At 51.0% G+C, this 40,611-nt stretch carries 36 protein-coding genes and 1 tRNA gene (1 of these 37 cut by a window edge); 25 read left to right on the forward strand and 12 right to left on the reverse strand.

Annotated features, from left to right (window positions below):
• The 5 genes from A9165_RS04665 to A9165_RS04685 all read left to right on the forward strand — a co-directional run.
• A protein-coding gene (locus A9165_RS04665) for an NAD-glutamate dehydrogenase (protein WP_065955081.1) crosses the window boundary here: on the forward strand, window positions 1-949 show its end. Its footprint begins 3,878 nt before the window's first position; the window shows 949 of its 4,827 coding nt (coding positions 3,879-4,827); its start codon lies beyond the left edge, outside the window; its stop codon occupies window positions 947-949.
• Window positions 950-1,021: 72 nt separating this feature from the next.
• The gene (gene pyrD, locus A9165_RS04670; RefSeq protein WP_065955082.1) at window positions 1,022-2,032 is read left to right on the forward strand and encodes a quinone-dependent dihydroorotate dehydrogenase; all 1,011 of its coding nucleotides are present in this window, start codon (window positions 1,022-1,024) and stop codon (window positions 2,030-2,032) included.
• A gap of 109 nt (window positions 2,033-2,141) precedes the next feature.
• The gene (locus A9165_RS04675) at window positions 2,142-2,657 is read left to right on the forward strand and encodes a cell division protein ZapC domain-containing protein (protein WP_065955083.1); all 516 of its coding nucleotides are present in this window, start codon (window positions 2,142-2,144) and stop codon (window positions 2,655-2,657) included.
• Between the two features lie 60 nt (window positions 2,658-2,717).
• Window positions 2,718-4,223 (forward strand): cardiolipin synthase, encoded by a 1,506-nt coding sequence (gene cls, locus A9165_RS04680; RefSeq protein WP_083216223.1) that lies wholly within the window; start codon window positions 2,718-2,720, stop codon window positions 4,221-4,223.
• Between the two features lie 23 nt (window positions 4,224-4,246).
• A complete protein-coding gene (locus tag A9165_RS04685; RefSeq protein ID WP_065955084.1) occupies window positions 4,247-5,461 on the forward strand; it encodes an SAM-dependent methyltransferase in 1,215 nt (404 codons plus the stop codon).
• A 26-nt stretch (window positions 5,462-5,487) separates the two neighbouring features.
• Here A9165_RS04685 and A9165_RS04690 read toward each other — a convergent pair whose 3' ends face one another.
• The 3 genes from A9165_RS04690 to ggt all read right to left on the reverse strand — a co-directional run bounded on the left by A9165_RS04690 (window position 5,488) and on the right by ggt (window position 9,053).
• Window positions 5,488-6,504 carry a PHB depolymerase family esterase gene (locus tag A9165_RS04690; protein ID WP_065955085.1) on the reverse strand — a complete coding sequence of 339 codons (1,017 nt, stop codon included), beginning with the start codon at window positions 6,502-6,504 and terminating at the stop codon, window positions 5,488-5,490.
• A gap of 73 nt (window positions 6,505-6,577) precedes the next feature.
• Complete coding sequence (locus A9165_RS04695) at window positions 6,578-7,354, reverse strand: amino acid ABC transporter (RefSeq protein WP_065955086.1); 777 nt, start codon at window positions 7,352-7,354, stop codon at window positions 6,578-6,580.
• Between the two features lie 10 nt (window positions 7,355-7,364).
• Window positions 7,365-9,053 carry a gamma-glutamyltransferase gene (ggt, locus tag A9165_RS04700; RefSeq protein WP_065955087.1) on the reverse strand — a complete coding sequence of 563 codons (1,689 nt, stop codon included), beginning with the start codon at window positions 9,051-9,053 and terminating at the stop codon, window positions 7,365-7,367.
• A gap of 261 nt (window positions 9,054-9,314) precedes the next feature.
• Between ggt and A9165_RS04705 the strand changes: the two genes are divergently transcribed.
• The 4 genes from A9165_RS04705 to A9165_RS04720 all read left to right on the forward strand — a co-directional run bounded on the left by A9165_RS04705 (window position 9,315) and on the right by A9165_RS04720 (window position 15,220).
• Window positions 9,315-10,313, forward strand: a complete 999-nt coding sequence (locus A9165_RS04705; protein ID WP_065955088.1) for an isoaspartyl peptidase/L-asparaginase family protein — start codon at window positions 9,315-9,317, stop codon at window positions 10,311-10,313.
• Between the two features lie 119 nt (window positions 10,314-10,432).
• On the forward strand, window positions 10,433-10,852 hold the full coding sequence (locus A9165_RS04710) for a CBS domain-containing protein (RefSeq protein WP_008983623.1): 420 nt from the start codon (window positions 10,433-10,435) through the stop codon (window positions 10,850-10,852).
• Between the two features lie 125 nt (window positions 10,853-10,977).
• Window positions 10,978-14,859 carry an ATP-dependent RNA helicase HrpA gene (hrpA, locus tag A9165_RS04715; RefSeq protein WP_065955105.1) on the forward strand — a complete coding sequence of 1,294 codons (3,882 nt, stop codon included), beginning with the start codon at window positions 10,978-10,980 and terminating at the stop codon, window positions 14,857-14,859.
• 61 nt (window positions 14,860-14,920) lie between these two features.
• Window positions 14,921-15,220, forward strand: a complete 300-nt coding sequence (locus tag A9165_RS04720; RefSeq protein ID WP_065955089.1) for a PilZ domain-containing protein — start codon at window positions 14,921-14,923, stop codon at window positions 15,218-15,220.
• A 48-nt stretch (window positions 15,221-15,268) separates the two neighbouring features.
• Here the strand turns inward: A9165_RS04720 and A9165_RS04725 are convergent, their stop codons facing one another.
• On the reverse strand, window positions 15,269-16,471 hold the full coding sequence (locus tag A9165_RS04725; protein ID WP_065955090.1) for a class I SAM-dependent rRNA methyltransferase: 1,203 nt from the start codon (window positions 16,469-16,471) through the stop codon (window positions 15,269-15,271).
• 116 nt (window positions 16,472-16,587) lie between these two features.
• On the opposite strand from A9165_RS04725, the gene A9165_RS04730 reads away from it, so the two are divergent.
• A complete protein-coding gene (locus tag A9165_RS04730) occupies window positions 16,588-17,595 on the forward strand; it encodes an NAD(P)H-quinone oxidoreductase (RefSeq protein ID WP_083216224.1) in 1,008 nt (335 codons plus the stop codon).
• A 49-nt stretch (window positions 17,596-17,644) separates the two neighbouring features.
• Entirely contained in the window at window positions 17,645-19,114 is a 1,470-nt protein-coding gene (locus A9165_RS04735) for a hypothetical protein (RefSeq protein WP_065955091.1), read from the forward strand.
• Between the two features lie 30 nt (window positions 19,115-19,144).
• On the opposite strand, the gene A9165_RS04740 is transcribed toward A9165_RS04735, so the two are convergent.
• Window positions 19,145-20,749, reverse strand: coding sequence for an MFS transporter (locus tag A9165_RS04740; RefSeq protein WP_065955092.1), 1,605 nt, complete (start codon window positions 20,747-20,749; stop codon window positions 19,145-19,147).
• Window positions 20,750-20,770: 21 nt separating this feature from the next.
• Window positions 20,771-22,831: a methionine--tRNA ligase gene (gene metG / locus A9165_RS04745; protein ID WP_065955093.1), complete on the reverse strand. Its 2,061-nt coding sequence runs from the start codon at window positions 22,829-22,831 to the stop codon at window positions 20,771-20,773.
• Between the two features lie 149 nt (window positions 22,832-22,980).
• Between metG and apbC the strand changes: the two genes are divergently transcribed.
• From apbC to A9165_RS04760, 3 genes are all read left to right on the forward strand, one after another.
• A complete protein-coding gene (apbC, locus tag A9165_RS04750; RefSeq protein ID WP_065955094.1) occupies window positions 22,981-23,880 on the forward strand; it encodes an iron-sulfur cluster carrier protein ApbC in 900 nt (299 codons plus the stop codon).
• A gap of 2 nt (window positions 23,881-23,882) precedes the next feature.
• The gene (gene dcd, locus A9165_RS04755) at window positions 23,883-24,479 is read left to right on the forward strand and encodes a dCTP deaminase (RefSeq protein WP_065955095.1); all 597 of its coding nucleotides are present in this window, start codon (window positions 23,883-23,885) and stop codon (window positions 24,477-24,479) included.
• A 201-nt stretch (window positions 24,480-24,680) separates the two neighbouring features.
• Window positions 24,681-25,256: a glutathione S-transferase family protein gene (locus tag A9165_RS04760; protein ID WP_008608422.1), complete on the forward strand. Its 576-nt coding sequence runs from the start codon at window positions 24,681-24,683 to the stop codon at window positions 25,254-25,256.
• A gap of 42 nt (window positions 25,257-25,298) precedes the next feature.
• Here the strand turns inward: A9165_RS04760 and A9165_RS04765 are convergent, their stop codons facing one another.
• The 3 genes from A9165_RS04765 to A9165_RS04775 form a co-directional block, all read right to left on the reverse strand.
• Complete coding sequence (locus tag A9165_RS04765) at window positions 25,299-25,730, reverse strand: DUF86 domain-containing protein (protein ID WP_065955096.1); 432 nt, start codon at window positions 25,728-25,730, stop codon at window positions 25,299-25,301.
• The gene (locus A9165_RS04770) at window positions 25,720-26,118 is read right to left on the reverse strand and encodes a nucleotidyltransferase domain-containing protein (RefSeq protein ID WP_065955097.1); all 399 of its coding nucleotides are present in this window, start codon (window positions 26,116-26,118) and stop codon (window positions 25,720-25,722) included. Before A9165_RS04770 ends, A9165_RS04765 begins: the two co-directional genes overlap by 11 nt.
• 100 nt (window positions 26,119-26,218) lie before the next feature.
• On the reverse strand, window positions 26,219-26,770 hold the full coding sequence (locus A9165_RS04775) for a YaeQ family protein (RefSeq protein WP_065955098.1): 552 nt from the start codon (window positions 26,768-26,770) through the stop codon (window positions 26,219-26,221).
• Window positions 26,771-26,963: 193 nt separating this feature from the next.
• Here A9165_RS04775 and A9165_RS04780 point away from each other — a divergent pair, with 193 nt between their 5' ends.
• Window positions 26,964-27,863 carry a hypothetical protein gene (locus A9165_RS04780; protein WP_008608431.1) on the forward strand — a complete coding sequence of 300 codons (900 nt, stop codon included), beginning with the start codon at window positions 26,964-26,966 and terminating at the stop codon, window positions 27,861-27,863.
• 164 nt (window positions 27,864-28,027) lie between these two features.
• Here A9165_RS04780 and A9165_RS04785 read toward each other — a convergent pair whose 3' ends face one another.
• Complete coding sequence (locus A9165_RS04785) at window positions 28,028-29,542, reverse strand: polysaccharide lyase family 1 protein (protein ID WP_008608432.1); 1,515 nt, start codon at window positions 29,540-29,542, stop codon at window positions 28,028-28,030.
• A 20-nt stretch (window positions 29,543-29,562) separates the two neighbouring features.
• A complete protein-coding gene (locus tag A9165_RS04790) occupies window positions 29,563-30,252 on the reverse strand; it encodes a hypothetical protein (RefSeq protein ID WP_065955099.1) in 690 nt (229 codons plus the stop codon).
• Window positions 30,253-30,644: 392 nt separating this feature from the next.
• Here A9165_RS04790 and A9165_RS04795 point away from each other — a divergent pair, with 392 nt between their 5' ends.
• Both A9165_RS04795 and A9165_RS04800 read left to right on the forward strand, forming a co-directional pair.
• Window positions 30,645-31,322 carry a hypothetical protein gene (locus A9165_RS04795; RefSeq protein WP_141686134.1) on the forward strand — a complete coding sequence of 226 codons (678 nt, stop codon included), beginning with the start codon at window positions 30,645-30,647 and terminating at the stop codon, window positions 31,320-31,322.
• On the forward strand, window positions 31,319-32,065 hold the full coding sequence (locus tag A9165_RS04800) for a DUF3307 domain-containing protein (RefSeq protein WP_008608435.1): 747 nt from the start codon (window positions 31,319-31,321) through the stop codon (window positions 32,063-32,065). The genes A9165_RS04795 and A9165_RS04800 overlap by 4 nt, the downstream gene beginning before the upstream one ends.
• A 105-nt stretch (window positions 32,066-32,170) precedes the next feature.
• On the opposite strand, the gene A9165_RS04805 is transcribed toward A9165_RS04800, so the two are convergent.
• Window positions 32,171-32,247, reverse strand: a tRNA-Pro gene (locus A9165_RS04805).
• 177 nt (window positions 32,248-32,424) lie between these two features.
• Between A9165_RS04805 and A9165_RS04810 the strand changes: the two genes are divergently transcribed.
• The 8 genes from A9165_RS04810 (at window position 32,425) to A9165_RS04845 (ending at window position 40,489) form a co-directional block, all read left to right on the forward strand.
• Window positions 32,425-33,564, forward strand: a complete 1,140-nt coding sequence (locus A9165_RS04810) for a 1-acyl-sn-glycerol-3-phosphate acyltransferase (RefSeq protein ID WP_065955100.1) — start codon at window positions 32,425-32,427, stop codon at window positions 33,562-33,564.
• Complete coding sequence (locus A9165_RS04815) at window positions 33,564-34,415, forward strand: hypothetical protein (protein WP_065955101.1); 852 nt, start codon at window positions 33,564-33,566, stop codon at window positions 34,413-34,415. Before A9165_RS04810 ends, A9165_RS04815 begins: the two co-directional genes overlap by 1 nt.
• A gap of 6 nt (window positions 34,416-34,421) precedes the next feature.
• Complete coding sequence (locus A9165_RS04820; protein WP_008608438.1) at window positions 34,422-34,679, forward strand: DUF2960 family protein; 258 nt, start codon at window positions 34,422-34,424, stop codon at window positions 34,677-34,679.
• A 61-nt stretch (window positions 34,680-34,740) separates the two neighbouring features.
• Window positions 34,741-35,871, forward strand: coding sequence for a M14-type cytosolic carboxypeptidase (locus tag A9165_RS04825; protein ID WP_065955107.1), 1,131 nt, complete (start codon window positions 34,741-34,743; stop codon window positions 35,869-35,871).
• 28 nt (window positions 35,872-35,899) lie between these two features.
• The gene (locus A9165_RS04830; RefSeq protein ID WP_008608440.1) at window positions 35,900-36,226 is read left to right on the forward strand and encodes a hypothetical protein; all 327 of its coding nucleotides are present in this window, start codon (window positions 35,900-35,902) and stop codon (window positions 36,224-36,226) included.
• 1 nt (window position 36,227) lies between these two features.
• A complete protein-coding gene (locus A9165_RS04835) occupies window positions 36,228-36,509 on the forward strand; it encodes a YeaC family protein (protein ID WP_008608441.1) in 282 nt (93 codons plus the stop codon).
• Window positions 36,499-39,222, forward strand: a complete 2,724-nt coding sequence (locus A9165_RS04840) for a DUF349 domain-containing protein (RefSeq protein WP_008608442.1) — start codon at window positions 36,499-36,501, stop codon at window positions 39,220-39,222. Before A9165_RS04835 ends, A9165_RS04840 begins: the two co-directional genes overlap by 11 nt.
• Before the next feature lie 277 nt (window positions 39,223-39,499).
• The gene (locus A9165_RS04845; RefSeq protein WP_008608443.1) at window positions 39,500-40,489 is read left to right on the forward strand and encodes a sulfate ABC transporter substrate-binding protein; all 990 of its coding nucleotides are present in this window, start codon (window positions 39,500-39,502) and stop codon (window positions 40,487-40,489) included.
• Window positions 40,490-40,611: the final 122 nt, after the last annotated feature.

The raw sequence follows: 40,611 nt of genomic DNA on the forward strand, positions 1-40,611 counted from the left end.
TTCGGATAATCCTTACTTCCAGCAGTTGTTAACCGGTGCCTTCCCGGCAGTATTACAACAGAAGTTTGGCAAGGAAATCAGTCAGCATCCGTTGAAAGCCGAGATCGTGGCCACCAAGCTTGCAAATATGCTAGTTAACGAAATGGGCCCGAACTTTGTGCAGCGTATGTTCGAAGAAACCGGTGCCAGCGTGGCGGAAGTGGCTATTTGTTATGCCATAGTGCGTGAGCTGTTCGATGTAGCCAAGTACTGGCAGCAGCTGGAACAACTGGACAATAAAGTGTCGGCGGCACTGCAAAGCCGGGTCTTATTCCAGTTACGCCGTACCATGCGCCGGGCTACCCGCTGGTTTGTGCGTCACCGCGACAAGGCGCTGGATATTAACCAGACCATTAAGTTCTTTAAACCGGCTTACGAGAGCATCAGTAACGATCTGGCTAACTATATGGCCGAGCGTGAGATGCAGGAGCTGACTGAGAAATGTAACGAGCTGACAGAGCAGGGGATCCCGGCGACGGTGGCACGTTATCTGACGCAGTTAAGTACCGTATTCTCGGTAATGGATATCGCACAGGTTGCCGATGCTCAGCAGACGCCACTGCCGATGGTAGCGGAAATTTACTTCAAACTGGGTGATAAACTGGATCTGCACTGGTTCCTGGAGCAAATTACCCGGCAACCGGTGGCAAACCACTGGCAGGCACTGGCACGGGCTTCGTACCGCGAGGAGCTGGATTGGCAACAACGGGGTTTAACCTCAGTGGTGGTGAAGAGCTGTGGCACTGTCTGTAATGCCGATGACATTATCCAGAACTGGCTGGATCAGCATCAGCATCTGGTTGAACGCTGGCGGTTAATGTTGTCAGAGTTTAAGACTACGCAAAGCCATGAGTTTGCGAAGTTTTCAGTAGCAATGCGTGAACTGATGTTGTTAAGTCAGTCGGTCTGATGCTGTTAACTTTAGTCTGAAGTCATTACAATACCCCGCTTAGCCGGGGTATTTTTTATTGCAGGATTTGTTATGTTTTATCCAGTTGCCAGAAAAGTGTTGTTTAGTTGTGATGCCGAGCGCTCACATGATTTTGCCCTTGGCAGTTTAAAACGGCTGGCGCACACGCCACTGTCAGCCTTGTGGCGGCAACAGTTGGTTGCCAAACCGAAAACGGTAGCCGGTATCCGCTTTGAAAATCCGGTTGGTCTGGCTGCAGGGCTGGATAAAAATGCCGACTGTATTACTGCCTTTGCCCAGATGGGTTTTGGTTTTCTGGAAGTGGGTACCGTGACGCCAAGGCCGCAGGAGGGCAACCCGAAACCACGGATGTTCCGCTTGCCGCAGGCTGAAGCCATTATTAACCGCATGGGTTTTAATAATAAAGGCGTCGATTATCTGGTTAACAATGTCAAACACAGCCAGTTTAAAGGCGTGCTAGGCATTAATATCGGCAAGAATAAGGACACGCCAAACGAACAGGGCAAAGACGACTATGTCCACTGTATGCGTAAGGTTTATCCCTATGCCAGCTATATTACGGTCAATATTTCATCGCCCAATACCCCCGGTCTGCGCGACCTGCAATTCGGTGAAGCGTTATTTGATTTATTACAAAGCGTTAAGAATGAACAGTTAGACTTGCAGGCACACTATGATAACTATGTGCCGGTATTTGTAAAAATCGCGCCGGATATGGACAGCGTCGCGGTAGAGCAGGTGGCAGAGACCTTACTGCGCAGTAAAATGGATGGCGCCATTGCCACCAATACCACCCTGGATCGTAGTCTGGTGGCAGGATTAAAGTACGCGGACGAAGCAGGTGGCTTAAGTGGTAAGCCAGTGCAACAGCGTAGCACAGCGGTATTAACCCAGCTGCGCCAGGCTGTCGGCAAAGATTTTCCGATTATTGGTGTGGGCGGGATCCATGATGTCAGCTCTGCCCAACAAAAACTGGCGGCGGGCGCCGACTTGTTGCAGCTGTATACCGGTTTTATCTACGGCGGGCCGGCGCTGGTAAAATCAATCGTTGATGCGTTATAAAGATCCGTCGCTGATCAACATTTTTTAGACATAATTAATCTTTAACTTTTTGATCAGCGTGCTATATTAGTGCTAATTACTGCGTAGTCTGACCAGATTTAGGAGAACGATGTTAACGCCGTCAGAGCAATGGACCTGGTATTATTGCCCACAGCAAGATCGGCTGCTACTGGATATTGATGACCAGTTGCAGTTTAGCTCTGAGCTGTCTGCTGCCAACCTGAATGACAAACCCGTCCGCCAGCCATTTTCACTGGCGGAAGCGGAAGCGTTCTGGCGTTTTCATGAAGCGCTGCAGCCAGTCATTGCTGATGACGCTCTGCGCTTTGAACTCTGTTTACATGCCCTTGCTAATCGTTTCCGGCAACTGAGTGCCCATAAAAGCTGGTATTTCGCGACCCAGCGGGCGCAGGATAGCGGTTTGTATCAATTGGTGCAGTTGCAAGGTAAAGATACCTTACTGGCTTTGGTTGTGGCCTCGGATCTGGAATGTGTCGAATGCTTGTTGCTTGAAGACGGCGAGTCTTTAGCCGGCAAACAGCTTAGCCGCCATACCGTGATCCGCGTGCTGCGCAACCGCGCCTTGCCGACTGAGGTTGATGTCGGTTATGCCCGTACCGCCTGATGCGGTCACATACTCAACTGCAGACACAGTGTTAGGCCGCTCTGAGCTGGCTGTTACCGCATGTTAAAAATCAAATCTCTGTTACAGCAAGCCTTTGCCCGGCAGCCATTGGTTGATGGCAGGCGGGTGGGCGGCCTTAGTAAAAGGCGCCGCTTTTTGCTGTTGCTGTTAGCCTTATTCCACCTTTCAGGTGCCTTATCGTCGCTGGATGCCCTGATGTCGTCGCGCACCGCTCAGGGCAGCATCGCCTGGATTATTTCCCTCAATACCTTTCCCTATGCGGCAGTGCCTGCTTATTGGATCTTTGGCCGCAGTCGTTTTCAGGGCTATGTGATCTCGCGTCAGGAAACCGAGCATGAGCTGTTTAACAAGCACCAGTTAAAAGCATCCGGGGTTGAGGATTTTGTATTACACAGCATTCGCGATCGCGGCAGTTTGCAAGCAGTTGAACGCCTGGCCAAGATGCCGTTTTTACGCGGTAACAGCGCGCAACTGCTAATCGATGGCGAGCAAACCTTTGCCAGTATCTTTGACGGTATTCGCCAGGCACAGCAGTATGTGCTGGTGCAGTTCTATATTGTGCGTGATGATCAGCTCGGTCGGCAGTTACAGCAACTGCTGATTGAAAAAGCCCGTCAGGGCGTGCAGGTATACTTTTTATATGATGAAATCGGTAGTTATCGCTTACCGCAAAGCTATTTACGTGCAATGACCGATGCCGGTGTCGCAGTACGACCTTTTCATTCCACCAAGGGCGCGGGCAATCGGTTTCAGCTGAATTTTCGCAATCACCGTAAAATCGTGATTGCCGATGGTAAACAGGGCTGGTTGGGCGGTTTTAATGTCGGTGATGAATACTTAGGGCAGGTCCCGCGTTACGGCCAGTGGCGGGATACCCATTTAAAACTCACTGGTCCCGGCGTGCTGGCACTGCAATTGTCTTTTGTCGAAGATTGGTATTGGACCGCCGAAACCATCCCGGCGCTTTACTGGCAGGCAGAAGCAGCTGCTGATGGTGATATCCCGGTGCTGATTTTGCCATCCGGACCAGCTGATCGCTTTGAAACTGCCAGCTTACTGATTCAACATGCGCTGCATAGTGCGCGCGAGCGGATTTGGATCGCCAGTCCGTATTTTGTACCTGACGAGGGGACCCTGGCGGCACTGAAGCTGGCAGCGCTGCGCGGGGTGGATGTCCGGATCCTGATCCCGGAGCGCACTGATAATCTGCTGGTTACTCAGGCGGCCTACGCCTTTATTGGCCCTTTGCTGGATGCGGGTGTTAAAATCTATCGTTATCAGCAGGGCTTTTTACATGCGAAGAGTTTTTTGGTCGATCAGCAGCTCAGCGCTATTGGCACCGTCAACCTGGATAACCGCTCGTTCCGGCTGAACTTTGAAATTACTGCGCTGCTGTTAGATGAGGCGTTTAATGCTGAGGTTGCGACCATGTTTGTTGCTGATTTTCAGCGTTCCCGGCAAATGAGCCTGACGGAAATTATTGAACGGCCGTGGTGGCTGCGCGCAGTATCGCGCGCCGCGCATCTGATGGCCCCGGTTTTATAGCACCGATTTTTAGGAGAACACTGTTGGCTGAACATCAGGCCGCCTGGCTAAGTTTTACCGCGCTGTTAAACGACAGTCTGCAACAACAGCAGCTGGTCAAGCTGGTGTTAAGCAAATACCAGGGCACGGAGCCAGCATTACAGCGGCTGGAGGTTACACCGGTACAGTTAAAGGACAGCTGGCAGCTGAAATTTCTGTATCAATATCAAACTAACCATGTGACTAAGAACTACCCGGCAGCGCAGGCAGCGACTGTGCTGGACGGCCTGCTGACAGAGTTTGCGCAAGCTAATCTGCAAAGTACCCGGCATAGCGCGCAACTGACGAAAAGTAAAAAAGGCAAGTATCTGCTGGCCACTAAGCAACAGGCACAAACGGCCAAAATCGAGAGTCATAACAGAGCCAAGCAACGCTACGTTGAACAAAGCCGGCCATTCTTAACGGCGTTAGGCGTCACCGATAGCCGTGGTGAGATCATTCCGTCGATGTCGAATAAGTGGAAGCAGATCAATAAGTTTATTGAAATTCTCTCCGGCGCAGTAAAAGACACCGGCTTGTTAGAACGCGCCGAGCTGCATGTGGCGGATTTTGGTTCAGGTAAGGCGTATCTGACCTTTGCGATGCATGACTATTTCCGGCATAGCGCCGGCATCGCGGCGCAGGTAACAGGGGTGGAGCTCAGACAGTCGCTGGTTGACCTGTGTAATAACACTGCGACTCAGTTGCAGCTCGATGGCATCCGGTTTGCCCAAGGCGATGTAAAGCATTTTAAAGCGCAGGGCATTAATGTGATGGTGGCGCTGCACGCCTGCGATACCGCCACCGATTATGCTATCCATATGGGTATTCGCACCGGCGCCGAAATTATTATGTGTTCACCGTGTTGCCACAAGGAGATCCGGCCACAGGTGCAGCTACCCGCAGTACTGTCACCGATGTTACAGCATGGTATTCATTTGGGTCAGGAGGCTGAGATGCTGACCGACAGTCTGCGCGCACTGCTGCTGGAGGCCTATGGTTATGATACTAAGGTGTTTGAATTTATTTCACTGGAGCATACCAGTAAAAATAAAATGATCCTGGCGACCCGGCGACAAAAACCAAAACCCCGAGCGCCGATCCTGGCACAGATTGCCGCCTTAAAGCAGTTTTATGGAGTCCGTCAGCACTGTCTGGAGCAACTGCTGCAGCACAGTGCTGATGAAAATACAGCCGATGAGGTAACACCGGCAAGCTAAAGTGACATTAGTAAACTGCAACAGCACTAGTGGCGCTGTTGCAGGGCATCCACTAACTGTTTTACCGCTTTTATTTGCGCGCCGGCATTAGTCGCGTAATCCTCGCCACTATAGCCCCACCAATCCCAACAGCCATTCGGGTTAAAGGGCGACATCGCACTTTTCTCAACCTGTGGATACAGGATCACCAGCTGATTGCTATCGGCATATTCGTTCAAGCCGGTATGCCGGATAAAGGCATCACCCACCTGGCTGGCGTCCTGACGGCAACCATGAAAACTGACGTGCAAGCGACAGTTGTTACCCGAGGCACAGGCCGTTGGCACATACAGATAACCATACTGTGCTAATTGGCCGCGGGCAGCACTGGCCAGCTGGTGCTGATCAAATTTTAGCAAGGTGCCACTGGCGTTACTGGCGGCGTTCTGTAGCTCGCCAAGCAGATGGGATAGCAATTTGCCAGCAGCGTCATACTCACAGCTGGCAACAAAGGGTGCCTCGGATTTATTACAGTCGGTTAAACCGCTTTTAGCCGTCGGAAAATGATGGGCAAAGGGCTGGTCGTTAACCCATACCAGCTGCTCAGCCGGCAGCCATTGCTGATATTGTTGGTACAGGGCGGCGCTGACTTGCGGCAACACGGTGCTGTCGGCACTCCCGCTAAAGATCCAGACCCTGCTATTTACCAGCGCTGCCGGCGCTGCCAGCTTGCCGGCTTGTTGCTGTTGCTCAAGGTAAGCATTTATCGCCTGTAGATCCGGTGCTGCGGTTGCCTGATTCATACAGTGCGCCAAGGCCTGACGTAAATCATTACGCGCACAGTACACCGGGCCTGCCGCCAGGATGGCTGCGCCGGATACCTCAGGGGCAAACGCCAGATGAAACTGTGCTGCCATATAGCCGCCGGATGATAACCCCGACACCGTCAGCGACGGCGCCAGCTTAAGCTCCGGGATCGCCTGCAAATCGGGAAGAGCGGCCGCCTGAGCCGCGACACTGCACAGCATGGCAGTACTGAAAACACTGGGAATAAAAGGGCGCATAGTCACTCCAAAGGAAATACGCTACCAGCTTAGTTGCTGTGTCACGTCTGGCAATAATGCTTTAGTACAGCGGCTATTGCTGTGGCTGCGTTAAATAATCCAGATACCGGTTGGTATCCCGCTGTTGCACCACCTGTTGCCAGATCCTGACAGCAAGTTCCGGATTTTGCTGATAAAAGGCCTTACTGAACATCAAATAACCAACCGAGTGGTACACCGGTGTCGGGTAGATCAGCAGCGGTCGCAACAGTAGCTCGGCGGGCTCGACAGTGATGCCGTTCAACTCACAGAGCACTGTGGTGGCGTCCACGCGTCCTGAGCTGACTAATTCCAGCGCATGGCTAATTGAATCGGCAGATACCTCAATATGGGGGCCGGGCATCGGCAAGGGGCGGTAGCCAAGTGGGCGGGCCAGGGCAAACTCGCGCTGTTGACTCAGTTTCTCCGGTAGCAAACCCTGTTGATGATAAGTCAGACACAGGCTAAAGCTACTCATGGCCAGACTCTCATCGGGTTGACCATCAGGGCGTCGTGGCGCCTGCATATAGTGGTCGCGCTCGCTGGCATATTCCGCTACCAGCGCATCGACCTGATTGGCTTCCAGTTGTGCCAGGCAGCGTAGCCAAGGTTGGCGGATCAGAACTAGCTCGATGTTAGTAGCCTTTGCTACTGCTTGCAGATGCTCGATAGCGGCGCCAGGCTGTGGCGCTGGCAGGTCACCGTGGCCATTATAAAAGGGTAACAGCGGTTTATCTTCATAGCAAAACCGCAGACTGGCGGTATCAGCCATGGCCTTGTTTTGCCAAAGCAAAGTGGTAACCAACAACAAACTGAAATAAAGATAATGCATAGGGCGACCGTTATGGCTGGCTAGGCGGCGCGGCGATAAGCCTTGTCGCGCCGCGGCCACGCGGATCGGACACTGCTTGTGTGCCATCCGGATTCAGCAGGATCAGTTGGATATCGCCTAAGTCCCAGTTTGGCGTATGCAACGAATAACCGCGGGCGGTCAATTCAGCTTGTACCGGTTCAGCCAGAGCTTGCACACTTTCCATCCGGATCTGATCTTTTGGCAGCAGCTGGTGATGAAAGCGGGGCGCGGCCACAGCCTGTTCTGCTGTCATGTTAAAGTCATACAAATTATTCATCACCTGAAAAATACTGGTAAAAATCGTCGAGCCACCCGGCGTACCGATCACCAGCTCCGGTTGATTATCTTTTAACACTATAGTCGGTGTCATCGAAGACAGCATACGTTTACCCGGTGCTATGGCGTTAGCATCGCTGCCGACCACGCCAAAAGCATTAGGCACGCCAGGCTTGGCAGAAAAGTCATCCATTTCGTTATTCAATAGAAAACCAGCACCGCTGACTACCACACCACTGCCATAATCCAGATTCAGGGTGTAGGTATTGGAGACGGCATTACCGGCATGATCAACAATCGAAAAGTGCGTGGTTTGTTCTGATTCCAGCCCTGGTTTAATGGTCTCAGTGGCCGATATTGTCCTGGGATTGATCTCCTGAGCCCGCCGGGCCAGATAGTCAGGTGCCAGCAGTTTTTGGGTGGGCACCTCGGTAAAGGCCGGATCGCCCAGATAGTCGGCCCGATCGGCAAATACCCGTTTCGCAATCTCAGCCATCAGGTGTACATACTGGGCGGAGTTGTGTGCAACATCTTGAAAATGTTGTTGATTGAGCTCTTTGAGCGTCAGTAACTGCTGTAAGGCAATTCCGCCTGAACTGGGGGGCGGTGCGGTGATAAGCTGCCGGTCACGCCAGCGCGTTACCAGAGGGGTACGCCAGACTGCTTGATAGGCAGCCAGATCGTCCATTGAGATCAAGCCACCACCACGCTGCATTTCGGCAACAATCAATTCAGCGGTTTTGCCCTGATAAAAGTCGCTGGGGCCCTCGGCAGCCAGGCGTTTTAACGTCGCGGCCAGCTCAGCTTGCACAAAGCGTTCACCCGGCTGCATCTTGCCAAAGTAAGCAACAAAATTGGTTTTACCGGCAAAGCGTTGCAGCATATCGCCTTCATACAGATATGCTTTGTCTGGCACGATAAAGCCCTGCTCAGCCAGTTGGATTGCTGGTGCCAGCAGTTCTGGCCAGCTCTTACTGCCAAATAATTGATGCAATTGCCACATGCCCATCACCGTGCCCGGCACCCCAGACGCCTGATGGCCAATTAAACTGAGGTTTTCAATGACGTCACCTTCAGCGTTCAGGTACATATCGCGGTGCGCGCTGGCGGGTGCGGTTTCCCGATAATCCAGAAAATAGGCCTTGCCATTAAACCATAAGGTCAGAAAGCCACCGCCACCCAGATTACCCGCCTCCGGATAGGTGACTGCCAGGGTAAAGGCTGTGGCAACAGCGGCATCGACCGCATTACCACCCTGGCGTAAAATCTCAGCCGCCACTTGCGCTCCATACTGATCCGGGCTGGCCACGGCGGCGGTGAGCTGCTGCGTTTTGGCTGTCGCGTTAAGATTTAGGCTTGCCAGAAACAAGCAACTGATAAGGCTGATTTGACGCAATAACATAGGCAGGGATCGGCTTGTTAACTTAAAACCAAACCTTAGCATCAGCAGCGTGGAAAAGAAACAATGAAAAAAAGGCGCCACAGAGAGGGGCGCCAAGCGTCAGGTTTACGCAGTACGTATAACAACAGGCCCTAGTCTAACGCGCTGCTGCAGCGGCTCCTTGATCCAACGCAATAAAAGTACCATCAGCCGGAATAAGTTGCTCTGCGTCTGATAATGTCTTACAACATTCAGCAACCTTTTTATATCCGGAGTCGAATCATGAAATACCAATCTCTGTTAGCTGCGCTTTGTCTCGTTCCTGCTTTGTCTTTTGCTGCTGCACCATCCGGTATTGTGATCCACGGTGGTGCCGGTACCATCAACAAAGCTCAGCTTACCGATACCCAGCGCCAGGCCTATGAGGCAACCTTAAAGCATGCCGCGGAACAGGGTTATGCTTTGTTGCAACAAGGTGGTAGCAGCCTTGATGCGGTTACCCGAGCCGTGATGATTCTGGAAGACTCGCCGCTGTTTAATGCCGGCAAGGGCGCGGTTTATACCTATGATGAAAGCCATGAGCTGGATGCCTCTATTATGCAGGGGCAAGACCGGCAAGCCGGCGCCGTTGCCGGTGTTAGTACCATCAAAAATCCGATCTTACTGGCGCGGGCAGTGATGGAGCGATCCGAGCATGTGATGCTCGCCGGTGCCGGCGCTGAGGCCTTTGCTGATACCCTTGAGCTGGAGCGGGTACCTAACAGCTATTACAATACCGAATTTCGCTATGAGGCATTAAAACGCGCGAAACAAGCGCTGCAACCACAGCCACATCAGGCTGCCATTCCTTTTGACCCAGCCTGGCGTATGGGCACCGTTGGTGCTGTGGCGATTGATAAGGCCGGTAATCTGGCCGCTGCGACCTCAACCGGTGGCATGACCGCCAAACGCTATGGCCGGATTGGCGATGCGCCGGTAATCGGTGCCGGAAATTTTGCCGACAACCAAAGTTGTGCGGTCTCCGCCACCGGCCATGGTGAGTATTTTATCCGTTATCAGGTGGCCTCCGATATCTGTGCCAGAGTGAAATATCAAGGCAAAACGGCCACTGCGGCGGCGACGGAAGTGATGGCTGAGCTGGCTACGGTCGGTGGCACCGGTGGTGTCATAGTAGTGGATCCACAAGGGCGCTTAAGTTGGGCCTTTAATACCGAAGGTATGTACCGGGCGATGCTGGGCGATACGACACCACTTAAAGTTGAGATTTTTCAAGCCGAATAACGTCTGAATAGCAGGCAAAGCGGCGTTTCATCGTCTAATCTTAACTAAGCGGTTGCGGGAAGTCCGGTGTAACAGGATTGCAGCAACTGCGCTTGGTATTAAGAAGATAAGGGGGACGCATGGACTTACTAAAAGTTGCCGATTATATGAATCGCCACCCGGTGACCTTTGATGCTGATATGCCAGTGGAGATGGCAGTGGACAGATTAATCAAAGGCCGGCAAACCGGAGGCCCGGTGATTGATGCGCAGCGCAAAATTATAGGTTTTATCTCGGAGCAGGATTGCCTGGCACGGATGCTGATGTCGACTTATCATGACCAGCAGGCCGCGCGGGTCAGTGATGTGATGCGGACCGAGGTGCTGACGGTAAAAGAGTACGACGGCATTATCGATTTGGCACAAACTATGTTAAAAGCCAAACCCAAGCTGTATCCGGTGGTTGATGATAACGGTCATCTACTGGGGATTATTACCCGCTCTGATGTGTTAGGCGCCATCGATAAAGAATTACACTCGCACTATAGCAAAGCGGGTTAGCGTAAAGCTGGCCAGCGGCAAAGCGGAGCAGGACTTAAGAAAGCTGGCGCTATGGCTGCAGTAGCGTTGCACTCCTAACCCCTAACTTGATAGCATTGCGCCCTCTGAAAGCTGAGGGCGCTAACTTGTCTGTCGAAACACCATCCACTGTCTCCACCTTGTCGGCCCAAATCGGTCAGTGTCTGCTGCAAGATCAATTCCGGCTGCGTCGTAAACTGGCCCAGCTAAAACAGCTGCCACCAGAGCAAGCTGCGGCGCAACTGAGCAAACTTGAAGCGCAAATCGCCCAGTCCTCTGCGCTACGTGCTGCCAGGCTCTCTGCCATGCCGAAGTTAAGCTATCCGGCTGAGCTGCCGGTGGTGGCGAAAAAAGATGAAATTAAAGCCGCTATTGCCGCGCATCAGGTGGTGATTATTGCCGGCGAAACCGGCTCTGGTAAAACCACGCAAATTCCGAAAATCTGTCTGGAGCTGGGGCGGGGCGTGGCAGGCACTATTGGCCATACTCAGCCCAGGCGTTTGGCGGCGCGCAGTGTTTGTGCCCGCCTGGCTGAAGAGCTGCAATGTCAGGTTGGCCAGCAAATTGGTTATAAAATTCGCTTTGGTGATCATACTAATCAACAAACGCTGGTCAAATTGATGACAGACGGTATCTTGCTAACCGAGATGCAGCAAGACCGCTTTTTAAATCAATACGACACCATCATTATCGATGAAGCGCACGAGCGCAGTCTGAATATCGACTTTCTGCTGGGTTACTTAAAGCAGTTATTACCACGTCGGCCGGATCTGAAGCTGATTATTACCTCGGCTACCATCGATCCTGAGCGTTTTTCGCGGCATTTTTTCGATGCGCCCATTATTGAAGTTTCAGGCCGCACCTATCCGGTTGAAGTGCGTTACCGGCCCTTTACCGAGCAGGATGATAAAGATGGCGACCAGCTGCAGGGTATTTTTGACGCGGTAGAAGAGCTGTATCGTGAGCCGCCGGGCGATATTTTGATTTTCTTAAACGGTGAGCGGGAAATTCGTGATACCGCCGATGCGCTGGAAAAACTTAAGTTGCCACATACCGAAGTGCTACCCTTGTATGCACGCTTAAGTGCAGCAGAGCAAAACCGCATCTTTCAAACGCATGCCGGGCGGCGGATTATTTTATCGACCAACGTCGCCGAAACCTCGCTTACCGTGCCGGGTATTCGCTATGTGATCGATCCGGGCACAGCGCGCATTTCACGATACAGTTATCGCTCCAAGGTACAGCAACTGCCGATTGAAGCCGTTAGTCAGGCCAGTGCCAATCAGCGCAAAGGCCGCTGTGGCCGGGTCGCGGCTGGTATTTGTATCCGGCTTTACAGCGAAGAGGACTTTTTAGGCCGGCCGGAGTTTACCGATCCGGAAATTCTGCGCACTAATCTGGCATCAGTCATTATGCAGATGCTGGCACTGGGACTGGGTGATATCGAAGCCTTTCCATTTTTGCAAAAACCAGACAGCCGCTTTGTTAACGACGGCATCAAGTTGCTGGAAGAGCTGGGGGCGATCCCACAGCAACGTAGCAAGCAACAGCTCAGTTTAACGCCATTGGGCAAAACGCTGGCGCGTTTACCAATAGACCCCAGGCTGGCAAGGATGGTGCTGGCGGCCAGCGAGCAGGGCGCCTTACAGCAAGTATTGGTGATTGTTGCTGCCTTATCCATTCAGGATCCGCGCGAGCGGCCGCTGGATAAGCAACAAAAAGCCGATGAGCTGCATGGCCGCTTTGCGGATCAGGATTCTGATTTTAGCAGCTGGCTAAAGCTTTGGGATTACCTGCAACAACAGCAGGATGCGCTGAGTAACAACCAGTTTCGCCGGCTGTGTAAGCAAGAGCTGCTAAATTATTTACGGGTACGGGAGTGGCAGGATCTGGTGGCGCAGCTAACTCAGGTCGCGCAGGAGCAACAGCTTAGCTTTAACGCCAATCCGCCAGGCTATCAGGCTATTCACAGCGCGATCTTAACCGGCTTGCTGGGGCAAATCGGCAGTAAAGACAGCGATGCCGACTATCTTGGGCCACGACAAACCCGCTTTTATGTGTTTCCCGGCAGCCATCTGTTTAAGCGTAAACCGAAATGGATTATGGCGGCCGAATGGGTTGAAACCAGCCGCTTGTATGCGCGTACGGTAGCGAAAATTGAACCGGAGTGGATTGAGCCGCTGGCGGCGCATCTGGTTACTCGTAGCTACAGTGAACCGCATTGGGAAAAGAAAAAAGGCGCTGTGGTGGCTTACGAACAGGTCGCGCTGTATGGCGTGATTATTGTTGGTAAAAGACCGGTGCTGTATAGCCGGATTGACGAGGCAGTATCACACCAGCTGTTTATCCGCGAAGCCCTGGTCAATGGCGAACTGGGCTTAAACGAAGCCTTTTTAACTTATAACCAGCAACAAATCAGCAAGGTGCAGGAGCTGGAAGAAAAATCCCGCCGCCGCGATATCCTGGTAGACGAAGATGCGCTGGCCGCGTTTTACGCCGAACGTATACCGCAGTGGGCGAATAACCGTATCGACTTTAGCAAATGGTGGAAAAAAGCGCGCCAGACGCAGCCTGAGTTACTGAATTTCGACCCAGAGCTGCTGTATCAGCGCGATGCCTCTGATATTAGTGCTGAGCGCTTCCCGGAAAGCTGGCGCCAGGGCAACTTAACGCTGCCGCTGGAGTATCATTTTGCTCCCGGTGAGCCGGATGATGGCGTCAGTGTATTGATCCCACTGGCACTATTAAACCAGGTCGAAGAGCAGGGGTTTGACTGGCAGATCCCGGCGCTGCGCCATGAGCTATTAGTGGCGCTGATTAAATCGCTGCCTAAGCAATACCGGCGCAACTTTGTCCCGGCGCCGAATTATGCCGATGCGTTAATGCAAAGCCTGACGCCTTTTAGCGAGCCACTGCTGACGGCTATTAGCAGCAAGTTAAAGCGCATGTCAGGCATAACTATCCCCGACGATGCCTGGCAGTTAACAGAGCTGCCGGCGCATCTAAAAATAAATTTTAAAATTGTCGATGAGCGTAAGCTGGTAGCGCAGGGACGCTCTCTGGCGTTACTGAAACAGCAATTACAGGGCGCAGTGCAGCAAAGTCTGAGTGAAGTGGCTGAGCAGGGCATTGAGCAAGAGCAACTGACTGAATGGAGCTTTGGCGAGCTGCCCAAAGAATACATTAAGCTACAGGCCGGTTTTGAAATTAAAGCCTTTCCGGCGCTGGTGGACGCCGGTCAGAGTGTTGCTATTAAGCTTATGGATAATCCACTGCGGGCAGAGCAGGAGCATATTAAGGGTTTACGCCGCTTAGTGCTGCTGAATGTGCCCTCACCGGTAAAATATCTGCAGGAGTCGTTACCGAACAAAGCCAAGCTGGGCCTGTATTTTAATCCCTTTGGTAAGGTGCTGGAGCTGATCGATGATTGTATCGCCGCCGCAACGGATGCCTTGATCCGCCAGCAGTTACCGGTGCAGGACAAAGCGGCCTTTGAGCGGTTACGCGAAACGTTACGTGCTGAGCTGAATGAGCGGGTACGGCAGATCGCATTGCAGGTGGAACAAATTTTAACGGTCTATCACGATATTCAAAAACGCTTAAAAGGTAAGGTGGATCTGGCACACTTTCAAGCGCAGGCCGATATTAAACAGCAGTTAGAGCAGCTGATTTTTAAAGGCTTTGTTAGTCAACATGGTGCAGCAAGGCTGGATGATCTGAAGCGCTATCTGCAGGCGATGTTAAAGCGGCTGGAAAAGCTCCCGGTCGATCCGAACCGCGACCGTTTATTGATGCACGAGTATCAAAAGGCTGAACAGGCCTATCAGAATTTACTTGGTAAATATGCCGGGCAGGCCATTCCGGAGCAGGTCAGTCAGATCCGCTGGATGCTGGAAGAGCTCAAAGTATCACAGCATGCGCAGCAGTTGGGTACCCCTTATCCGATTTCGGTAAAGCGTATTTTGCATGTGGTGCAGGAGCTTAAATAATAAACTTGCGTCGTTGCCACAGCTTGCTAAGATGATGCAAAGCGTAGCGAAGGAGTTGTATATGCCACAGAGGAATGATCACCGCCATTTTTACCGTATGATGGTTAATGCTGAAGTTAAATTGATGATCAACGACCCGGAGGCCGCCCGGGTAATAGACGGGGTGTGCCGTGATCTTAGCGCCTCAGGTATGGCCGTAGAAGTCGATGAACCGCTGGAGATGGGCACCTTAATCCGCGTACGTTTAGAATCGCCGGATGCCAGCGTGGCACCCTTAGATGCCACCGCTAAGGTGATGCGCTGCAGTCAGGAAAATGAAGACTGCTATCAGCTTGGGCTGGCGTTTCTGGAGTTGAATTAGGCTTAAGCAGCGGAATGACGGCCACAGCGGCAGTCATCCTGCGATAACTTAATAGATTTTGCAGATCAAACCTTTCAGATAATAGCCTTCGGGGTAGAAACTGGCGACCGGATGGTCGCTATCTTGCTGTAAGCGTTCAATAAACAAGCAATCCCGCTTCGCATCCAGTGCCGCATCGGCGACCACTTTCTGGAATAAACTTTCTTCCATTAACCCTGAGCAAGAAAAAGTGAACAACAGACCGCCGGGTTTAACCAGTTGCATCGCCACCCGGTTAATATCCTTATAGCCACGACAGGCGCTATTAAGCTGAGCTTTGTTGTCGGCAAATTTCGGCGGGTCTAGCACCACGATATCAAAGGTTTTGCCTTGCTCCTGATACTGGCGCAGCAGTTTAAACACATCCGCCTTTTGATTGCTCAGTTTACTTACATCTAACTGATTAAGTTCAACATTGCGCACCGCGACTTCTAGTGCCAAATCGGATAAATCCACATTAGTCACATGCTTAGCACCGCCCATCAGCGCGGCAACGGCAAAGGTGCCGGTGTAACTAAAGCAATTTAAGATGTTGGCATCTTTAGCAAAACGGCGCAGCGCCGCCCGGTTTACCCGCTGATCCAGATAAAAACCGGTTTTATGGCCGTTAACTACATCAACGACCAAGGTCATACCGTGCTCTTTAATCAACACCTCACCACTGTCACGTGGTAAATGTCGCCAGCCGGTTACCAGCGGCAGGCCTTCTTTTTTGCGCACATCGACATCGGAGCGCTCGTAAATACTGTGCTCCGGGAACACCTCCAGCAGAGCAGCGACCAGTTGTTTACGTTTGGCATCGGCACCGGCAGAGAGTAGCTGCACTACCAACACATCCTGATATTTATCAATAGTGATACCCGGCAGACCATCCGATTCAGCCGCCACGACCCGTAGCCCATTCGTCTCTTCAGTATTAAACAGGCTCTGCCGCAGTTGCCAGGCGCGCTGAAGACGTTGTTTAAAAAACGCCTGATCGATTTGTTCGTGTTGTTGAAAGCTCCAAATCCGCGCGCGAATTTGCGATGCAGGTGAGTAAGCGGCCCAGGCCAGCCATTCGCCCTTACTACTGACGACAGCAACGGTATCGCCACGATTCGGCGTGTTATGCACTTTGGCAATGGCGTTAGAGAAAATCCACGGGTGTTTGCGGTTAAGGGCTTTTTCACGGCCCTCGGCCAGGATCACCGCCGGTATGCTGCTATTATTCATATCTGGTAGGTCGCTATGCTAGACTAAAGACCGCATTTTAGAGAAGACACAGCGAAAGCTAAAGCAAAATCGGCAATCGGCCGCCGCTTTCGCTGCGTAGCCAATATAGGAATCGTATGGCGCACAAACTTCCCGCCAGCATGCAAGCGGTAACTGTTGTTGAGCCGGGTAAACACAGCAGCTTAAGCTGGCAACCCAGTGCGCTGCCGCAACTGGCTGGAGGCGAGTTGTTACTCAAGGTTGCGGCCTTTGGTATTAACCGGGCTGATTTAATGCAGCGCCAGGGACTATATCCGCCGCCGGCTGCAGACAGCCCGGTGTTGGGACTAGAAGCGGCAGGTACCGTAGTAGCAGTCGCAGATCAGAGCTTAGCCGGCTGGCTTGGGCAACAGGTGTTTGGCCTGGTGAATGGCGGTGGTTACGCCGAGTATGTCCGGATCCCGGCGGCGCAAGCTATGCCTGTCCCCCGGGGCTGGACATTCGAGCAGGCGGCCGCTACCGCTGAAACTTTTCTTACCGCCTATCAGCTATTGTTTATGCTCGGCGCAGCTGATGCCGGACAACGGGTGTTGATCCACGCCGGTGCCAGTGGAGTTGGCACCAGCTCAATCCAATTGGCAAAAGCCCGCGGTTTGCAGGTTGCCGTGACCGTGGGTACCGATGAAAAAGCGATGTTGTGTCGGCAGTTAGGCGCCGATCTCTGTATCAATTACCGGCAGCAGGATTTTGGCCAAACACTAAGCTCAGCCTGGCCAGAAGGGGTCGACTTGATCCTGGACCCGGTCGCAGGCAGTTATCTAAATGCCGAAGCGACGTTATTGGCGATGGATGGCAAAATTATTATCTATGCGATGATGGGAGGGCGAAAAATACCCGAGTTTGACCTGAGTTTGTTGTTTAAAAAACGTGGCCAGCTGCTATGCTCAACGCTACGCAATCGTAGCGCAGCCTATAAAGCGCAGTTAACTCACTTATTTAGCACTGATTTTGCTGCCATGCTGGCTGAAGGAAAGATCAAACCGGTGCTAACGGGCGTATATAAACCGGAGCAGTTGGAGCAAGCACATCAGTTGCTTGCCAGTAATCAGACTGTGGGTAAGTTAGTTGTGAGTTTTATCGAGTAACCCGGTTCTATCGAGCCACTATGGAATTAAGCTGAGGAAAGACGTCAGGATGCCACCAAGTTTTGGAAAAGCGGCTTATGCCAAAGTCATTCAACGGCTGGTTGAGCGGATATACAACCAAAGCCCGTTACAGGATTCACTCTACGAGCAGGCGATACAATGGTTCGCCGAAAAAACACAGCGCGATCAGAAGTCAGCGGAATTAGAGCAACAGTTATTTTTATTTGAGAATCGCCATCAACAAGCTAGAAAAGGTGACCAGGCAGCGATCGCCCGCAATTTGAAGCAGGCCGAAGATCAACATAAAACCTTTAGTGAGGACCTGGAGGAAAGCCGGTTTCTGCGTTACAACGAATTGTTCTTACTGTGCCGTGATATCTTATCGATTTGTCAGGGCGAGAGCTTTAGCGATACCAACAGCTACTCCGCCAAGATGCTCGGCACCATTCAATTAATCTGTCCAACCCGTGGGCGCAATATTGCCAAAGAAAATCAGAAAGCCCGCCATCTGTACAAAGCGGTATTAAGTTTACGCCTGTTAGACCGGCTGGTGATTGATGGCCTGATTGACCACCCCTTTATTCTCGAGCGTTATGAGGAAGGTAAAGCCATTCCTTATAACGATGAAACGGAATACCACCCTTACCGTGACGATGTACACGTGCCCGTGCTGATGGCTGCCTTGTTGCAGGATATCGGGCGTTGTCACCCAAGCTGTCAGGCGATCTTAAAAGGCCCGGACGGCTCCTATGATGAATTCAGGGAATTGGATGCCGAAGAGCGCAACACTTTTTTGCAAACCAGTTATACTGAGGCGCTGAACTATGTACAGGATGCCTTAACCACAGGGCGCTATTTGGGACGTAGTAAAGAGGAGCGCGACCGTTTTGTCCAGGGCGAAATTGAAAAGCGTGAATTGATCCAGTTACTGCTGAAACAGGCGGTCAGACCGCAGGATGTAATGGGCAGTATTCTGCGTATCCCACAGATTTATACCGGTATGATTTTATCTACCCGGCAGAGCTATAACTACGAAGATTTGCCGAAAGCGGCGCTGTTACTGGAAAAAACCGCAGAGCAGGGCAAACTGAGTAAAAATGCGGTGGCGGCTTTTCTGCGTATCGTCGGCATGTTTCCACAAGGCTATGGAATTACCTATATCCCGAAAGACTCGGATGGTAATGATATGGAGCGCTATGAGTACGCCATTGTCACCGGGCTCTATCCAGCGGATTTTCGAAAAGCGATCTGCCGGATTGTTACCTACAGCCTGACCTATCAGGCGTCGGCCCGGGGTTGCGTGGTAAGTCCGGACAACAATTTATACTTCCCACAGGCGCGTCGGAAACTCGAAATCGTGCCGGAAGAGCGCTTGCTCGATATTTTGCGTAAGCTGGTGTACAACTTTGAAGAGCGGATGGCGTCGCCATTATTACCGCGCTGCTGGCATCCGGATGATTACTTCCTGAATCAAAAGAACCAGAATCTGTGGAACAAGGCGGAAATGGTGCAAAACTAACTAAACGCCGCCTGCAACAGGCCCAACAACTTACTCAGTTGTTGGGCCTTTTCTTTGGGCTGCGGCGCGTTCCAGCAGACTTTGACTGTCCTGGGCTGCGGCCTGGTTGGCAGTGCCCGGCGCCGCTGTAGTGTCCTTACGGTGTTGTTCCTCAGCCGCTGGATCAGGCGTTGCTGCCATTGGCTGTATCTCAACTGGTTCAACGTCAGCGCTGTCGCTGGCCGCGAGCGGCGTAGTCGTTGCCTCGACAGTTGCCCCGGTAGTGCTGTTAGTAGCCAAATTGTCTGCGGCAACATGCTCGGTCTGAGTATCGCACTGTGGATCGGCCTCTGCAGTATATTGGCTACTGTTACTGGCAGCCGGCTCGTCCAGCATTTGCTCTTTCACCAGTTGCTCATCAACCCGCGGGTCCAGTGCTGCAGCTAGCGGTGATGACACCAGATCGCCAGAGGCGAGCTGGTAATCTGACGGTTGTTGCTGAGCTAGCAAGCGTTTGGCCATTTTTTGGTTGTAGTTTACCTGTGTCAGACGCAAAAACAGGATCAGGCAGCAAATGGCCATATAGCCATACAACATGGCGTTACCGAGCATTTGCATAATAAAGGATGCCACCAGTGGGCCCAGGGTAGCACCGATGCCGAAGGTCAGCAGGATAGTAGCCGACAGGGCGACCCGTTCAGGTTGTTCGATATTTTGATTAGCCAGTGCTGTTGCCAGCGGATACAGCGTAAAGGCCAGGATACCGAAACAGAAAGTGGCTACCAGCAAGGCAATACCTTTTAACGGTAGTAGCGCAATCGCTAATACCAGAATACCTAGCAGAGCGCTGTTGAAACGCAATAGCCGGCTGCGTGGGATCCGATCGGAAAGTTTACCCATTGGCCACTGCGCCAGTAACCCGGCCAGAATTGTAGCCGACATAAAGCTGGCAACCTCGGCTGTACCCATACCGTTGCTGGCGGCGAAGGCTGGCGCCAGACCATAAAAAGAACCAGAAATACCGCCAGCGATCAAAATCGTGGTCAGGGATTGCGGCACCTTACGCCAGAACGGCAAAATTTTCAGCGGCGCCGGATGCATTGGCTGTGGATGGATGCGGCGCGTTAGCGCTATGGGCACGATGCAAAGCGCATAACAAATGCCAATCAACAGCAACGGTTGCAATCCCAGTTCCGGGAAAAATGACAATACGGTCTGACCGGCCACCATCCCCATATAGGAGACAATCATATAACCGGCAAAGACACTGCCGCGCTGGCTGCTATCGGCTTGCTCGTTTAACCAGCTTTCCAGCACCATATACATACACATCATGCCGGTACCGACGATTAACCTGAGTAACAACCAGATACTGAGCACATCGGTTAGGGCATGGCACAGCGCTGACGCTGTTACAATGCCGGCACTGGCAACAAAGGTACGGATATGGCCAACCCGGGCAATCAGCTTATGACCAACTTTCGAGCCGACGACCAGCCCGAAGTAGTAAGCTGACATCATGCCACCGATCCACAGCTGTTCGACACCATCCCGGCTTAATGACAATGCCAGGTAAGTAGTTAACAAACCTGAGCCCAGCACCATAATCAGGGTGCTGGAGAACAGTGACGAAAAACTGCGAAACGGTGAGGCCATCCTAAGCTCCTGTAAACGACTTTATTTAACGCGCATACCTGCGCTGGCACCCTGATCCGGCGTCAGCAGAAAGATATCACTGCCACCCGGGCCTGCGGCCAATACCATGCCTTCGGATAAACCAAAACGCATTTTGCGCGGTGCCAGGTTGGCCACCATCACCGTTTGCCGGCCTACCAGACTCTCTGGCGTGTAAGCGGCTTTAATACCAGCAAACACCTGACGGGTTTCGCCGCCGCCGATATCCAGTTGCAGCTGTACCAGTTTGTCAGCGCCTTCCACCGGCTTGGCATCGACAATAGTCGCGACCCGCAAGTCAATCTTGGCAAAGTCATCAATACTGATGGTATCGCTAATGGGTTCCCGTTCGCCGCTAACAACGTTAACCTCAGCCTTGGCTGTTTCAGCTTTAGCGACGGTAACCGGCTCAGCAGTAGGTTGTAAGTTCTCTTTTGAGGCATCGACCATGGCTTGCACTTTTAGCGGGTCGACGCGCTGCATCAGCGCTTTAAAGGGGTTAATCGCATGGTTTAACAGTGGCTCGCGGTAATTAGCCCACAGCAGTTCAGTATTTAAAAAGGCTTCGCTGTCGCTGGCCATTTTCGGCAGCACTGGCTTTAAATAATGCATTAACACGCGGAACAGATTCAGGCCCATTGAGCAGACGTCATGCGCTTCCTGCTGCTTAGTATCATCTTTTGCCAGCACCCAGGGCGCCTTAGCATCGATATACTGATTGGCTTTATCGGCCAGCGCCATAATATCGCGGATGGCCCGGGCAAATTCCCGCTGTTCATAGCTTTGTGCAATGCTGTCCCCAGCGTTAATAAAGTCGGCGAACAGCTCGGGCTCACTCAGGTTGATGGATAGCTTGCCTTCAAAGCGCTTAGTAATAAAACCGGCGCAGCGACTGGCGATATTCACCACTTTACCCACCAGATCGGCGTTGACCTTCTGGGTAAAGTCTTCCAAATTTAAATCCAGATCGGTAATGCCGCTGGTCAGCTTCGAGGCAAAGTAATAGCGCAGATATTCCGGATCCAGATTATCCAGATAGGTGCGGGCCTTGATAAAGGTACCGCGAGACTTGGACATCTTGGCGCCATTTACCGTGACAAAACCATGGGCAAAGATAGCATTGGGTTTGCGGAAACCGGCGCCGTGCAACATCGCCGGCCAGAACAGACTGTGGAAGTAGATAATATCTTTACCGATAAAATGATACACCTCGGCGTTAGAATCCGGCGCCCAGTAGCTGTCAAAATCGATACCGGCTGTTTCACACAGGTGTTTAAAGCTGGCCAGATAGCCAATAGGCGCATCCAGCCATACATAAAAGAACTTGCCTGGTGCGCCCGGAATTTCAAAGCCAAAATACGGCGCATCGCGGCTGATATCCCAGCGCTGCAGGCCATCTTTAAACCATTCCTGCAGTTTGTTGGCCATTTCATCCTGCAAGGCGCCGCTACGGGTCCAGTCCTGCAGCATCTGGGCAAAGGCCGGTAAATCAAAGAAGTAGTGTTCACTGTCTTTCAGAATTGGCGTGGCACCGGATACGACCGAGCGCGGGTTCTTTACTTCGGTGGGGCTGTAGGTGGCACCGCAGACATCGCAGCTATCACCGTTCTGATCCAAAGCGCCGCATTTTGGGCAATCGCCTTTAACAAAGCGATCCGGTAAAAACATTTCTTTTTGCGGATCGTACAGCTGGCTAATGGTATCGCGCTTGATATAGCCGCCATCATTTAAACGCTGGTAAATCAGATTGGCAAAGTAACGGTTTTCGTCACTGTGCGTGGAGTGGTAATGGTCAAAGGCGATACCAAAGCCGGCAAAATCAGCCATATGCTCTATTTTGGTTTGCGCAATCATTTGCTCCGGCGTGATGCCTTGTTGCTGCGCTTTTAGCATAATAGGGGTGCCGTGCGCATCATCAGCACAGACGTAGTAACACTGGTGACCGCGGGCTTTCTGAAACCGTGACCAGATATCAGTTTGGATATATTCCAGCAGGTGTCCGAGGTGAATAGGGCCATTGGCATAGGGTAACGCACTGGTGATCAGAATTTTCCGGCTCGACATTGACGATTGCTCTTGAGAATAAATAACTGAAAAGATATGAACTAATGATACTATAACCGGCATTAAATCGCATCCGCACAAGCGGCGTTTCCCAACGATTTGTCAACAAAAGCGATTAGTCTACAAAAAAGCCTTTTAACGGAGTGACCATGTTTAACTGGCTAAAAAAGAAAACTCAGGCAGCAGGCGAGCCCGAGCCGGGCGCGAATGAGCTAAGCGGCGTTATTGAAGCTTTAAGAGCCAGACCCGCTGCTTTTAAATCGATTAAAACCATAGTTCTGGTGGCATCGGGTAAGGGCGGGGTTGGCAAATCTACCACCTCCGCTAACCTGGCGATGGCACTGGCAGCAATGGGTGTGCGCACCGGCTTGTTAGATGCCGATATTTATGGGCCTTCGGTGCCCACGCTATTTGGTTTAACCGGCGAAAAGGTCACGTCCCCGGATAACAAATTAATGCATCCGCTACAGGCGCATGGTGTCTGTTTACAGTCGATCGGCTTTTTGGTTGATCCGGAGCAGGCGTCAGTCTGGCGCGGCCCGATGGCCAGCCAGGCGTTATTGCAGTTACTGAATGAAACCCTGTGGCCTGAACTGGATATCCTGCTGGTGGATATGCCGCCCGGTACCGGCGATATTCAGCTCACCATTTCGCAAAAGCTGCCGGTAACGGGCGCTGTGGTGGTGACTACACCTCAGGATCTGGCGCTGGCCGATGCCCGCAAGGCGATTACCATGTTTCAACAGGTGAAAATCCCTCTTCTGGGCCTGATTGAAAATATGAGTTTTTATATCTGCCCCAGCTGCGGCGCCAGCGATGATGTATTTGGCAGCGAAGGGGGCTTAAAGCTGGCCGAGCGCTATCAGGTGCCGGTACTAGGCCAGTTACCACTGCAAGCTGCGCTGCGGGAACAGGCCGATAGTGGTACTGCCTTAACGGCCGGAGATGCCAGCTTGCTGGAGTATTATCAACAAATTAGTCGTGCCTTGCTGTGGCAACTTACCGGTGCCAGCAGCCAGAGCGTGGAAATTGTCATAACGGATGATTAGTAATGAGATTATGTGACCGCGATATAGCGGCCTATCTGGCCGAGGGAAAAATCCGCATCAGTCCGGCACCGGATGCCGAAATGATTAGTGGCGTCAGTGTTGATATTCGGCTTGGCCATAAATTTCGGGTATTTCAGGCGCATACCGCGCCCTTTATCGATTTGAGTGGCCCCCGTGCTGAAGTCGATGCCGCCTTAAATGCGGTAATGAGCGATGAAATTGTACTGGAGGACGATGGTGTCTTTATTTTGCACCCGGCCGAGCTGGCGCTGGGTATTACGCTGGAGTCGGTAACGCTACCGGCGGATATCGTCGGCTGGCTGGATGGGCGCTCTTCTTTAGCCCGTTTAGGCTTAATGGTGCATGTGACCGCGCATCGCATTGATCCGGGCTGGTCGGGCAATATCGTACTGGAGTTTTTTAATAGTGGTAAGTTGCCGCTGGCGCTTCGACCCAATATGAAAATTGGCGCCCTGAATTTTGAATTGATGACGGGGCCGGCGGATAAGCCTTATAACAAGCGCAGCGATGCCAAATATAAAGAGCAGAGCGGGGCAGTGGCCAGTCGTATTAGTCAGGATGATAAGACAGCGTTTTAACAACCGACTGCGTTAAAAAGAAAAAGCCCACGCAAAAACGTGGGCAGCAAGCTTATATAAAGCAAAATGAAGCGGGATGATTATGCAATAAAGCTGCATAGCTTGGCAATGCTGCTGGCGGCTTTTTTCCATCTTTAGTTGGTTTGTCCGTAACGGACCGGCATTTTGTTAGCACACTTTGATAGCGAGGGAGATACAGCGATGCAATTATATGGTTCTCAGACTTCACCCTATGTCCGGCGGATCCGGCTGTTGCTGGCCGATACGGCGCATCAGTTTATCAATATGAATATTTTTGCCGAGGCTGATCGGCAAAAGCTATTGGCGCTGAACCCAACGCTAAAGATCCCGATGTTGCAGGATAACGACGAAATTATCTTCGATTCTAATGTGATCTACCGTTATCTGGCGGCGAAAATGGGCCTGGCAGCATTAAGTTGGTATCAGGAAAATCAACTCACGTTGATTAATGCAGTCAATGATTCGCTGGTCTCGCTATTTTTATGTACCCGCAGCGGTCTGAATACCAATGAAGATCGGCTGTTCTTTAATGCGCAGAAAGAGCGTATTGCCGCCTCAATGTTTGTGCTGGAGCAGCAGGCCGCTAATCAGGAATTTGCCAACTGGCAATATCCGGCGATGGCATTGTATTGCTTACTGGACTGGGTGATATTCCGCGAATTGTTGGATCTGGAAGATTATCCGGCCTTACTGGCCTTTCATGCAGCCAATCAGCAACAGGCCGGCGCCGCAGTATCGGATCCGCGGCTGGCCTGAGTCAGAGGATAACGATATTCGGTGTATGCGTTCACAATAGCATTATCGTAAAAATCGGATTGCTTTGTCACAAAAGTCTGCAAGGGTGTTATAACGCCCTTGCGCGACAATCAAACGCACAATGTTGACATCAATATTTAAGTAATCGTGTACTAATCCGTTTCGCATACCAATAATCTGGCGCCATTCTGACAACTCGTCAGCCGTAATCATGCCGTGCTGATGCAGCTGTGAGAAAGTTTGATAGGCGTCGACAGAACTGTGTTGCTGATATCTTTTTAGACAATGCTTGGCCAGGCCAATACTCAATTCTGTTAGCAGTTGTAATAAACGTTCTATAGCTAGGTAGTCACGCCGGCGTAGTTCCCCCAAGGCTAAGTCTGCACGCAATTCATCTAATTGTTGGCAGTAGTCTTGTTTATGTTTGGCGGCTTCAGTTAAATAAAGCTTTAAGCCGGCATCTTCAAACCTCATGACTTGCTTCTCTTTGTTGATACTCAAATAAGCTATTAATCCGCGTTATTTCTTGCCATGCTCTTGCACTACCATCGCTATATATCAGTTGTCCGGTATCAATAATCTGATACGCCAGATAAATCGGCGCCTGGTTGATATCGACGATAGATATTTTGGCTTCAGACAGGGCGAGCTCTGCGGCCCAATCAAGTGCCAGACAGTGGGGACGATTGTAGCGCGCTAAGTTATCGAGTGCGAAATCATTAAAGGCAACAGCGAGATCATAATCACTGTCTGGCCTGGCTCTTCCTCGTACTCTTGAGCCATATAACCAGATAGCCCCAATATCAGCGTTTTGTTTTGCGAGCTGCGTAATCCGAGATATTGTCGGCTCAGAGTTAGTCATCAGTCTGAATAAAATAAGTTTTGATATAACAAGAGCGTATCAGAATAACAGGGTTATCGCCAGTTAGCTCACAGTTGCATATTCAGGAAAAACTCCGTGCTTAGCGGCTGGCAGCTTTTAACAGCACAGGCTCAATCAGCACACTCTGGCTGTCATCCGATAGCCAGATTTGGCCTTCGCTGATATTACATTGCAGGTTCATACTGCGCTGTACCAACGTGGCCATCTGCTGCACACTTTGCTCCGGAAGGTTCCAAATTGATAGTTGCTGATAGCGGCTAAGCGCACTTTGATTCGCCTGCCACCAAATCGGCACCACCCGGCCACCATAGCAATATAAATGCACCTGTTTTGCCCGGCTACAAGCCTTTTTCAGCCATTTTTCATCGGCCTGACCAAATTCGACCCATAGGTTAACGGTGCCATCCAGCGCCAGATCCCACAGCTCTGCCTCGTCGCTTTCACTGCTTAGCCCCTTGGTAAATTGCAGGGTGTCACTGGCATTCAGCGCAAAGGCCAGCAAGCGCACCATCATGCGCTCGTTATTTTCCGACGGGTGCTGTGCCAGCGTCAGGCTGTGGTCTGCATAATAATGCCGATCCATATCAGCAATTTGCAGCTGGACTTTGTAAACAGTGGCTTTAAGTGCCATCAGATGCTCTTTTTAGTCAGATCCGAAAAGGTCGCAGTGTACAAAGCAGAGCAGCCTTTGGCAATGCGCTCAGTGGTGCTTTAGTCATTCAAGCTGAGCCAGGGATGGCGGAATTTTCGTTGGCGGTGTAACCTTCGGCGTTGTTCGGTTTCTCTGTTAGTTCCCGCATTGCTGAAGGAGGCAAGCGCTGATTATGGCTGGTTGTAAACGGATTAGTTTTGTTTTGATCTATGCTGTGTTTTTACTCACTAGTTGTTCGTTATCGCCTGCCAGCCCTCATTATCCGTTAGCCGAATCCGGTGCATTGAATGTGACCTTATTAGCTAAGTTACCGGCTGAGGTTGATGAGTCATCGGGCCTGGCAATGCGTGATGGTAGGTTATGGACACATAACGACAGCGGCCATGCCGCTACCTTGTATCAGTTATCCGAGGCGGGCGATGCGATTAGCCGGCGGGTGCATATTAAAAATGCGGCAAATTACGATTGGGAAGCATTGGCACAGGATAGCGACTGGTTGTATATCGCTGATTGCGGTAACAATATTGGTGATCGCAGCTGGCTGCAAATTTATAAAGTAGCCTGGCAAGATTTGGATCAGGCTGAGGACGGCGCCGAAGTGGTTGCGAAAAGAATCATGTTTCGGCTGGCAGATACCGAGCCCTCAACCCGTCCGCATGCCCATAACGATGATTGCGAAGCGCTGACGGTGGTGGGTGATGAACTGTGGTTGTTTACTAAAAACTGGCAAGATCGTCATACCCGGTTATACCGACTAGATAAAACGGCAGCAGTTCAGGAAGTCGTCAGTAGTGAGCGGTTTTTTACAAATGGTTTAATCACCGGCGCCGATTTTGACCCTGACACCGAACGCCTGGCGTTAGTCGGTTATCGGTTGGGGTTTCTGAGTGTGGCTGCTTTTATTTGGCAGCTTCCTGTTATTAATAATACGCCGCAATGGGAATTGGGACAGTACCATGTTATTAGACCGACGCGGCAGTGGGAGGCCATTCTGTGGCATCAGGGTGATCTGCTGCTAACCAGTGAGGCTAGCCTACTAGGCGGGGCTAGCCTTGGCCGTATCGCATTATAGTTAGCGTAGCTGATGCCGAGTAAGCCCGCCCCTTGATTACTTTCTTTTACGGCGCAATCTCAGGGCTAATAACCTGCACTTAAGATACCCGACTTAGCAGCTGCTGTAGCAGTGGTTTTTACTAAGCTGCAAGGGCAGTTAACAGTTTAACTGCCCAATTTTAGTTAAAACGCGCATTTACCTACGCCGGCGTTTGCCAGCACAAAGTTTTTCACTTCTTCAGTGCGTACCAACTTATAATCGTAAGGCACACGCAATACTGCGGTAGCAAGCATATCCGGCCCGGCAATGATACCGTCTGCAGGACTTTCAGCCCATTGGGTGTTAATCAGCATATTATCCCGGGTATCCCAGTAGCCGATGTTGTTTGAATAGAAAGACACCAAAGGATTTTTGGCGTTTTCAAACACATTGGCTTCAACCCGCAGAATAGCACCCATGCGTGAGTTCATCCCGGTTTCCAGAATATTATGATAATAATTGTTAAACAAATGCCCCTGACCAAAGCGGAACAGCGGAAGTCTGGAATTTACGTTTTCAAACCTGTTATGGTGAAACGTAATACGTCTGTCATAGCTATCAGAGTCGCTTGAGCCCCAAAGTGAGGTTTTCCAGCTGCTATGCAGGTAGTTAAATGAGATAGTAATATTATCGATATCCCGCTTACCGCTCACCAGTTCATCATAGAAATCTTTATGAACGTCCAGGCTGTTTGAGATTTCATTATGATCGATCCAGATATTACGGGCCGGCCCCTCAATAGTAATGCCGTCTTTATCGCCAATATTGACGTTTCTGATTTTTAAGTTTCGGATTATCACATTCTGGGCGCGGAACACTTTTAAGCCAATACCATCCAGAATACCGTTTTGCCCGACACCAATAATGCTGACATCCCGCATATCCTTGATGTCAAACTTATTAAATCCGCCTGAGTTAGCCGGAGTGATAGTGCCATTAACCCGAATGGTAAGTGGCCGGTTTGGGTCTTTGTTTGCCAGCGCCTGAGCTAATTCCAGCCCCGTGGTGACGGTAACCCGGGTGGAGCGGATACCCAGACCGCCTGTTGTACCCCCACCCAGTGAGGCATAGCCTTGCGGGCTGTTGGCACAGGCATTAAAACTGCCATAAATGGGTTGGCCGTCGATGCCTGGCGGCACTGGATCGACAGGGCCTGGCGACGGATCAGGAGTTGGGTCAGGTGTTGGATCGGTTGGTGGCGTGATCGGAGAAGGTTCTGGCGCATCATCATTCAGGTATATCTCAAATTCTGCAATTTGTGGCGCGCCAGTCGCACTGATAATCAGCAAGTTAAGCTTTTTCATACTGACATTGCCCAAATTGACTTGCAGTTCACTACCAATTCGATTGCCTGTCGCCAGTACGGCACCGGTGTCGTGGTTCACCAGGCGCCAGCTGGTTACCTGATCACCAAGTTCACGCAAAATCACCTGATTAAAGTTAATGGCGGTACTCCATTTTACCGAGACGCGCTCGTTACTGGTGGAATTTGGTTGCCAGTACGAGCTTAAATTACCGTCTTTGACAAAGCCATAGCTGGTATTGCCGAATTTACTGGTGCCGTCTGCACCCGCACCCGGGCCACTGATGGCAAGGTTATTCGCGGCGGTGGCCGGTAAGGCGCAGCATAACAGGCTTACAGCGATTAATGTTCTCATCTACATTGTCCTTGTTAATATTATGCCAGCGGGTTAGTTGTTTTTTTGGGTGTTTGCCGGCGGGTTTGACGAGCTAACAACAAGCCTGAAGCTAGCAGTAATAAAGTAGCAGGGGCCGGTACCGGGGCTCCGGGTTGCGAGGATGAAACGCCAAAGCGCAGGTTATCAAAGGCTGACCACTCTGTAGCCTGAGCAAAACTTACTGAGCGCGCTATGCCGCTAAAGCTGATAGAAGCAAAATCCCAGGTACAAAAATAGGAGTCTCCGGCACATAATCGGTCAAACTGATTGCTGATGTTTAACGAAGCCAGCAGATTACCCGTGCCAGCCAAACCATCAAAAATCATAATTTGCCCAACTTGCGCCGAGCTGTAGTGCAATGCAAAGGCATCAGTAAAGCCCGCTTTGAAATTTAGCCAGCTTGCTGGCCCCTCAAAGAATAGTAGGGTTTGACCTGAGGGTAGGTTGGTAAAACCGCTGCTGCCATCGTCGGCGGCAACTGCCGTAAAGGCGCCACTTCCAAATGATATGCCGTGGTTAACGCCTTGATTCCCCGCACTGTCAAAGCCACCATTATAAAAGTTCAACAAATTGCTAAAATCGCCGGCGCCTTCAAAATCCAGCTCGACAATGCTTGCTGATGCCGAGTAGCTGAAAAGTGTCATGCCCGCACACAATACCCAGCTTAGATATTTGTTCTTACGTAACATCGAATTATTCTCCTGATTGATAGAGCACAAAAAATGTGCCGGAATCAATCTAGATGACATCCAATATGTCGGCTATTTCAGATATGGAAAATTTGATGTTAATTGATTTTGTGTAGATTAATTAATAACTTGATATTTTTATTATAACAAAAAAATACCATAGTTGGAATTTTTTAGCGCTGGGCTGCTTGCAACGCGATACGACTGATGAATTGTAATGCACTTGCCAACTTACCCGATGAATAAGCGAGTAAGCTTGAGCAGCCTTTACTAAACTTATCGAGTTGATAAAAATAAGCTCAAGTATGATCTACAGCCAAAGTTAGTAACCAATATTAGTTACTTATCGAGTTGTAACCAAAAATGGTTTCTTATTTGACTTGTAACCGAATTTGGTTACTATTGGTGTTAAGTCCCATGCTACTGAGATCCTTATGCCGCCAATTTATGCAGTGCTTACCGGTGATTTCGTAAATTCACGCCATGTAGCGAGTGAGCATTACGACACCATTTTGTACCAACTTGAGCAGTTATTGCTTTCACAAACGGATCAATTGGCGTGCAGCTTTAATTTTTATCGGGGTGATGCTTTTCAAATCCTGTTACCAAAGCCGCAAGCTTCGGTAATGCTGGCTTTTTATATCCGTTTAACCATGCTTAGTTTGGGACAGGATTGTAAAATTAGTATCGGTATAGGGGGAGTGAGTAATTTACGCAAGGACGTAAAAAGTGCCAGTGGTGCCGCCTTTATCTTATCTGGCAATGGCTTGGATAAACTTGTCTCCGGGCAGCGCTTGGCCATTTTCAGTGAGCAAGCCGAGCTACAGCAGGTACTGGGTGTGCCTTTGCGGTTGGCTGATGCCATGTTAAGTAAGTTAACCGCCCGCCAAGCTGAAGCCTTGTTGTTATACCTGTTAGCTCCTGGTAGCTCGCATGATGCTATCGCAAGTAAACTGGGCACATCCAGAGCAAACGTGACAAAATTATTGAACAACAGCCACGCAGATTATCAGTTGGTAGAATCGTTTTTGGCATATTGCGAGCACCATATTACAGGACGTATCGGATGAGTGATTTAAGTCTGTTTCTTAGTTTAATCCTGGTTCATCTACTTGCTGATTTTTTCTTGCAGCCAACCAGTTGGGTTGTTGCAAGGTCAGATAGACATTGGCGCTGTGCCGCTTTGTATTATCACGGTTTGGTGCACTTCGGCCTTAACTTGTTTGTATTAGTTAGTTGGCATTTTTTAAGTTGGCCCAGCATGAGTTTGTGGAGTGTTATTGCTTTTGCGCTAATACTTGCCATCAGCCATATACTCATTGATCTGGTTAAGTCCTATTACAGTGGGCTAGGCTATTTTATCGCTGATCAATTGTTGCACGTGTTGATAGTGGTAATAGTGTGGCTGTGTTTAACAGACATTGGCTTTGGCGTGATATTGCAATATGTTAAATCATTACTCGACGCTCAGAATTTACTGATATTACTCGCGTACTTGCTATTAATGAAACCGGCATCCTTATTAATCAGTTTAGTACTGGCAAAGCTGGTAACACCTAAGTCGACCAGTAAGCAAGGCTCTCCGGCTGGGGGGCATTTAATCGGTATTGCCGAGCGCTTATTAATCTTAACCTTGATACTGGTTGAGCAATACTCAGCTATCGGGTTGGTTGTGGCGGCGAAGTCGGTACTGCGCTTTAACGATTTGCGGGATTCACATGACAGGGCACTGACAGAATATATTCTGCTTGGTTCATTACTGAGTTTTAGTATTACTTTACTGGTCGCTATCGCCTTGCTAAATGCTCGTTAATGACTAACCGGCAAGGAGTAATTTCAGGATTAAGGCGTCGACTTGGTGATGGCTAAAAGATTAATTAAGCAGGTGAACGAGAAAACTTTTTGAGTGAGGATTAAATGGTCGGTACGGCGGGATTTGAACCCACGACCCCTGACACCCCATGACAGTGCGCTACCAAGCTGCGCTACGTACCGACGTAGGGCGTATCATAATGATTTCGGTATGAAATGCAATGCGCTTTTGTGTGAGTGCAGCTTTTTTACGCAGCGTTGCTGCTCCGATGTTTTCGACAAAGTTATTGCGGTGCTGGCGAATTCCGTCTGAAAGAGTAGAATACGCCTCTTTATAATAATTAGCAGTGTTGTAAGCTTGTGAGCGACATCCAGAACGATCCTTTTGCCGATATCCGGCCTTATCATGACCATGAAGTTCAAGCCGCTATTGGCCGGCTGATTGCCGATCAGGAATTTATTGCTGCCATTTTGCATTACCGCTTTCCGCATCTGGCCGGCAGTTTTGGCTGGTTGCTAGCGCCGGCGGTCAAGTTTTTCCTAAAACGCAAATGGGCCAAGCTGCGCTCTATTGCGCAGGTGCAGCTGCAGGTTGCCGCCTTTATGGAGCGGATGCTGAAAACCTCGACCACTGCGATGACCTTTAGCGGGATGGAACATTTAAAGCCGGGTCAGGCGTATTTGTTTATCTCCAACCATCGCGATATTGCGATGGATCCGGCGCTGGTTAACTGGTGTTTGCATAAGCATGGCTTTGAGACGGTACGGATCGCCATTGGCGATAACCTGCTGCGTAAAGCCTGTGCTACCGAGCTGATGAAGCTGAATAAAAGCTTTATCGTCAAACGCGGCGCCAAAGGGCCGCGGGAAATGCTGAAAAATCTGTCGCAACTCTCGGCCTATATTCGCCATTCGTTGGATGAACAGCAATCTATCTGGATTGCGCAAAAAGAAGGCCGCGCCAAAGATGGTAATGATGAAACCGATCCGGCAATTCTGAAAATGTTTTATATGGAAGGCAAAAAGCGCGGTGACAGCTTTGCCGACTATATGCGCAACCTGAATATCGTGCCGGTGTGTTTATCGTATGAGTTAGATCCCTGTGATCAGGATAAAGCCAGAGAACTTTCTCACAAACAGCAGCATGGTAATTACCAAAAGGGCGAGTTTGAAGATATCGATGCCATTATCAAAGGCATTGTCGGCTTTAAAGGCCGGGTGCATGTTGCCTTCGCTAAACCGTTAACCGATATTCCGGATGATGCCGACGCGCTGGCCGCGATGATTGATCAGCAGATCTGGCAAAACTATAAACTGTTTCCGGTTAATTATCTGGCCGCAGGTGACAGCGCCAAAGCCGATGCCGCACAGCAGGCAAGCTGGCAACAAAGGCTGGAGGCGTTACCGCCGGAGTCGCAGCCGTTTTTAATACAAATGTACGCTGCCCCGGTGCTGAAACAGCATGCGCAAGCGGCTGACAGGCCGGTAGCTAACGCCTGATGGGCTATCTCGTTGGTGTTACGCTGTTATGGGCGTTTTCATTTAGCCTGATTGGTGTGTATCTGGCCGGGCAGGTCGATGCCTATTTTGCCGTTCTGACCCGGGTAGCGCTGGCACTGTTGGTATTTTTACCCTGGTTGCTGCGTTATCCGATAAAAGCCGGCTTGGCGCTGCAGCTGGCCGCGCTGGGAGCGGTGCAACTGGGGCTGATGTATCTGTTTTATTATCAGTCGTTTTTGTTGTTGTCGGTACCACAGGTACTGGTATTTACCATCTTTACCCCGGTTTATATCACGCTGCTTTACGATGTGCTGGCCGGGCGCTTTCAGCCGCGCTTTTTACTGGCCGCGCTGTTAGCGGTAGTGGCGGCAGCGGTGATGCGCGATGGCGTGCCGGCACCGGATTACTGGCTTGGCTTTTTGGTGGTGCAGGGCGCTAATTTGTGTTTTGCTGCCGGACAGGTTGGCTATAAACGGCTTATGCAGCAAGATGAAGCGCCTGCCAGCTTGCAATACCAGCAGTTTGGCTGGTTTTATGTTGGGGCACTGCTGGTGGCACTGCCCGCTTGGTTTATCCTCGGCACAGCCCAATATCCGGTTAATGCCACGCAGTGGGCCGTATTATTATGGCTGGGGCTAGTTGCCTCCGGCGGCGGTTATTACTGGTGGAATAAAGGCGCCAGTCTGGTCTCCAGTGGTACTCTGGCGGTAATGAATAATGCACTGATCCCGGCGGGCTTGCTGGTAAATCTGTTAATTTGGAACCGCAGCGCCAATCTTTGGTCTCTGGCTTTGGGCTCGGTAATTTTGCTGGCGTCGCTTTGGTTATGCCGGCCGGCCAGACAGGAGTAAACCGATATGGCACGACAGGTCACCTACTTATACAAAGGGCAACGCAAAGTCATTGCCTTTAGTTTTGATCGCTTTCGCGACCCTTATGAAGCCGCCGCGGCGGAAGAGGGTATCGACTTAACGCAGTTTCTGGCAATGGAAAAGCAGTTAATGCAAACCGCTAAAGATAAGTCGGCAATCAAAAACTATCGATTACAAACATTTAGTAAATTTGGGTTTGCAGAGATCGCCTTTGTGCGCGAGAATCCGCCAACTGAAGAATAACAGGCTGCGCGATCCTGGTGGATTGCCGCAGCGTATCAGCCTACAACCAATGAGTTTTGTTATGAAAATTACCGCAAATTTTGACAGTGGCAATATCGAAGTGATCAATGCCACCGATCCGAATAATATTCAATTGGCGATCCGCAAAGACAATATGTCGGATTTTTACCAGTGGTTCCATTTTCGCTTAAACAGCCCGCATGCCCAGGTGCATAAACTGCACATTACCAATGCCGGCACCTCGGCCTATCCGGATGGCTGGAAAGACTATCAGGCAGTGGCCTCTTATGATCGGCAGAACTGGTTCCGGGTCGAAACCGAATATGATGGCAATACCCTGACCATTACCCATTATCCGGAAGCTGAGTCGGTCTATTTTGCTTACTTTGCGCCTTATAGCTACGAGCGGCATATGGATCTGCTGCATCAGGCACAAAACGACTACAACTGTCAGCTGGTTGAACTGGGCGAAACCCTGGATGGCCGCGATATGAGCATGCTGGTAGTCGGTGAGCCGGATGACAGCAAAAAGAAAGTCTGGATCATTGCCCGGCAACATCCGGGTGAAACCATGGCCGAGTGGTTTGTCGAAGGCTTATTAGATCGCCTGCTGGATGAAGATGACGGCGTAGCGCGTAGCCTGCTGGCCAAAGCCGTGTTTTACATAGTACCTAATATGAACCCGGATGGCAGCGTGCGTGGTCATCTGCGTACCAACGCCGTTGGCGTTAACCTGAACCGCGAATGGCAAAACCCGAGTATGGAACAGAGCCCGGAAGTGTTCCTGGTGCGCCAGAAGATGCTGGAGCTGGGACTGGATATGCTGCTGGATGTGCACGGTGATGAAAACCTGCCGTACAACTTTGTCGCCGGTGCCGAGGGCGTGCCTTCCTATAACGCCAAAATGGCGCAGTTAGAAACTAGCTTTAAGCAAGCGCTGCTGGCGGTAACACCAGAGTTTCAGACCACTTACGGCTATGATCGCGATGAGCCGGGCAAAGCCAATTTAACCGTGTGTTCAAACTGGGTTGCCGAGCAATTTAAAACCCTGGCCTATACGCTGGAGATGCCGTTTAAAGATAACGCCAACCTGCCGGATGAAGCCTATGGTTGGTCAGACGTACGGTCAATGAAACTGGGGCAGGATGCGTTAACGGCGATTTTGGCCGTAGTTGATGATTTAGGTCAGTAATAACAACCTAACCACACAGGAACAGCAGATGGCAATTATTTCCTGCCCGGTGTGCCAACACCGGGTTTCTAACAAAGCAGCAGAGTGCCCGAAGTGTAAAACCGATCTGACTGCGGCCACGCCGGAGAAACTGGCGGCGCAGCATCGGGATCGGATGCTCAGACAGTCACAATCACTGATGAATCAGTCGATGTTGGCGTTACTGCTGTTTCTTGGTGGCTTCGGTATTCTGTACTGGTGGCAACCGGAAACCGGCAGCTATAACGAATATGTCTCAACGGCGGCGATCGCGCTGGGTTTTATCTGGTATGTGGTTTGCCGCGCCCGGATTATCTGGTTAAAGCGTAAGAAGTAGTATGGATTTTAATGCACTGGTCAGCGCTATGGCGCCTGACACCTACGAAAAACTGGCGCAGGCGGCCGAAACTGGCCGCTGGGCCGATGGCACGCCGCTGTCTGACGAGCAAAAAGCCCACACCCTGCAACTGGTGATGGCTTATCAGGCCAAGGTAATGAAATCGGACGAGATTTTTACCGTTGGCGCCGATGGCCAAATTGTCCATAAATCCAAAGCTGAATTAAAAAAGCAATTTTCTGATCCTGCCGCTATCGCAAGGTTTTCACACGATGATCTTTAAACGCTGGTTTAAACCCAAATGGCAACATCAGGATGCCGCAGTACGCCTACAGGCGCTGGAAAGTCTGGATCCGCAAAATACCGAACATAAAAACACCCTGCATGAGCTGGCCTTTAATGACGGCGCCGAAGCAGTGCGCAAGGCTGCGCTGCACCGCTTAAATGATTTTGCACTATGGTGGCAAGCCAGTAAGCAGGACGCTGCCGAGCGCCTAAAACTTTATGCCGAGCAACAGCTTATCCAGCAGTTGCTGACCGGTAAGGTGGCCGCAGGTTTAAAACAGAAATTTATCGAACAATGTCAGCGTAGCAGTATTCTGGAGCAACTAGCACTGCAGGATAGCGATGTCAGTTTGCGCTTTAGTTTGCTACAGCGCCTTGAGCGTCAGGATCTGGTGCTGCAAAGCCTGCAGGATGCCGATTTCCCGGTAGCGTTAAAAGCGCGCTTACTGACCGACATCCAGGATGAAAAGCAGCTCGATAAGCTGGCGAAGCAATTACCGGGTGAACTGGCTGAGCAGGCGGCACAACAACTGGCCAAGCTACAGGCAGATAAGCAGCGCCCGGTAAAACTGCGCAAAGAACTTACCTTGTTACTGGCCAAGTTAAATGCGCTTCGCGAGCGCACTAACCTGAGCGACGTGCCGGCACTGCAACAGCAACTGGCGACCGAATGGCAGCAGCTGGCTGCCGATCTGCCGTTGTTACCTGAGGCCGAAGCGGCACAGTATCAGGATAAGTTTCAGCAGTTAAACAGCAAGTTATCCGACTGGTTAGCACCCAAATTAGCCGAAATTGCAGCAAAGCAGCGGGAGGCTGAGCAGCAGGCTCAGGCTGCAGCCAGTTTTCAGCAGTTACATCAGGCGGTAACGGCATTACAGCAGCAAATCAGTGTACAACTGACTGCGCTATCCTCTCTGACGCCAGAACAGCTGTCATTGTTAGAAGCGGCGCACCGTGAACTGTTACAGGAGCTCTCTGCCGCCCCCCTGGCCGAAAGAGAGCAACAACAGCTTTCGGTACAACTGCAAAATCTGGCGCAGCAGCTTAGCGCCTTGCCGGCAGCTGCGGCAAAGTTGCAGCAACTAACGCTGTTAGTGTCAGAGTTTAGCGATATAGCACTGCCGCAAACCGCAACCGATTTGCCAGTGGCGGAGCACCATTATTCGCAGTTTAAAGCCAGCTGGCGGCAGCTGGAGCAGGGGCTGGGTTTACCTGTGCCACAGCCATTACTGGCCGAACGCCAGCAACTGCAGCAACGCTGGAAAGAGGCACTGACCGGCTTGCAGCAACAGCAACAACGCCAGTTACGGCAATTACGCAGCAAATGTGCAGAGTTTAAACGCTTGCACAGTGCCGGCCGTTATAAGGTCTTGTTTGGGCTCTATAAAGGTCTGACCGAGGATTATCAGCAGCTAGACACCAGCTTACAGCAGCAAGCCGAGCGGGATTTTAGCGAAGTTAGCGCACTGTATCAGGCGCTGAACGAGCTGCAGCAATATATTGCCACGCCGCGAAAACGCGAGATGCTACAACAGATGCAGCAACTCTCTGCTGAGCCGCTAACCGATGCCAAAGCGCGTGCTGAGCAGGTGAAGCTCAGCCGCGCTAACTGGAACTCGCTGGGTAAAGCCGATCCGGCGGAAGACGATAGCCTGAACCAGGCGTTTGACCTGGCCTGTGAAGCTGCCTTTGCCCCGTGTCGCGAGTTTTTTGCCAAGCAGGATGCCGAACGTGCTGCACACTTGGCGCAGCGGCAGCAAATTCTGACCGAACTGGCGTTATTGCTGCATACAGAGCTGCCGGAAAAAGCGCTGGAACAATCGCTGCGTCAGTTAACCCAACGCTGGCGTGAGGCCGGCGCGGTAAACCGGCAGGATTATCAGGCGTTACAGCAACAGTATCAGCAACTTACCCAGCAGTTAAAAGCCCGCTTAAACCAGGCACAGCAAACCCAGGCCGCAGCAAAACAGGCATTGATTGACGATGCCAAAGCCGCATTATTGCTAACCGATGCTGGCCAAACGGCGTCGGTGTTAAAAGAATTGCAGCAACGCTGGAAACAACTGGGTTTTGCCGGCAAGCAACAGGATCAGAGCTTATGGTTAGAGTTCCGCGCACTGTGCGATGGGTTCTTTAATCAACGTCAGGCCGAGCATCAGGCGCAGCAAGCCGCGCAGCAGCAGGCGTGGTCGGCCCTGCAACAGCAGTTGCAAGATATTACTCAGGCGCTGACTGCTGCCACAGACTTAAGCACGGTACAACAGCTGCAACAGCAATTGCAGCAGCTGAGCTTGCCGGATCTGGCCGAAGCCCGGGCCGCGCGTGAACAACTGGCCGCTGAATTAGCCAGTAAAGCCGCCGGTATGCGTCAGCAAAAGCACAAAGCCGAGTTAAACCAGTTATTCGAAGCGCTGGCTGCAGGCCAGTGGCGCCCAGAGCTGGTACCCGCCGGTTATCGTGATGCTTTACAGGGCGCAACACCGCCACTAAGCCGACGCGAACTAACGGTAGCCTTAGAGCTGTTAACCGGGCAGGGCGCAACTCAGGTTGAACCCGGCGAAAAACAGCAGGTGCAGTTAGCGCTGTTATCAATGAAGCATAACGGTGGTCAGCAGGTTAATGCCGAGCAATTACTGCAACACTGGTTGGCACACGGCCCGGTCGCTGCCAACGAACAACCGTTATTACAACGCGTCGCCGCACTGTTTTAACAGCATCACGACTCCGGTACGCCTGCCGTACCGGAGTCGACTCTGCGTTATCAAACCAAACACCGATCTTAACGCTACATCAGACCACGACTCCGGTACGCCCGCCGTACCGGAGTCGGTTCTGCGATAGTGGGCGCATCAAAGAACGCTCCGACAAGCGATTTTCTCGATATCGTCAAATATAACTATAAAGAATATAAGAGAGGAATTTGCAATTAGATTTGGCATATAAGGCGTGCTAATTTTGCGAAAACTTTAAATAAAAAAGGTGCTTAATATGCGCAAAATACTTATAGCGTTAACGGTTTCAATGTTTGCCAATACCGCAATCGCCAAACCGCTCTCCTTACTAAACGTATCCTACGATCCTACCCGTGAGTTTTATCAGGATTTTAATAAGGCCTTTGCCAGCCATTGGCAAAGTCAGAATTCGGCTCAGCCGCTGCGGCTTAATCAATCTCATGGTGGCTCAGGCAGGCAAGCTATTGCCGTGATCAACGGCATTGAGTCTGATGTGGTGACGTTAGCCCTGGCGCAAGACATTGATGCTATTGCTGAGGCAGGAAAAATCGCAAAGGATTGGCAAGCCCGGTTACCACATAATTCGGCGCCCTATACCTCCACCATTGTTTTTCTGGTTCGCAAAGGTAATCCGAAAAACATTAAAGATTGGGCGGATCTGACCAAAGAACATGTCAGCGTTATTACTCCCAATCCCAAAACCTCGGGTGGGGCGCGTTGGAACTATTTGGCAGCCTGGGGTTACGCCTTAGCGAAGAGTGGGAATGACGAAGCTTACGCCAAACAGTTTGTCACAGCACTGTTTCGCAATGTTGCGGTGCTCGATATTGGTGCTAGGGGGGCTGCAACCACTTTCCTGGACCGACAAATAGGCGATGTGTTGATCGCCTGGGAAAATGAAGCCTTACTCGCAATCAAAAAACTGGGCGCAGAGCAGGTTGAAATTGTGGTGCCAAGCATTTCAATCTTAGCCGAGCCATCCGTCGCTGTAGTCGATCAGGTGGTCGATAAAAAGGGCACCCGCGCTGCAGCAGAGGCTTATCTTGAGTTTCTTTATTCGCCAACCGGGCAGGAAATTGCCGCTAAGCATTTTTACCGGCCTCGCGACACGAATATTGCCGAAGAGTACTCAGCTCAATTCCCGGCATTAAATTTATTTACTATTGAAGACTTTGCCGGCTGGGAAGCAGCACATCAGAAACATTTTGCGCAAGGCGCCATCTTCGATCAGATCTACAGAAGATAAAAGGCACTGTACTAGCTCAGACTTGATCTGACAGTTACCAGTTTTTCACGGTGTCTGTCAGATTAGATTTGAGTCAGATTTTTCTGCACCCAAACCTGCTTTCCATCCAGCAAAGTATCCAT

Source organism: Alishewanella sp. HH-ZS (assembly GCF_001704375.1).
In the GTDB taxonomy this organism is placed as follows: Bacteria; Pseudomonadota; Gammaproteobacteria; order Enterobacterales; family Alteromonadaceae; genus Alishewanella; species Alishewanella aestuarii.

Excerpts from the sequence above, each read along its gene's own strand:
- pyrD (WP_065955082.1), top strand. The coding sequence starts at position 1,022 with ATGTTTTATCCAGTTGCCAGAAAAGTGTTGTTTAGTTGTGATGCCGAG.
- A9165_RS04675 (WP_065955083.1), top strand. The coding sequence starts at position 2,142 with ATGTTAACGCCGTCAGAGCAATGGACCTGGTATTATTGCCCACAGCAA.
- cls (WP_083216223.1), top strand. The coding sequence starts at position 2,718 with ATGTTAAAAATCAAATCTCTGTTACAGCAAGCCTTTGCCCGGCAGCCA.
- A9165_RS04690 (WP_065955085.1), bottom strand. The coding sequence starts at position 6,504 with ATGCGCCCTTTTATTCCCAGTGTTTTCAGTACTGCCATGCTGTGCAGT.
- A9165_RS04695 (WP_065955086.1), bottom strand. The coding sequence starts at position 7,354 with ATGCATTATCTTTATTTCAGTTTGTTGTTGGTTACCACTTTGCTTTGG.
- ggt (WP_065955087.1), bottom strand. The coding sequence starts at position 9,053 with ATGTTATTGCGTCAAATCAGCCTTATCAGTTGCTTGTTTCTGGCAAGC.
- A9165_RS04705 (WP_065955088.1), top strand. The coding sequence starts at position 9,315 with ATGAAATACCAATCTCTGTTAGCTGCGCTTTGTCTCGTTCCTGCTTTG.
- A9165_RS04710 (WP_008983623.1), top strand. The coding sequence starts at position 10,433 with ATGGACTTACTAAAAGTTGCCGATTATATGAATCGCCACCCGGTGACC.
- A9165_RS04720 (WP_065955089.1), top strand. The coding sequence starts at position 14,921 with ATGCCACAGAGGAATGATCACCGCCATTTTTACCGTATGATGGTTAAT.
- A9165_RS04725 (WP_065955090.1), bottom strand. The coding sequence starts at position 16,471 with ATGAATAATAGCAGCATACCGGCGGTGATCCTGGCCGAGGGCCGTGAA.
- A9165_RS04730 (WP_083216224.1), top strand. The coding sequence starts at position 16,588 with ATGGCGCACAAACTTCCCGCCAGCATGCAAGCGGTAACTGTTGTTGAG.
- A9165_RS04735 (WP_065955091.1), top strand. The coding sequence starts at position 17,645 with ATGCCACCAAGTTTTGGAAAAGCGGCTTATGCCAAAGTCATTCAACGG.
- A9165_RS04740 (WP_065955092.1), bottom strand. The coding sequence starts at position 20,749 with ATGGCCTCACCGTTTCGCAGTTTTTCGTCACTGTTCTCCAGCACCCTG.
- metG (WP_065955093.1), bottom strand. The coding sequence starts at position 22,831 with ATGTCGAGCCGGAAAATTCTGATCACCAGTGCGTTACCCTATGCCAAT.
- apbC (WP_065955094.1), top strand. The coding sequence starts at position 22,981 with ATGTTTAACTGGCTAAAAAAGAAAACTCAGGCAGCAGGCGAGCCCGAG.
- dcd (WP_065955095.1), top strand. The coding sequence starts at position 23,883 with ATGAGATTATGTGACCGCGATATAGCGGCCTATCTGGCCGAGGGAAAA.
- A9165_RS04760 (WP_008608422.1), top strand. The coding sequence starts at position 24,681 with ATGCAATTATATGGTTCTCAGACTTCACCCTATGTCCGGCGGATCCGG.
- A9165_RS04765 (WP_065955096.1), bottom strand. The coding sequence starts at position 25,730 with ATGAGGTTTGAAGATGCCGGCTTAAAGCTTTATTTAACTGAAGCCGCC.
- A9165_RS04770 (WP_065955097.1), bottom strand. The coding sequence starts at position 26,118 with ATGACTAACTCTGAGCCGACAATATCTCGGATTACGCAGCTCGCAAAA.
- A9165_RS04775 (WP_065955098.1), bottom strand. The coding sequence starts at position 26,770 with ATGGCACTTAAAGCCACTGTTTACAAAGTCCAGCTGCAAATTGCTGAT.
- A9165_RS04780 (WP_008608431.1), top strand. The coding sequence starts at position 26,964 with ATGGCTGGTTGTAAACGGATTAGTTTTGTTTTGATCTATGCTGTGTTT.
- A9165_RS04785 (WP_008608432.1), bottom strand. The coding sequence starts at position 29,542 with ATGAGAACATTAATCGCTGTAAGCCTGTTATGCTGCGCCTTACCGGCC.
- A9165_RS04790 (WP_065955099.1), bottom strand. The coding sequence starts at position 30,252 with ATGTTACGTAAGAACAAATATCTAAGCTGGGTATTGTGTGCGGGCATG.
- A9165_RS04800 (WP_008608435.1), top strand. The coding sequence starts at position 31,319 with ATGAGTGATTTAAGTCTGTTTCTTAGTTTAATCCTGGTTCATCTACTT.
- A9165_RS04815 (WP_065955101.1), top strand. The coding sequence starts at position 33,564 with ATGGGCTATCTCGTTGGTGTTACGCTGTTATGGGCGTTTTCATTTAGC.
- A9165_RS04820 (WP_008608438.1), top strand. The coding sequence starts at position 34,422 with ATGGCACGACAGGTCACCTACTTATACAAAGGGCAACGCAAAGTCATT.
- A9165_RS04825 (WP_065955107.1), top strand. The coding sequence starts at position 34,741 with ATGAAAATTACCGCAAATTTTGACAGTGGCAATATCGAAGTGATCAAT.
- A9165_RS04830 (WP_008608440.1), top strand. The coding sequence starts at position 35,900 with ATGGCAATTATTTCCTGCCCGGTGTGCCAACACCGGGTTTCTAACAAA.
- A9165_RS04835 (WP_008608441.1), top strand. The coding sequence starts at position 36,228 with ATGGATTTTAATGCACTGGTCAGCGCTATGGCGCCTGACACCTACGAA.
- A9165_RS04840 (WP_008608442.1), top strand. The coding sequence starts at position 36,499 with ATGATCTTTAAACGCTGGTTTAAACCCAAATGGCAACATCAGGATGCC.
- A9165_RS04845 (WP_008608443.1), top strand. The coding sequence starts at position 39,500 with ATGCGCAAAATACTTATAGCGTTAACGGTTTCAATGTTTGCCAATACC.